The 55,147-nt window shown below is 64.6% G+C and carries 56 protein-coding genes (2 of these 56 cut by a window edge); 26 read left to right on the forward strand and 30 right to left on the reverse strand.

What is annotated here, in order from left to right; translation table 11 throughout:
• The 5 genes from AC1DX4_RS29590 to AC1DX4_RS29610 form a co-directional block, all read right to left on the reverse strand.
• Positions 1 to 476, reverse strand: the start of a protein-coding gene (locus AC1DX4_RS29590) for an FAD binding domain-containing protein (protein ID WP_477223678.1). The gene continues 508 nt to the left of window position 1, outside the view; only the first 476 of its 984 coding nucleotides appear in the window; the start codon lies at positions 474 to 476; the stop codon falls past the left edge of the window.
• The gene (locus tag AC1DX4_RS29595) at positions 473 to 952 is read right to left on the reverse strand and encodes a (2Fe-2S)-binding protein (protein ID WP_477223679.1); all 480 of its coding nucleotides are present in this window, start codon (positions 950 to 952) and stop codon (positions 473 to 475) included. Before AC1DX4_RS29595 ends, AC1DX4_RS29590 begins: the two co-directional genes overlap by 4 nt.
• 165 nt (positions 953 to 1,117) lie before the next feature.
• Positions 1,118 to 3,376: a xanthine dehydrogenase family protein molybdopterin-binding subunit gene (locus tag AC1DX4_RS29600; protein ID WP_477223680.1), complete on the reverse strand. Its 2,259-nt coding sequence runs from the start codon at positions 3,374 to 3,376 to the stop codon at positions 1,118 to 1,120.
• Positions 3,366 to 4,424, reverse strand: a complete 1,059-nt coding sequence (locus tag AC1DX4_RS29605) for an FAD binding domain-containing protein (RefSeq protein ID WP_477223681.1) — start codon at positions 4,422 to 4,424, stop codon at positions 3,366 to 3,368. The genes AC1DX4_RS29600 and AC1DX4_RS29605 overlap by 11 nt, the downstream gene beginning before the upstream one ends.
• The gene (locus AC1DX4_RS29610; RefSeq protein ID WP_477223682.1) at positions 4,421 to 4,918 is read right to left on the reverse strand and encodes a (2Fe-2S)-binding protein; all 498 of its coding nucleotides are present in this window, start codon (positions 4,916 to 4,918) and stop codon (positions 4,421 to 4,423) included. The genes AC1DX4_RS29605 and AC1DX4_RS29610 overlap by 4 nt, the downstream gene beginning before the upstream one ends.
• Before the next feature lie 279 nt (positions 4,919 to 5,197).
• Between AC1DX4_RS29610 and AC1DX4_RS29615 the strand changes: the two genes are divergently transcribed.
• From AC1DX4_RS29615 to AC1DX4_RS29640, 6 genes are all read left to right on the forward strand, one after another.
• Positions 5,198 to 5,815 carry a TetR/AcrR family transcriptional regulator gene (locus AC1DX4_RS29615; RefSeq protein ID WP_477223683.1) on the forward strand — a complete coding sequence of 206 codons (618 nt, stop codon included), beginning with the start codon at positions 5,198 to 5,200 and terminating at the stop codon, positions 5,813 to 5,815.
• A gap of 4 nt (positions 5,816 to 5,819) precedes the next feature.
• Complete coding sequence (locus tag AC1DX4_RS29620) at positions 5,820 to 6,056, forward strand: hypothetical protein (RefSeq protein ID WP_477223684.1); 237 nt, start codon at positions 5,820 to 5,822, stop codon at positions 6,054 to 6,056.
• 93 nt (positions 6,057 to 6,149) lie between these two features.
• Positions 6,150 to 6,893, forward strand: coding sequence for a DeoR family transcriptional regulator (locus tag AC1DX4_RS29625; protein ID WP_477223685.1), 744 nt, complete (start codon positions 6,150 to 6,152; stop codon positions 6,891 to 6,893).
• Positions 6,894 to 7,011: 118 nt separating this feature from the next.
• Entirely contained in the window at positions 7,012 to 8,583 is a 1,572-nt protein-coding gene (locus AC1DX4_RS29630) for a sugar ABC transporter ATP-binding protein (protein WP_477223686.1), read from the forward strand.
• The gene (locus tag AC1DX4_RS29635; RefSeq protein ID WP_477223687.1) at positions 8,580 to 9,566 is read left to right on the forward strand and encodes an ABC transporter permease; all 987 of its coding nucleotides are present in this window, start codon (positions 8,580 to 8,582) and stop codon (positions 9,564 to 9,566) included. The genes AC1DX4_RS29630 and AC1DX4_RS29635 overlap by 4 nt, the downstream gene beginning before the upstream one ends.
• 89 nt (positions 9,567 to 9,655) lie before the next feature.
• Positions 9,656 to 10,807 carry a substrate-binding domain-containing protein gene (locus tag AC1DX4_RS29640; RefSeq protein ID WP_477223688.1) on the forward strand — a complete coding sequence of 384 codons (1,152 nt, stop codon included), beginning with the start codon at positions 9,656 to 9,658 and terminating at the stop codon, positions 10,805 to 10,807.
• Between the two features lie 108 nt (positions 10,808 to 10,915).
• On the opposite strand, the gene AC1DX4_RS29645 is transcribed toward AC1DX4_RS29640, so the two are convergent.
• From AC1DX4_RS29645 to pdxR, 3 genes are all read right to left on the reverse strand, one after another.
• Positions 10,916 to 11,230, reverse strand: a complete 315-nt coding sequence (locus AC1DX4_RS29645) for a DMT family transporter (protein ID WP_477223689.1) — start codon at positions 11,228 to 11,230, stop codon at positions 10,916 to 10,918.
• 67 nt (positions 11,231 to 11,297) lie between these two features.
• On the reverse strand, positions 11,298 to 11,765 hold the full coding sequence (locus AC1DX4_RS29650) for a carboxymuconolactone decarboxylase family protein (RefSeq protein ID WP_477223690.1): 468 nt from the start codon (positions 11,763 to 11,765) through the stop codon (positions 11,298 to 11,300).
• Between the two features lie 125 nt (positions 11,766 to 11,890).
• Entirely contained in the window at positions 11,891 to 13,309 is a 1,419-nt protein-coding gene (pdxR, locus tag AC1DX4_RS29655; protein WP_477223691.1) for a MocR-like pyridoxine biosynthesis transcription factor PdxR, read from the reverse strand.
• Between the two features lie 143 nt (positions 13,310 to 13,452).
• Here pdxR and AC1DX4_RS29660 point away from each other — a divergent pair, with 143 nt between their 5' ends.
• Complete coding sequence (locus AC1DX4_RS29660; RefSeq protein ID WP_477223692.1) at positions 13,453 to 14,067, forward strand: FMN-dependent NADH-azoreductase; 615 nt, start codon at positions 13,453 to 13,455, stop codon at positions 14,065 to 14,067.
• A gap of 44 nt (positions 14,068 to 14,111) precedes the next feature.
• Here the strand turns inward: AC1DX4_RS29660 and AC1DX4_RS29665 are convergent, their stop codons facing one another.
• Positions 14,112 to 14,384, reverse strand: a complete 273-nt coding sequence (locus AC1DX4_RS29665; RefSeq protein WP_477223693.1) for a hypothetical protein — start codon at positions 14,382 to 14,384, stop codon at positions 14,112 to 14,114.
• A 288-nt stretch (positions 14,385 to 14,672) separates the two neighbouring features.
• Between AC1DX4_RS29665 and AC1DX4_RS29670 the strand changes: the two genes are divergently transcribed.
• Positions 14,673 to 15,836 carry a hypothetical protein gene (locus tag AC1DX4_RS29670; RefSeq protein WP_477223694.1) on the forward strand — a complete coding sequence of 388 codons (1,164 nt, stop codon included), beginning with the start codon at positions 14,673 to 14,675 and terminating at the stop codon, positions 15,834 to 15,836.
• Entirely contained in the window at positions 15,829 to 16,587 is a 759-nt protein-coding gene (locus AC1DX4_RS29675) for an ATP-binding cassette domain-containing protein (protein ID WP_477223695.1), read from the forward strand. The genes AC1DX4_RS29670 and AC1DX4_RS29675 overlap by 8 nt, the downstream gene beginning before the upstream one ends.
• A gap of 33 nt (positions 16,588 to 16,620) precedes the next feature.
• Here the strand turns inward: AC1DX4_RS29675 and AC1DX4_RS29680 are convergent, their stop codons facing one another.
• The 3 genes from AC1DX4_RS29680 to AC1DX4_RS29690 all read right to left on the reverse strand — a co-directional run bounded on the left by AC1DX4_RS29680 (position 16,621) and on the right by AC1DX4_RS29690 (position 18,994).
• Positions 16,621 to 17,625: a zinc-dependent alcohol dehydrogenase family protein gene (locus AC1DX4_RS29680; RefSeq protein ID WP_477223696.1), complete on the reverse strand. Its 1,005-nt coding sequence runs from the start codon at positions 17,623 to 17,625 to the stop codon at positions 16,621 to 16,623.
• Positions 17,626 to 17,662: 37 nt separating this feature from the next.
• Positions 17,663 to 17,920, reverse strand: a complete 258-nt coding sequence (locus tag AC1DX4_RS29685) for a hypothetical protein (protein ID WP_477223697.1) — start codon at positions 17,918 to 17,920, stop codon at positions 17,663 to 17,665.
• A 324-nt stretch (positions 17,921 to 18,244) separates the two neighbouring features.
• A complete protein-coding gene (locus AC1DX4_RS29690) occupies positions 18,245 to 18,994 on the reverse strand; it encodes a DUF899 domain-containing protein (RefSeq protein ID WP_477223698.1) in 750 nt (249 codons plus the stop codon).
• Positions 18,995 to 19,308: 314 nt separating this feature from the next.
• Here AC1DX4_RS29690 and AC1DX4_RS29695 point away from each other — a divergent pair, with 314 nt between their 5' ends.
• The 3 genes from AC1DX4_RS29695 to AC1DX4_RS29705 all read left to right on the forward strand — a co-directional run bounded on the left by AC1DX4_RS29695 (position 19,309) and on the right by AC1DX4_RS29705 (position 22,169).
• Positions 19,309 to 20,529, forward strand: a complete 1,221-nt coding sequence (locus AC1DX4_RS29695; RefSeq protein ID WP_477223699.1) for a helix-turn-helix domain-containing protein — start codon at positions 19,309 to 19,311, stop codon at positions 20,527 to 20,529.
• A gap of 33 nt (positions 20,530 to 20,562) precedes the next feature.
• Positions 20,563 to 21,195, forward strand: coding sequence for a Vgb family protein (locus tag AC1DX4_RS29700; protein ID WP_477223700.1), 633 nt, complete (start codon positions 20,563 to 20,565; stop codon positions 21,193 to 21,195).
• A gap of 143 nt (positions 21,196 to 21,338) precedes the next feature.
• The gene (locus tag AC1DX4_RS29705) at positions 21,339 to 22,169 is read left to right on the forward strand and encodes an aldo/keto reductase (protein ID WP_477223701.1); all 831 of its coding nucleotides are present in this window, start codon (positions 21,339 to 21,341) and stop codon (positions 22,167 to 22,169) included.
• Position 22,170: 1 nt separating this feature from the next.
• Here the strand turns inward: AC1DX4_RS29705 and AC1DX4_RS29710 are convergent, their stop codons facing one another.
• The 6 genes from AC1DX4_RS29710 to AC1DX4_RS29735 all read right to left on the reverse strand — a co-directional run bounded on the left by AC1DX4_RS29710 (position 22,171) and on the right by AC1DX4_RS29735 (position 28,778).
• The gene (locus tag AC1DX4_RS29710; protein WP_477223702.1) at positions 22,171 to 22,488 is read right to left on the reverse strand and encodes a MocE family 2Fe-2S type ferredoxin; all 318 of its coding nucleotides are present in this window, start codon (positions 22,486 to 22,488) and stop codon (positions 22,171 to 22,173) included.
• Between the two features lie 76 nt (positions 22,489 to 22,564).
• A complete protein-coding gene (locus AC1DX4_RS29715) occupies positions 22,565 to 23,506 on the reverse strand; it encodes a substrate-binding domain-containing protein (RefSeq protein WP_477223703.1) in 942 nt (313 codons plus the stop codon).
• Between the two features lie 110 nt (positions 23,507 to 23,616).
• A complete protein-coding gene (locus AC1DX4_RS29720) occupies positions 23,617 to 24,621 on the reverse strand; it encodes a sterol desaturase family protein (RefSeq protein WP_477223704.1) in 1,005 nt (334 codons plus the stop codon).
• A 7-nt stretch (positions 24,622 to 24,628) separates the two neighbouring features.
• Complete coding sequence (locus AC1DX4_RS29725) at positions 24,629 to 25,420, reverse strand: 3-methyl-2-oxobutanoate hydroxymethyltransferase (RefSeq protein ID WP_477223705.1); 792 nt, start codon at positions 25,418 to 25,420, stop codon at positions 24,629 to 24,631.
• Positions 25,421 to 25,494: 74 nt separating this feature from the next.
• Positions 25,495 to 26,502 (reverse strand): LacI family DNA-binding transcriptional regulator, encoded by a 1,008-nt coding sequence (locus AC1DX4_RS29730; protein ID WP_477223746.1) that lies wholly within the window; start codon positions 26,500 to 26,502, stop codon positions 25,495 to 25,497.
• A gap of 152 nt (positions 26,503 to 26,654) precedes the next feature.
• Positions 26,655 to 28,778: an alpha/beta fold hydrolase gene (locus tag AC1DX4_RS29735; RefSeq protein WP_477223706.1), complete on the reverse strand. Its 2,124-nt coding sequence runs from the start codon at positions 28,776 to 28,778 to the stop codon at positions 26,655 to 26,657.
• A gap of 169 nt (positions 28,779 to 28,947) precedes the next feature.
• Here AC1DX4_RS29735 and AC1DX4_RS29740 point away from each other — a divergent pair, with 169 nt between their 5' ends.
• Together AC1DX4_RS29740 and AC1DX4_RS29745 are read left to right on the forward strand one after the other, a co-directional pair.
• The gene (locus AC1DX4_RS29740) at positions 28,948 to 29,187 is read left to right on the forward strand and encodes a hypothetical protein (protein WP_477223707.1); all 240 of its coding nucleotides are present in this window, start codon (positions 28,948 to 28,950) and stop codon (positions 29,185 to 29,187) included.
• The gene (locus AC1DX4_RS29745) at positions 29,187 to 29,474 is read left to right on the forward strand and encodes a hypothetical protein (protein ID WP_477223708.1); all 288 of its coding nucleotides are present in this window, start codon (positions 29,187 to 29,189) and stop codon (positions 29,472 to 29,474) included. Before AC1DX4_RS29740 ends, AC1DX4_RS29745 begins: the two co-directional genes overlap by 1 nt.
• Before the next feature lie 66 nt (positions 29,475 to 29,540).
• Here AC1DX4_RS29745 and AC1DX4_RS29750 read toward each other — a convergent pair whose 3' ends face one another.
• Positions 29,541 to 29,849, reverse strand: a complete 309-nt coding sequence (locus AC1DX4_RS29750) for a hypothetical protein (RefSeq protein WP_027046206.1) — start codon at positions 29,847 to 29,849, stop codon at positions 29,541 to 29,543.
• Between the two features lie 254 nt (positions 29,850 to 30,103).
• Between AC1DX4_RS29750 and AC1DX4_RS29755 the strand changes: the two genes are divergently transcribed.
• The 4 genes from AC1DX4_RS29755 to AC1DX4_RS29770 all read left to right on the forward strand — a co-directional run bounded on the left by AC1DX4_RS29755 (position 30,104) and on the right by AC1DX4_RS29770 (position 33,402).
• Positions 30,104 to 30,805: a glutathione S-transferase family protein gene (locus AC1DX4_RS29755; protein ID WP_477223747.1), complete on the forward strand. Its 702-nt coding sequence runs from the start codon at positions 30,104 to 30,106 to the stop codon at positions 30,803 to 30,805.
• 269 nt (positions 30,806 to 31,074) lie between these two features.
• Entirely contained in the window at positions 31,075 to 32,580 is a 1,506-nt protein-coding gene (locus AC1DX4_RS29760; protein ID WP_477223709.1) for a helicase HerA domain-containing protein, read from the forward strand.
• A gap of 7 nt (positions 32,581 to 32,587) precedes the next feature.
• Positions 32,588 to 32,908 carry a hypothetical protein gene (locus tag AC1DX4_RS29765; protein ID WP_477223710.1) on the forward strand — a complete coding sequence of 107 codons (321 nt, stop codon included), beginning with the start codon at positions 32,588 to 32,590 and terminating at the stop codon, positions 32,906 to 32,908.
• 41 nt (positions 32,909 to 32,949) lie between these two features.
• Positions 32,950 to 33,402: a hypothetical protein gene (locus tag AC1DX4_RS29770; RefSeq protein WP_477223711.1), complete on the forward strand. Its 453-nt coding sequence runs from the start codon at positions 32,950 to 32,952 to the stop codon at positions 33,400 to 33,402.
• Positions 33,403 to 33,431: 29 nt separating this feature from the next.
• On the opposite strand, the gene AC1DX4_RS29775 is transcribed toward AC1DX4_RS29770, so the two are convergent.
• A complete protein-coding gene (locus AC1DX4_RS29775) occupies positions 33,432 to 33,821 on the reverse strand; it encodes a Ros/MucR family transcriptional regulator (protein ID WP_477223748.1) in 390 nt (129 codons plus the stop codon).
• 392 nt (positions 33,822 to 34,213) lie between these two features.
• On the opposite strand from AC1DX4_RS29775, the gene AC1DX4_RS29780 reads away from it, so the two are divergent.
• From AC1DX4_RS29780 to AC1DX4_RS29795, 4 genes are all read left to right on the forward strand, one after another.
• Positions 34,214 to 35,083 (forward strand): DUF6502 family protein, encoded by an 870-nt coding sequence (locus tag AC1DX4_RS29780; protein WP_477223712.1) that lies wholly within the window; start codon positions 34,214 to 34,216, stop codon positions 35,081 to 35,083.
• A complete protein-coding gene (locus tag AC1DX4_RS29785) occupies positions 35,080 to 36,147 on the forward strand; it encodes a DUF5666 domain-containing protein (RefSeq protein ID WP_477223713.1) in 1,068 nt (355 codons plus the stop codon). Before AC1DX4_RS29780 ends, AC1DX4_RS29785 begins: the two co-directional genes overlap by 4 nt.
• Positions 36,148 to 36,818: 671 nt before the next feature.
• On the forward strand, positions 36,819 to 38,330 hold the full coding sequence (locus AC1DX4_RS29790; protein ID WP_477223714.1) for a glycosyltransferase: 1,512 nt from the start codon (positions 36,819 to 36,821) through the stop codon (positions 38,328 to 38,330).
• The gene (locus AC1DX4_RS29795) at positions 38,330 to 39,151 is read left to right on the forward strand and encodes a hypothetical protein (RefSeq protein WP_477223715.1); all 822 of its coding nucleotides are present in this window, start codon (positions 38,330 to 38,332) and stop codon (positions 39,149 to 39,151) included. The genes AC1DX4_RS29790 and AC1DX4_RS29795 overlap by 1 nt, the downstream gene beginning before the upstream one ends.
• An 18-nt stretch (positions 39,152 to 39,169) precedes the next feature.
• Here AC1DX4_RS29795 and AC1DX4_RS29800 read toward each other — a convergent pair whose 3' ends face one another.
• On the reverse strand, positions 39,170 to 39,805 hold the full coding sequence (locus tag AC1DX4_RS29800; protein WP_477223716.1) for a class I SAM-dependent methyltransferase: 636 nt from the start codon (positions 39,803 to 39,805) through the stop codon (positions 39,170 to 39,172).
• Between the two features lie 187 nt (positions 39,806 to 39,992).
• Between AC1DX4_RS29800 and AC1DX4_RS29805 the strand changes: the two genes are divergently transcribed.
• A complete protein-coding gene (locus AC1DX4_RS29805; protein ID WP_477223717.1) occupies positions 39,993 to 41,525 on the forward strand; it encodes a bifunctional AfsR/SARP family transcriptional regulator/alpha/beta hydrolase in 1,533 nt (510 codons plus the stop codon).
• Positions 41,526 to 41,549: 24 nt separating this feature from the next.
• On the opposite strand, the gene AC1DX4_RS29810 is transcribed toward AC1DX4_RS29805, so the two are convergent.
• Positions 41,550 to 42,572, reverse strand: a complete 1,023-nt coding sequence (locus tag AC1DX4_RS29810) for an aminopeptidase (RefSeq protein ID WP_477223749.1) — start codon at positions 42,570 to 42,572, stop codon at positions 41,550 to 41,552.
• A 386-nt stretch (positions 42,573 to 42,958) separates the two neighbouring features.
• Here AC1DX4_RS29810 and AC1DX4_RS29815 point away from each other — a divergent pair, with 386 nt between their 5' ends.
• The 3 genes from AC1DX4_RS29815 (at position 42,959) to AC1DX4_RS29825 (ending at position 46,686) form a co-directional block, all read left to right on the forward strand.
• The gene (locus AC1DX4_RS29815; protein WP_477223718.1) at positions 42,959 to 43,435 is read left to right on the forward strand and encodes a YciE/YciF ferroxidase family protein; all 477 of its coding nucleotides are present in this window, start codon (positions 42,959 to 42,961) and stop codon (positions 43,433 to 43,435) included.
• 368 nt (positions 43,436 to 43,803) lie between these two features.
• A complete protein-coding gene (locus AC1DX4_RS29820) occupies positions 43,804 to 45,051 on the forward strand; it encodes a GGDEF domain-containing protein (protein ID WP_477223750.1) in 1,248 nt (415 codons plus the stop codon).
• A 408-nt stretch (positions 45,052 to 45,459) separates the two neighbouring features.
• On the forward strand, positions 45,460 to 46,686 hold the full coding sequence (locus AC1DX4_RS29825; protein WP_477223719.1) for an amidohydrolase family protein: 1,227 nt from the start codon (positions 45,460 to 45,462) through the stop codon (positions 46,684 to 46,686).
• An 82-nt stretch (positions 46,687 to 46,768) separates the two neighbouring features.
• Here the strand turns inward: AC1DX4_RS29825 and AC1DX4_RS29830 are convergent, their stop codons facing one another.
• From AC1DX4_RS29830 to AC1DX4_RS29865, 8 genes are all read right to left on the reverse strand, one after another.
• Positions 46,769 to 47,095 carry a DUF1294 domain-containing protein gene (locus tag AC1DX4_RS29830; RefSeq protein WP_477223720.1) on the reverse strand — a complete coding sequence of 109 codons (327 nt, stop codon included), beginning with the start codon at positions 47,093 to 47,095 and terminating at the stop codon, positions 46,769 to 46,771.
• A gap of 93 nt (positions 47,096 to 47,188) precedes the next feature.
• Entirely contained in the window at positions 47,189 to 48,169 is a 981-nt protein-coding gene (locus AC1DX4_RS29835; RefSeq protein ID WP_477223721.1) for an ABC transporter permease, read from the reverse strand.
• A 250-nt stretch (positions 48,170 to 48,419) separates the two neighbouring features.
• The gene (locus AC1DX4_RS29840) at positions 48,420 to 49,391 is read right to left on the reverse strand and encodes an ABC transporter permease (protein ID WP_477223722.1); all 972 of its coding nucleotides are present in this window, start codon (positions 49,389 to 49,391) and stop codon (positions 48,420 to 48,422) included.
• Positions 49,388 to 50,938: a sugar ABC transporter ATP-binding protein gene (locus tag AC1DX4_RS29845; protein WP_477223723.1), complete on the reverse strand. Its 1,551-nt coding sequence runs from the start codon at positions 50,936 to 50,938 to the stop codon at positions 49,388 to 49,390. The genes AC1DX4_RS29840 and AC1DX4_RS29845 overlap by 4 nt, the downstream gene beginning before the upstream one ends.
• Positions 50,939 to 51,182: 244 nt before the next feature.
• Positions 51,183 to 52,217: an ABC transporter substrate-binding protein gene (locus tag AC1DX4_RS29850; protein ID WP_477223724.1), complete on the reverse strand. Its 1,035-nt coding sequence runs from the start codon at positions 52,215 to 52,217 to the stop codon at positions 51,183 to 51,185.
• A gap of 179 nt (positions 52,218 to 52,396) precedes the next feature.
• A complete protein-coding gene (locus tag AC1DX4_RS29855) occupies positions 52,397 to 53,311 on the reverse strand; it encodes a sugar phosphate isomerase/epimerase family protein (protein WP_477223725.1) in 915 nt (304 codons plus the stop codon).
• A gap of 35 nt (positions 53,312 to 53,346) precedes the next feature.
• On the reverse strand, positions 53,347 to 54,879 hold the full coding sequence (locus AC1DX4_RS29860) for a mannitol dehydrogenase family protein (RefSeq protein ID WP_477223726.1): 1,533 nt from the start codon (positions 54,877 to 54,879) through the stop codon (positions 53,347 to 53,349).
• Positions 54,876 to 55,147: the 3' end of an SDR family oxidoreductase gene (locus AC1DX4_RS29865; protein WP_477223727.1), read on the reverse strand. Its footprint extends 511 nt past the window's final position; 272 of the gene's 783 nt are visible here — the last part of the coding sequence; its start codon lies beyond the right edge, outside the window; the stop codon is at positions 54,876 to 54,878. Before AC1DX4_RS29865 ends, AC1DX4_RS29860 begins: the two co-directional genes overlap by 4 nt.

The raw sequence follows: 55,147 nt of genomic DNA on the forward strand, positions 1-55,147 counted from the left end.
ATGCAGGCCTCGCTGGTGCCAAGCACGGCGTGACCACGGGTAACGCCGCCGATGGCCGAACAGCCTGAGCCGGGCTGCCGCTTGTTGCAGGCGGAAAAATTCGCGGGATCGCGGAAATAGGGGCAGCGCGTGCGCTGCATTAGATTGCCGCCGATGGTCGCCATGTTGCGGATCTGCGCCGACGCCGCCTGCCAGAGCGCTTCGGAGATTGCGGGGAAGCGGCTCTTGATGTCGGCATGGTCGGCGACGTGGCCCATTCTGGCGAGCGCGCCGATGGTGGCGCCGCGCTCGGTCACTTCGATCCGGTCCAGCCCCTTGAGATGGGTGATGTCGACCAGGCTATCGGGCTCGGCAACGCCGCATTTGGCGAGATCGATCAGTGTCGTGCCACCGGCAAGCAGCATGGCGCCGGGCAGGGCGGCTGCCTGGCGTGCGGCATCGATCGAGCCGGCGCGGAAATAGGAAAAATCCCTCATGATGCGACCTCCAGGGCTGCCTGTCGGACAGCGGCGACAATGTGCGGATAGGCGCCGCAACGGCAGAGATTGCCGGCCATGTATTCGCGGATCTCTTCATCCGAGCCGGCATGGCCCTCACGGATGCAGGCGACCGCCGACATGATCTGGCCCGGCGTGCAATAGCCGCACTGGAAGGCGTCCTGCTCGAGGAAGGCAGCCTGCACGGGATGCAGTTCGCCCTCCCGCGCAAGCGCCTCTATGGTGGTGATGGTGCGGCCCTCGGCTTGTGCTGCCAGCGTCAGACACGCCAGCACGCGCTCGCCGTCGACATGCACGGTGCAGGCGCCGCACTGGCCGTGGTCGCAGCCTTTCTTGGTGCCGGTCAGGCCGAGCCTGTCACGCAAGGCGTCGAGCAGCGTGACGCGGGGTTCGAGCTGCAATTCGTGGTGCTGGCCGTTGATGTCGAGATGGATGGGGACTGTTGTTTTCGTCATGGGCGTCGGGCTCCAATTGCTTGACGCGAAGTCGGTTGATCTCATGTCGGGCAGGCGAGGGCAGCCGGCGGATCTAGCGCCCGCTATCCTGCCCTTCGCTGTCGCTTTGGGCACTCTCGTTCGGGAAGCCACGTAATCGGCTTCCCGTCGCTGCGCGGACCACTCTCAGGCCAACAGATCCTCGATGCGGATCGGAAAGCGGCGAGGCCGCACGCCGGTTGCATGCCAGACCGCGTTGGCAACCGCGCCGGCGGTGCCGGTGATGCCGATTTCGCCGACGCCCTTGATGCCGAGCGCATTGACGTAAGGGTCGTCCTCATGGACCAGAAGCGCCTCGACCGATGGAACGTCGGCATTCACCGGGACATGGTATTCGGCGAGGTTGGCGTTCTGGATCCGCCCCGAGCGCCGGTCGGGGACGGCTTCCTCGTGCAGCGCGAAGGAGACGCCCCAGATCATGCCGCCATAATACTGGCTGCGCACAAGCCTGGGATTGATGACCCGCCCGGCGGCGAAGGCGCCGACCAGCCTTGTGACGCGGATCTGCCCGAAATCGGGATCGACCTTGACCTCGGCGAAGACGGCGCCATGCGCGTGCTTGGCATAGGTTTCCTGGGATGCCGGGTCCGGAGCGCCCTTGCCGTGGCCTTCGATCTCGGTGAGGCCAGCGCGGGTGAGGATCTCGGCATAGCTTTCGCTCCGATTCTCATCGTCGCGGCGATACAGCCGGCCGCCGCGCGCCACCACGCCTTCATTGCCGGCGCCGAACAGCGGCGAGGCCTCGTTGCCGGTGGCGAGATCGGCGAGCCTGGCGATCACGGCGGCGCCCGCATTGTGGATCGCCATGCCGGCCGTCGCCGTATGGCCGGAGCCGCCGGCAATGCCCGCATTGGGCAGGTCGGAACTGCCGGCCCTGAAATCGACCTGGTCGATGTCGAGCCCCAACCCATCGGCGGCGATCTGGGCGAAAGCGGTCCAGGCGCCTTGCCCCATGTCCTGCGCGCCGGTCTCCATCAGGCCGCTGCCATCGGCCTTCAGCACGGCTCGCGCCTCGGCCTGGAACATGATGGCCGGGAAGGTCGCCGTGCCCATGCCCCAGCCGGTAAGGAAACCGTCGGCGTCGCGCATCAGCCGCGGCTGCAGCGGGCGGCTCGCCCAGCCGAACGTCTCGGCCGCCTGTCTGTAGCATTCGCGCAGTGCCTTGGAGGAAAACGGCTTACCGGTCATCGGCTCGACCTCGGCATAGTTCCGCAGCCGGAATTCCAGCGGGTCCATGCCACAGGCGTGCGCCGCCTCATCGATGGCGCTCTCGAGCGCGATCGAGCCGGTGGCTTCGCCGGGCGCGCGCATGAACAGCGGCGTACCGGTGTCGAGCCGCACCGCCTCGTGCGAGGTGGTGATGGCAGGGCTGGCATAGAGCGTGTGCGAGGCGTCCGCCGCCGGCTCGAAGAAATCGTCGAAGGTGCTCGACGTGGTCTTGGCGTGATGGGTTATGGCCGTCAGCCGCCCCTCGCCATCCATGCCCATGCGCAAGGTCTGGCGCGTTGGCGCGCGGTGGCCGACAGGCCCGTACATCTGCTCGCGCCGCAGCACCAGCTTGACGGGACGGCCAACGAGACGCGCCGCCAGGATGCCCAGCACCTGCGGTCCGGAAATCATGCCTTTCGAACCGAAGCCGCCGCCGAGGAAGGGGCTGCGGATGTGGATGTTTTGCGGCGCGATGCCGAACAGGCCGGCGATGCGGCCCTGCGCCATAGCCAGGCCCTGGCTCGGCGTGTCGATCGACAGCCGGTCGCCATCCCAGGCGGCGACGATCGCGTGCGGCTCCATGGCGTTGTGGTACTGGGCCGGCGTCTCGTAGGTGGCTTCGATCCGCGTCTTTGCCGATTTGAGGCCGGCCTCGACATCGCCCTTGTGCTGAACGGCCGGATTGCCGACGCCGACACCGCGCGGCACGAAGCTTTCGGCATCGTCGAGACCGACGCGCGCCGGCAGCGCTTCATAGCGCGGCGAGAGCAGCGCCGCCCCTTCGGTCGCCGCTTCCAGCGTTTCGGCGATCACCACGGCGATGCTCTGGTTGGGGTAGCGGACCCCGTCGTTCTGCAACAGGTCGAGCCGGAACATGAAGGGATGGTCCTTGGCGTCCGGGTCAGCGGCGAGCGCCGGCCGGTTCTTGGGCGTCATCACCTCGACCACGCCCTTGTGCGCCTTGGCTGCCTCGACATCCAGCGAGGCAACGCGGCCGCGCGCGATGCTGGAGACAGCGAGCACGGCGTAGAGCATGCCGGGCGGATGGTTGTCGGCCGCATAGCGGGCTGCACCGGTGACTTTCAGAAAACCGTCGCGGCGGGTCAGTGGCTGGCCGATGCTGGAGCCCTGGCGGGCATGGGCGGGCTGCTGGTTGAGGCTGAGTTCAAGCGTCATGGCGCGCTCCGGGAATGTTTGAGAACGGGGAGGCAGGAAGGGCCGGCAGCCGCTCGGGCGTTCCCGCCAGGGCGGATATCAGCGCCCTGACCACGATGCGGCGGGCAAGCTCGATCTTGAACGCATTGTCGCCGGAGGGGCTGGCATCGGCCAAGGCGGCGTCCGCCGCACCGGCGAAGGTCGCCGCGTTGGCATCGGCGCCAAGCAGGATGGCTTCCGCCGAGCGCGCCCGCCACGGCTTGGCCGCGACGCCGCCGAGCGCCAGCCGCGCGGCGCGGATCTTGCCGCCATCGACGACAAGTGCCGCGGCGGCCGAGACGACGGCGAAGGCATAGGAGGTGCGCTCGCGCACCTTGAGATAACGAGCATTGGCGGCGAAGGAGGCCGCCTCCGCCGGCAGGCGCACCGCCACGATCAGGTCGCCGGGCTCCAGCGCATTCTCCCGCTGCGGCGTTTCGCCGGGAAGCCGGTGGAATTCCTCCAGCGTGACGTGGCGCCGGCCCTTCTTGCCCTCGATCTCGACGACGGCGTCGAGCGCCACCAGCGGTACGCAGAAGTCCGACGGATGGGTGGCGATGCAGGCATCGCTCCAGCCGAGTACCGCGTGCAGGCGGTTCTCGCCACCCAGTGCATCGCAGCCGGCGCCTGATACACGCTTGTTGCAGGCGCTGGCGGTGTCGTAGAAATAGCTGCAGCGCGTTCGCTGCAGGAGATTGCCGCCGACAGTGGCGGCGTTGCGAAGCTGCGCCGAGGCACCCGACAGCAGCGCTTCGGCCACCGCCGGATAGGCTTTTGCAAACGCCGCGTCGTGGGCGAGATCGGCATTGCGGACCAGTGCACCGATGCGCAGGCCGCCATCGTCCAGCCGTTCGATGCGATTGAGTTCCGGCAGCCGAGAGATGTCGACGATGCGCTCGGGGCTGGTGATGCCGCCCTTCATCAGGTCGAGCAGATTGGTGCCGCCGGCCAGATAGGCCGAACCCGGCTCGGCCGCCGCCGCGATGGCGTCGGGAATGGTGGCGGGTCTGATATAGTCGAAGTCTCTCATGCCGCGGTCCTCCGGTCGGCTTTGGCAAGTTCTACCTGGGCTTCCAGGACGGCCTCGACGATGCCGCCATAGGCCGCGCAGCGGCATATGTTGCCACTCAGCCCCTCGCGGATGCGTTCGGGATCGTCGCCGGCCTGTCCCTCGGCGATCAGGCCGAGCGTGCTCATGATCTGGCCGGGTGTGCAGAAGCCGCACTGGAAGCCGTCATGGGCGATGAAGGCGGCCTGCACCGGATGCAGCTCTTCACCGTGGGCGACGCCTTCGATGGTCAAGACATCGGCGCCGTCATGGCTGACCGCCAGCGCCAGGCAGGAGTTGATGCGCTTGCCGTCGACCAGCACCGTGCAGGCGCCGCACTGGCCGCGGTCGCAGCCCTTCTTGGTGCCGGTGAGATCGAGCCGCTCGCGCAGCAGGTCGAGCAGGGTTACGCGCGGATCGACCTCCAGCTCGTGTCGGTGCCCGTTGATGGTGAGCGTGATGGGAAGGCTGGTCATGGGCGTCTGGCTCCAGTTTGCTTGACGCGGATGGGAAGTGAACTGGTGCCTTGCCGGAGAAGGGCAAGGTAACCTTATGGTCAGGCGTGGGCGGACGTGGAGATGACCGCGGATCTCCCGGGAGACAGGCGGGCAGGGGAGATGTCGGCTTGCAGGTTCGAAAGACGTGACATATCGCTTCCCCTTCTTATATGATGAAGGCGCTCCACTTAAAACGGAGGTGCCTCCGTTTATTAGTTGGGGCTTGGCCTGGCCGGGTTCAAGTCCCATATTTCGTCCGTGGAGAAAAAATTGGCCGAAGCCGTCATCACAGAAAACAAGGCCGCAGAGGAAAAACCGCTGCGTGCCGATGCACAGCGCAACCGCGACCGACTGGTCGAGGTGGCGGCTTCTGTGTTTGCCGAGCGCGGCATCGATGCCTCGCTGGAAGAGATCGCGCGCCGCGCCGGTGTCGGCATCGGCACGCTCTACCGGCATTTCCCGACGCGCGAGCATCTGGTCGAGGTGGTCTACCGGCGTGAGGCGGAGGGCCTGTGCGCGGCCGCCGGTGATCTCGCGGCAAAACATCCGTCCGATGTCGCGCTGGAGCAGTGGATGCAGCGCTTTGTCGACTACATCGCCACCAAGCGCGGCCTGGCGACCAGCCTGCGCATCCTGTTCAGCACCAATTCGACGCTGTTTTCAGACACGTCCGGGCGAGTGTCGCAGGCCTTGCGCCAACTGGTCGAGGCGGCGGTGGCCGACGGCACCATCCGCGGTGATGTCGACGCCTCGGATGTGCTGCACGCGCTGTCGGGCATCTACTCAGCGCCCGACACGCCGGAGTGGCGCGACCGCTCGCGCCGGCTGGTCAGGCTCTTGATGGACGGGTTGCGGTTCGGGGCCAAGAAGGGGTGACACCGTGGGCGACCTCAGCTTGCTGCTGAACAGGTTCGTCAGTGGAGAGGACACCGGCCTGGCAGCCGCCAACAGCTTGGAAGTGTTGCTCGACGACGCCTATCCTGATGACGAGCTTGTTCAAAGTGCCGTTATGGACCTTGCGATGTACAGACCCGGCGGCGGCCCCTTTCTGTTCGACACGCCGGAGATTCAACGGCGCCTGCATCGCCTTCGCGACTATCTTTCGCGCCGCACCTAAAGAGACCCAGGGCGAACCTGGACACTGGGCTTGCATCTGAATGAGAGCGGTTGTTAAAATCCTCACATTTCAAGGGATGCACAGGCCCAACGCATGACCGCTCGCAAAGCGCAAAGGACGGCACGGCTGATCGATCTGCTGTCGCAGCGGCGGGTCATCCATCTTAGCGAGGCGGCGGCGCTTCTCGGCGTCTCGGAGATGACGGTGCGGCGCGATATCGCCACCAACCAGGGGCAGATCGCCTATCTCGGCGGACACATATTGGCGGCGGCCGAGATCGAGGCCGATATCCCTTACGAGCTGGCGACCGCGGCCGACAGCCATGCGGCGGCGAAGCGCGAAGCCTGCGCGCATGCGGTGCGCAGGATACGGCCCGACGAGACGATCTTCATCGACTGCGGCACGACGCTGATCCATATGATCGATCTCATTCCCGACAATTATCAAATAACGGCAATATGTTACGCCATGAATGTGGCGGAGCGCCTGAGCCGCAAGGCCAATGTCACGATCATCATGCTGGGCGGCGTCTATCATCCGGCGTCGGCGTCTTTCTCGGGCACGCATGATTTCGAGATCTTGAACAGCGTCGGCATCAACGCGGCCTTCCTGTCGGCCGCCGGCGTCGATGCCAAGCGCGGCGCCACCTGCGAACATTTTCACGAGGCGGTGGTGAAACAGAAGGTGATGGGCCTGGCGCGCGAGAATTATCTGGTCATCGACTCCAGCAAGATCGGCAAGCTCAAGCGCGCCTTTTTCTCAACCATGGACGGCTTCGACGCCATCGTCACCGAACATGGTGAGGTCGGGCCGGATTCATTTCAGCCGCAGGCCTGACTCCGTTTGACATTTCATCAACCTGATGGAAAAGTCACAAAAAAAGTAAGAGAAGTCTCAAAAGAGACTCTCGACAGTCTGGGGTGGGGACGCGTCAAAGGGAGGAAGTGCGGGCGTCATGATCGAACCGGGTTCGACTGCGCTGATTTCCGAGGCCCCCTTGCTGCGCGTCGAGGGCGTCAGGAAGCGGTTCGGCGGCGTCAATGCGCTGCGCGGCGTCAGCCTCGAAATCTTGTCCGGTGAAGTGCATGCGCTGCTTGGCGAAAACGGCGCCGGCAAATCGACGCTGATCAAGATCCTGAGCGGCGTGCATGTGCATGATGGCGGCTCGATCGAAATCGACGGCAAGCCCGTCTCATTCGTTTCGCCCGCCCAGTCGCGCGATGCCGGCGTGGCGGTCGTCTACCAGGATCTGAGCCTGGTCGAATCGCTTTCGGTCGCCGACAATCTGCTCTTGGGACGAGAACCGAAGACACGGCTTGGCTTCCTGAAAAAACGCCAGCTGGTGGCGCAGGCCGAGGCGTTCCTCAAATCGCAGAACATCCCGCTCGATGCCCGCGCCATGGTTGGCTCGCTGCCCTTCGCCTATCGCCAGATGACCGAGATCGCCAAGGCGCTGATGGGCGATGTCCGCCTGCTCATTTTGGACGAGCCGACCTCGGCGCTGACCGACGACGAAGAAAAGATCCTGTTCGAGGCGATCCGCGCCGTTGCCGCGCGCGGCGTCGGGGTGATCTACGTCACCCATCGCCTCAACGAAGTGTTCCGGATTTCGAACCGGGTGACCGTGTTCCGCGACGGGCAGAATGCCGGAACATTCGTCACGGCGCAGAGCAATATGCGGCAATTGGTGGGCGCGATCGTCGGGCCGGATCATGCTGTTCTGAAGACGGACGGCGCCGGGCAAGGCACGCCGTCATCGGCTTCCGCTGGCTCCTCCCAAAAACCTGTGCTCGAGCTGACTGATGTCAGCAATGACAGGCTCGATCGCGTCAACCTCGAATTGCGCGGGGGCGAGATCCACGGCCTCGCCGGCCTGATCGGCAGCGGGCGGACCGAAATCCTGCAGACCATCTTCGGCCTGCGGCCCGTCCAGTCGGGCGAGGCCAGCCTCGACGGCGTGTCGTTGAAGGGCACAGACCCGGCGGCAGCGATACGGCAAGGCATCGCGCTGGTGCCGGAGGACCGGCATGTCCAGGGCCTGGTCCTCGAACATTCGATCGAGCGCAATCTGACCCTGCCGCGCTTGCCGACTTTCTCGCGCCTCGGCTGGCTGCAGCGCGGTCCGGCGAGCGAACATGCCAATGCCGCGATGCGCCGGCTGGCCGTCAAGGCACCAGGCGCGTCGACCCTGGTGAAGAACCTGTCCGGCGGCAACCAGCAGAAAGTGGTGTTCGGCAAATGGAACGAGCCGCGGCCGCGCGTGCTTCTGCTCGACGAGCCGACGGTCGGTGTCGATGTCGGCGCGCGCGAGGAGATTTACGGCGTCATTCGTGCCGCGGCGGCAGCCGGAAGCGGGGTGCTGCTGGTGTCCTCGGATCTGTCCGAACTGCTGCAGCTCTGCGACCGCATCTCGATCGTCGTCGATGGCCGCATCACCAGGACGATTGCGCGGTCGGAATTCGGCAGCGCCGAGGACCTTCATCACCTCATTCAACTTTCGCAGCCATCGGAAGAGCACGCGGCATGACCGACACACAAAGCCCGGCAAAAGCCGCCGCCAACCAGCCGGGCGGTCGCTCGGCGTTGCAGCATCTGCTTCAAGGCGAGCGGCCCTATATGCTCTACGTCGCCTTCGCCATCATGCTGATCGTCTTTAGCCTGGCGTCGCCCTGGTTCCTGTCGATCGACAATTTTCTCAACATCGGCCGGCAGACGACGCTGGTCTCGATCATTGCGGTCGGCATGACGTTCGTCATCATCTCCAGGCAGATTGACCTGTCGGTCGCCTCGACGCTGGCGCTTTCGGGCATGAGCGCATCGCTGGCCATGGCGTTCGTCGCCAACAACTGGGTCGTCGGCGCGGTGGCGGGGCTGGGCACCGGGGCGCTGATCGGGTTGCTCAACGGTGTCTTGACCACCCGCCTCGAAATCCCGTCCTTCCTGGTGACGTTGGGCACGTTGAGCGGCGCGCGCGGGCTGGCGCTGATGGTCACCAACACCAAGCCGGTGATCATCACCAACGAGTATTATTTTGCGATCTTCGGCGAGGGCTCGGTGCTCGGCATTCCGGCGCCGATCCTGTGGACGCTCGGCGTCACCATCGCCGGCATATTGCTGCTGCACTACAGCGTCTACGGGCGGCGCGTTTACGCCGCCGGCGGCAACCCGACGGCAGCGCTCTATTCCGGCGTCCACATCAAGCAGGTCACGACGCTGGCCTTCGTGCTGACCGGGACGCTCGCGGGGCTCGCATCGTTGATCCTGTCGGCGCGTTCGCACGCGGCGCGGCCCGACGTGGTGCAAGGCATGGAGCTCGACGTCATCGCCTCGGTCATTCTCGGTGGCTGCAGCCTGTTTGGCGGCCGCGGCTTCGTGCTCGGCACGCTGCTCGGCAGCCTAATCATCGGCACGCTCAACAATGGGCTGGTGCTGCTTGGCGTCAGCTCGTCGCTGCAACTCGTCATCAAGGGAGCAATCATCGTCGCCGCGGTCGCGTTCACGAGGAGGTAAGGCGCGCATCCCCGGATATCACCGAATACCAGCAGAAAACCGCCGGCTCCAAACGGCATACGGACACTAGAAATCAACGGAGGAAAGTCATGAAACATTCGGCACGAATCCTGTTCGGAACATTGAGCCTCGCCGCCAGCGCCTTCGCGCTGTCGACATCACCAGGTTTTGCGCAAACGCCCGACACCTGCGTCACCGGCGTCGACCTCGCGACACTCGGCCCCAAGGGCATTGTCGGGCAGGGTCCGCATGGCGAAAAGGCAGCCTCGCCCGACGAGCTGAAACTGACCGACGACGAGGCCGCCAAGGTCAAGGCCGGCAAGTTCAAGGTCGGCATTTCCATGCAGACGGTGAACCTCGACTGGTCGCAGCTGCAGGTGGCGGGCATCAGCGAAACGCTGGCCAAATATGGCGTCACCGTCACCGGCGTGGCCTCGGCCGAATATCAGGTCGACAAGCAGATCGCCGATATCGAAAACACCATCCAGCAGCATCCCGACGGCATCATTTCCATCCCCGTCGACTTCACCGCGACGGCGCCGACCTACAAGAAGGTGGGTGAGGCCGGCATCAAGCTGGTGTTCATGGACAGCATTCCGGTTGGCCTCTCATCGCCAAAGGATTTTGCCACGATGGTCTCGGCCGACAGCCAGGGCAATGGCCAGATCGCGGCGACGATCCTGGCGTCCTGCATGCCCAAGGGCGGCACGATCGGCCTGGTCAATTTCGGCGTCGACTATTTCAGCACCAATGAGCGCACCAAGGGCGTCAGCGAGTGGATGAAGAAGAACCGGCCCGACATCGTCATGAAGCAGGTCGACTTCACCGATCCCTCGAAAGTGTCGCAGATCGCCGGCGATTTCCTCACCGGCAATCCCGATGTAAAGGGCCTGTATGCGGTGTGGGACCAGCCGGCGCTCGACACGCTGTCCTCGATGCGCGCGCAAGGCATCGACATTCCGATCACCACGGTCGACCTCGGCCTGCAGTCCGCGATCGAGATCGCCAAGGGCGGCCCGCTCAAGGCAACCGGTTCGCAGCGTCCTTACGACCAGGGCGTCGCCGAGGCGCTGGCCATGATGAAGGCGCTGATCGGGCAACCGACGCCCGCCTGGGTCGGCGTGCAGTCGCTGCCGGTCGTTCAGTCCAACGTGCTGGAATCCTACAAGACCGTCTTTCACAAGGATCCGCCGGCCGAACTCGTCGACGCCTGCAACAGCGCCAAGCCGAAGTGCAACTGAGGTAGGTGAAATCGCATGGGCGCGGGGGAGATCCCGCGCCCATGGCTGTTTGTCCCACCGGAGATTCCGTCTGGCGTCCGCTGCAAGGTTAGAGCGGTCCGCTCGGTCTCAAGAAACCAGCCTCAGCCCAATCACCCCGGCCAGGATGAGAGCGATGCAGAAGAGCCGCATGGGTGCTGCGGACTCGCCCAGCAAGGCTATCCCGATGAGCGCCGTGCCGGCCGCGCCGATGCCGGTCCAGACGGCATAGCCGGTGCCGACCGGCAAGCTGCGCAGCGAGATCGACAGGAGGACGACGCTGGACACGCCGGTCGCCACCGTCAGCACGGACGGGATCAGCCGGGTAAAGCCGACGGACGACTTCATGAACAAGGCAAAGGCGATTTCGAGGATGCCGGCAATGCTGAGGAGTGCCCATGCCATGGTGACAGGTTCCTTCAAAAACTGAGAGGCGAGCGCGGCGCGCAGGCATGCCTGCGCGCGTGATGGCTCAGGCGGCTTTTGCGGCCTTGGCCGTAGCGGCCGGGGTCGAGCGGAAGGTGATGCCGAAGCGGTTGAAGGCATTCATCAGGCCGATCGCATAGGTGAGATCGGCAAGCTCCTTATCGCCGAATTCGCTCGCCGCGGCTTCGTAGTCCGCATCGGGAACGCCGGTTTCGGCGACCCGTGTCACGGTTTCGGCCCAGGCAAGGGCGGCGCGTTCGCGGCCGGAAAAGACGTCGCCCGCATCGGGCCACACCGGCACCAGCACGAGCTTGTCGACTGCAAGGCCCGACTTCAAGAGGTCGCGCGAATGCATGTCGATGCAATAGGCGCAGCCATTGATCTGCGAGACCCTGAGATAGACGAGGTCGACGAGTTCTTTCGGCAGGCCGGATTTCTGGATTGCGACGTAGACGCCGCCATAAGCCTTGAAGCCTTCAGGCGAAGCCTTGGCGTAGTCGAGACGGTTGCTCATGATGGAGCCCTTCTGGTTGGTTGAATGAGGGCTTTTGTGCCGCGTCTTGGCCTATCTCAGAAGGTCCATGATGCGTCTTCCATGCTGGACCATGATCTCGGCCCGAAATGAGCTGATGCCTACTCTCAGAGGCACCCCAATATGCGTTTTCCCAAGGCCTCCGCGGTGCGCTGCGTCGCGACATTGGTGAAGTTAAGCAGCAAGGCCGAAGCACCGTCATCCGTAACGGTCCAGTCACTCAAGGCTTCGGCGTAGAGCCCCTCGGCCCGCATGCGCGCGACGACCTGACGGTCCGGCTTTCTGTTTGCCAGGCGCAGGATCAGATGCATGCCTCCGGGCTGTGAATCGATGCGCATGCGTTTTCCCAGCACGCTTTCCAGCCCAGCCACTGTTGCCTGCCTGCGCTCGCCATAGAGCTTGCGCATCCTTTGGATATGGCGGGCGAAATGACCTTGCGCCATGAAGGCGGTGACGATGGCTTGCGTAAGCCCAGGACTGCTGCCGGCAAAGGCCAGGGCGATTTCCGCGAAGCGTTCGACCTGTGCTTGCGGCACCACCAGATAGGCAAGCCGCAGGCTTGGAAACAGCACCTTGCTGAAGGTGCCGGCATAGAGCACGCGCCCGTCGCGATCCAGGCTCTTCAGCGCCGGCAGCGGGCGGCTGACATAGCGGTACTCTCCGTCATAATCGTCCTCGACGATCCAGGCGTCGTTTCTTGACGCCCAATCCAGGAGTTCGAGGCGGCGGGGCAGGGACAGGGACACGCAGAGCGGCGACTGATGCGCCGGGGTGACCACAGCCGCGCGCGCCCTTGGCGCCAGCTTAAAGCCCTCCGGAACGATCATCCCGTCGCGGTCAACCGGAACCGAGACCGCCGCGACATGCAGATATTTCAACACGTCCCGCGTCGGCGGATAGCCGGGACTCTCCAGCCAGACGCTGTCACCGGCCTTCAGCAAAGCATGGCCGATCAGCTCGATCGTGTGGCGATAGCCCGATGTCACGAAGATCTGCGATGGGCCGCAGTCGATGCCGCGCGAAACCTGGAGATAGGCGGCAATCCGCGCCCGCAGGTCGGGCAGGCCATCAACTGCGGGGTGAACCATGTCGGATGGTTGCATGGCGCGCACGCATTGGGCGCCAAGCCGCGCCCAGATCTTGCGCGGAAACGCGTCGAGCGCCGGCAGGCCCATCTGGAACGGCAGGATCGAGTCCGGACGGAAGCTGGGTGTCGTCAGGCCGCTCTCGGCTCTCGGCAGCGGGCTCGCGACAGGTGTCCGCTTGAGGCCGGGCGTCACGATGGTGCCGGCCTGGCCGCGCGCCTGGATGTAGCCCTCGGCAGCCAGCAAAGCGTAGGCCGTCTCGATCGTGCCGCGCGCCAGTCCCAATTCCCGGGTCAGCGCCCTTGCCGATGGGATGCGCTCGCCTGGCTTCAGCACGCCACTGGCGATGGCGCCGCGAACCCGTTCGTAGATCTGCCGGTAGAAGGGGGTGGCCGCCGATGGATCCAAAGGCGCGATCTTGCTTGGCCTGGCCTTGGTCATGGGATCGCCGCCTCCGTGGATGTGTTTGGGACCATGCCACGATCATGGTCCAGCTCCAATGTCCATTCATGGACCTTGGGACTGGGTCATGACGGCAGTAGGCCTGTCTCGACCGATCCGCTCAAGACCATGGAAGCGATCCGATGAAGACAATCCTGCATGTCAGCTGCAGCCCACGCGGGCCGATCTCCGAGAGCGACAGGCTCGCGCAAAAGATCATCGGCTTTCTCAAGCAGAAGGAGCCGATGACGACAGTCGTCGATCGCGTCCTCGGTGACGGCAGCATCGCGCATGTCGACAGGGACTACGCGATGTCGCAGGCGTCCTTCGCCGACGTGTCGGAACAAGGCTCCATGATCCAGTCCGAAGAGCTCATCGCGGAATTGGAGCGTGCGGACGCCGTCGTCATCGGCACACCCATGCACAATCTGACCGTGCCTTCCGCGCTGAAGGCCTGGATCGACCACGTCGTGCGAGCGCGCGGCACCTTCGATGTCACGCCGGCTGGAAAAGTCGGCCTGCTAGCCGACCGTCCGGTCTTTGTCGCCATCGCCTCGGGCGGACGGTTTTCCGGTGAGCGGGCCCGCCAGCCGGATTTCCTCACGCCCTATCTGAAGGCCGTGCTCGGCATGATCGGGCTGCACGACCTGACCTTCTTCTCGGTTCAGGCAACGATTTCCGCCCCGGACGCCGTGGCTGCGACCAGAGCCGTGACCGATCAGGCGCTTCAGGACTATTTTGCGGCGTCTGGCGGTTGAAGCCGAAGATCCGGTTTGCCGGTTCCGACGGGCCGGTGGCGCGGCTACGCCTTCGCTTCGACCAGGATCACCAGCGATTCCGGCACGACGCCATCGTGCGCCATGGCGTCGGCGGCTGCCTTGCTCTGCATCAGTGCGGCCATCTTATCCATATCCGGCACGTCCATCAGCACAGCCACGCGTTTCGGATTCTGCGGATCGACGAAGGTGCGGACGTTGGTGATCCCAAGCGAGCCGAACAGCTCCTTGCGCTTGGGTGAACTGAGCCAGTCCTTGCTGTCTTTCGAGATGTTGTGATGGCCAATTACGGTTGGCATGGCATCCTCCCAGGGTGACGCCGGCGGTCGATATCGCCCGCCTACGCTGCGATCCACCTGTGCAGGCCAGTGAGCGCCGTTTCCGCAGGGCTGTCAATTAGCTGTTGCTGACGGATGCTCGGCACATCGTGACCAGCCTTCATGCGACGATGCAGGTCCCCTGACTGCGCTGAAGAACGTCGAGGCAAAGCCCGCGCAGGCGGCAAAGCAGCTACGGCCCTACTGGCGGCACAATCGTCGCCGACCTATGTCGATATCCAACTGGTTTGCGATCGCGATGATGGAACAATGCGGCACGACAGGCTTGTCCTGACCCTGCTCTGGCGCGAGCTCTCGGCTGGATTGCGCTCGATGCGCCGCCGCGACCTTGCCTGGATCGTGCTCGGCGGCGGGGCTTTGCTTGTCTATGCCATCGCCGACATCGTCCTCGCCTTGCGGGCATCAGCAGCCACGCTGCGGCAGGCACAGACGCTGTGGCTGCTTGGCCTGCCGGGCGCGTTTCTCGTTCTAGGTGGCTTCGCCGGCAACGTGCTCACCAGGCTTTGCCTGTCGCGCGCCTTTGCGCCATTCCTCGGAGCCTTGCCGCTGTCGTTGCGGGAGCGCCGGCGCATGGCGACGGTGGCGATATTTGCGATGGGCATTCCGCTTGTCGTGGCGGCCGCGGCGGCGGTCGGTCTTGGCGGTGCCGTCATCGAAAAACCGCTGGCGCCGGTCTGGGGTCTCGGCGCCGCGATCCTGTTTGCCGCGGGCCTGTTGGCGGCAGCCGGCTGGCGGCTGCGCAGCGGCCACGATGCCATCGGTCTCGAAGACAAGGCCGGCCCGGCGGGCGAGGGGCGTGGACGCCGTCCCTGGCTCGGCGTCTTCGACCGTTCGGCGCCGGCCTGGCTGTCCAGCTGGGCCTGGGGGCTGCCGGCTGGCCGTGTGTACCCGTCCTGGCGACTGGTTGTCGCGGCCGTCTTCTTCGGTGTCGTCGCGGCCCTTTCAGCAGCGATCAGCCTCGTTCGTCACGACGCCGTGCCGGCGGCCATGGCCGGCCTGACCGGGGGCCTTGCCGTCTTCATGCTGAGCGCGCGATTCCATCCGCTCGGCTCGCCGGTGTTGCGCACGGCTCCGCTCGGCTTCGCCAGGGCCTGGCTGCGCCTGGCGCGGCTGCCCTTGCAATTGTCGGTCGCCTTCTTTCTCCTGCCGGCAGGCGCAGCCCTGGCGGCGGAGCCGTCGGCCTGGGCGATGCCGGTAGCCAGCGGCCTGTGGCTGCTGGCGCTGAACGGCGCCTATGCGGTGTTTGCCGCCTATTTCATGACCGTGCCGTTCGTCGCCGCGTTGAGCTTCATCAGCGCTATCGCCTACACCAGCTACGAATCGCTCGAATACGGTCGCACCGTGCTGATAGGTTTTGCCGCCCTTGTCCTGTTCCTGTGGCACCGGGCGCAACGGAGATATCGCCATGGATAGCAGTGTCGATTCTGCCGAGATACTCACGGTTCGCGGGCTCAACGCCGGCTATGGGGGCCGCGCGGTCGTCAGCGGCATCGATCTGTCGCTCGACCGGGGCGACATCCTTGGCTTGCTCGGCGCAAACGGCTCAGGCAAGTCCACTTTGCTCAGGGCGATCACCGGCCAGATCCGGCCGCTCGCGGGCAGCGTGGCGATCAACGGCGTCGACCTTGCCGTTGCACCGGAGCGCGCCAAGTCCGGCTTCGGCCTCGCCATCGACCCGCCCGACTTACCGGGGACGCTGACCGGCCAGCAATATCTCCAGCTCGTCGCCTCGATCCGCGGCTGCACCGAAGATGACTGGCCTGGCGTCAATGTCGCCGAACGGCTCGGGCTCAAGCGCTGGATCGACCGGCTAATCGCCGAATATTCACTCGGTACGCGGGCCAAGATCGCCATTGCCGCGGCTCTGCTCGGTGCGCCACCGCTTTTGATCCTCGACGAGTCCCTGAACGGCCTCGATCCGCTCGCCGCCTTCGAGGTCAAGCGTATCATCCTGGCCCTGGCGGCAAGTGGCCGCCATGCCGTCATCATCTCCACCCATGTCGTGGAGGCCGTGCCTGGCCTGTGCAACCGCGCCGTCCTCCTGGCCGAAGGCCGCATCGCGCGTGACTGGGATGCAAGGCAACTGGCCGAGGCGGGGCGTGTGCCTGGCGCCTTCGAGGCCGAAGTCATGCAGGCGCTTGCGGTCCAGGCGGCTGACGGATGAAGGCACGTTGAGGCGTGCATCTGCCCGCAGGGCTCAAAGTTCCAGGCAAACCTTGCCGAAGTGCTTCTGGGCTCCGTAGTGCGTGAAGGCGGCGGCGATGTCGCGCAGCGGGAAACGGCGGTCGATGACGGGCTTGATGCGGTTGACGTCTATCGCGCGGATCATGTCCTCCTGATCGGCCCGGCTGCCGATCGAAATGCCGCTGATGCGGATCTGGTTCGAGAACACGGCCGGGATGGACACTTCAGCCGCAAAGCCGGTCAGCACACCGATCAGGGCGATGTGGCCGCCTGTGCGGCAGGCGGCTATCGATTGCGCTAGCGTGGCGGGGCCGCCGACCTCGATCACGTGATCGACGCCGCGTCCATGCGTCAACTCCCTGGCCTTGCGGCCCCATTCCGGAACGGCCTTGTAGTTGATGGTGGCGTCGGCGCCGAGGCCTTTGAGCCGCTCCAGCTTTTCCGCGTCGGATGAGGTGGCGATGACCCGGGCGCCGGCGGCCTTGGCGAATTGCAGTGCAAACAGCGATACGCTGCCGGTGCCGAGGACCAGCACCGTGTCGCCGGGCTTCACCTTGCCGCACACCACCAGGCCGCGCCAGGCGGTGACGCCGGTGCAGGTCAGCGTTGCGGCTTCCACATGCGTGTAGCCCCGAGGCGCCCTGGTGAAGGCCTGCGCCGGCATGCAGACATATTCGCTGGCCACGCCGTCAAAACTGTCGCCCGGCACATCGCGCCTGGTGGCGGGCGTCATGTCGCCGTCGAGCCACCAGGGATAGAAGGTGCTGACGACGCTGTCGCCGGGCTTGAGTGCATCGACCCCGGTGCCGACGGCGATCACGTCACCCGCGCCGTCGGACAGCGGCACGCGGCCATCGGCGAGCGGTGTCTTGCCCTGCACCGCGAAATCGTCACGCATGTTCAGCGAGCAGGCGCGGATCCTGACCATCACCTCGCCAGGTCCTGGCTGGGGCGGGTCTTCCTCGACCAGGTCCAGCCTGTCCAAGCCACCGGGCGCTCTCAGCCTGACGAGCTTCATTGTCTGTCTCCGACGTGTGGGGATGTTTGACGCGGATCTAGCGGACCTGGCGGCCTGAAATCACGCGCAGCCAGGGTGCAAGATGGAAGGCGCTCATCAGCAGGTACATCGCTACCATGCCAGTGAGCGGCGAGGCGCCCATGCACATCATGGATGCATCACTGCCCTGAAGGCAGGAGAGCAGTGCCATCACCGCGAAAGTCGGGGCGGCGGCGAGGCAGAGCCAATCGACTATGCCGAGGGCGGCTGTGTTTTCAGGGGTTGCGCTACCGGTGCCAGAATGGATATCGCTCATAATCTTAATCCCTTAATGGTTGCGGCCCGTCAGAATCTGCGTTCCTCGCCCCCACTTTCGTCTAGGCTATGGGTGATTGGTGTGACTGATCAGGGCCATGCTTGATTGGCAGGTGGTTCCCCCAATCCGTCGCTGCTTCGCAGCGCCACCTTTCCCCCCTCCGGAGGGAAAGGAAGAGAGCTTCGCTGGACGAGCGTTGACTGCAAAAAGCCTGGCGCCTTTCCTCTACCCCGTCGATCGGGGGAGAGGTGGCTCGGCGAAGCCGAGACGGAGTGGGGGTCGACCAACGCGGCACAAGGGGGCTTCGCTCTCGTCAGTCCCTTGCTACTCGCCCTTGTCCCTGAACGCGGCTTCACCCGCCGCGGACACCTCGGCCCATTTCTTGTCGGCGCCGGCTTCGTAATTGTCGTGCCAATTCCACCAGCTGTAGAGCGGGGTTTGCGGATAGCCTTCGGGCGAGTCCTCCCAGATCTCCTGGCGGCCGAGCGGGGTGGCGTCGAGATAGCTCCAGACCGTACCCATCGCCTCGTCGCCGCGGCTGTTGATGAAATAGGTGCGGAAGACGCGGTCGCCGTCATGGATGAAGACGTTGTGGCCATGCCATTCGTCGACGCCGAAATCCTTGTCGAAGCTGTCGGCGATTGTGTACCAGGGTATGTCCCAGCCCATCCGCGTCTTCAGCCGCGCAATGTCGGCCTGAGGCGCGCGCGAAGCGTAGGCAAGCGTGGTGTTGCGGGCGTTGAGATGGGCGAGGTGGCCGACCTGGTCGGCGCCGAGCGAGCAGCCGCGGCAGGCGTGATCGGGCCAGCCATAGACGCCCGGCTCGAAGAAGGCGCGGTAGACGATCAACTGGCGGCGGCCCTCGAACAAATCGAGCAGGCTTGCCTTGCCGTTGGGGCCTTCGAACACATAGGCCTTATCGACTTCGACCCATGGCATGCGCCGGCGTTCGGCGGCGAGCGCGTCCTTGGCGCGTAGCGTCGCCTTCTCCTTGACGAGAAGCTGCGCGTGCGCGGCTGCCCATTCCTGCTGCGAAACGACCGGTGGGGTCTGCATCGTCATGTGCTTGGTCATTGGTCTTCTCCTTTGCCAGTGGTGCGGTCTGTTGCCTGGGGATCCAGGCTAGGGCGATGAAGCGGGATGGCGTGAGTTACATCTGCGACGGGATTTGAATCCTCCGGCCCGGCACAGCAGGGGTGGCGGGGCCGTGCGGTGTGTTCGAGATTTTCGGTTGCAGGCATTTTCAACTACCTCTAGTGAGATGCTTAATAGTGACAGCTAAGATGCTTAGTTTGGGCGTCAACCGTGCGGCTTGCCGGCCGGCGGTGTTGATCTAAGTTACGGCGGCATGCGGTGGGGGTGGGAGTTACAAGTGTGACGGGATTTGAATGGACTCGCTGATCACGGCGGCAGCGCTGGCGCTGGCGGCGGGCGATCCGCTCGGCGCGCTCGACCGCGTTGCCCTGCGCGAAGATGCGCCGGCGCTGGCGCTGCGCGGCATCGCCATGGCGCAGCTCGGCGATTTCGATCGCGCCAAGCTGCTTTTGCGGCGGGCGGCCCGCGCGTTCAGCCCGAAAGAGGCCGTGGCGCGGGCCAGATGCGTCGTCGCCGAGGCCGAGATCGCGCTGGTCTCGCGTGATCTGGGCTGGCCGGCCAAGGCGCTCGACGCGGCGCGCACAACGCTGGAAAAGCATGGCGACCGGCTGAACGCGGCGCATGCAGGCCACCTCAAGGTGCGGCGCTTGCTGCTGATCGGCCGGCTCGACGAGGCTGAACATGTGCTGGCCGGGCTCGACCCGACGCCGCTGCCGCCGGCCGCGCGAGCCGCGCATGAGCTTGCTGTCGCCGGCATCGCCATCCGGCGGCTCAGAACCCGGCCGGCGCGCGCAGCACTCGAATGGGCACGCAACGCCGCCCGCCAGGCCGGCATTCCAGGCCTCATGGCGGAGGTCGACAGCGCATCCCTGGCATTGGACACACCGGCGGCGCGGCTGATCACTCAGGGTGCAGAGCGGCCGCTGCTGCTCGAAGAAGTCGAGGCGCTGCAGGCATCGCCGGCGCTGGTCCTCGATGCCTTTCGCTATACCGTGCGCGCCGGGGACAAAACGGTCTCGCTGGCCAGCCGGCCGGTGCTGTTCGCACTGGCGCGTGCACTTGGCGAGGCATGGCCCGGGGATGTGTCGCGTGAGGAGTTGGTGGCGCGGGCTTTTGGCGGCAAGCATGCGGATGAATCGCATCGCGCGCGGCTGCGCGTCGAGATCGGCCGGCTGCGCGCCGAGCTTACCGCGCTGGCCGACATCAGTGCCACCAAGCGCGGTTTTGCGCTGGCGCCGCACCAGGCGCGCGCGGTGATGGTGCTGGCGCGGCCGATCGAGGAACGGCATGCGGCTGTGCTGGCCTTGCTGGCTGATGGCGAAGCCTGGTCGAGCTCGGCCCTGGCGCTGGCGCTGGCAACCGGCCAGCGCAGCGTGCAGCGAGCGCTCGAGCCGCTTGCCGAGGCCGGCAAGGTGCAGTCTTTCGGCCACGGAAGGGCGCGCCGCTGGATGACGCCGCCGGTGGCCGGATTCACGACCACCTTGTTACTCCCGGCGCCGCTGCCAAGTGGTTAGGAAGGGTGGATGACCACTATCGAGGATCAAGACATGAAACATTCACCGGCCGAAATCCTGCGCGAATACGGACCCTTTCCCGGTGTCGAGCGGATCCATGGGGTGAGCTTTGACGGCGAGAACGTCTGGTTCGCCTCGGGCGACAGGCTGAACGCCTTCGATCCGCAAAGCGGGGAGAAGCTGCGCTCGATCGATGTCGCCGCCCATGCCGGCACCGCCTTTGACGGCCGGCATTTCTTCCAGCTCGCCAATGATCGCATCCAGAAGATCGATCCCGATACCGGCGCGGTGCTGTCCACGATACCGGCGCCCGGCGGCGGCCGCGACTCCGGGCTGACCTGGGCCGAAGGCACGCTCTGGGTCGGGCAGTACCGGGAGCGCAAGATCCACCAGATCGATCCCGAGACCGGAAAAATCCTGCGCACCATCGAATCCAGCCGCTTCGTCACCGGGGTGACCTGGGTGGATGGCGAGCTGTGGCACGCCACCTGGGAAGGCGACGAGAGCGATCTGCGCCGCGTCGACCCGAAAACCGGCAAGCTTCTGGAGCGGCTCGACATGCCGGCCGGCAAGAGCATTTCGGGGCTGGAATCCGATGGCGCCGACCGCCTCTATTGCGGCAGCACGTCCACCGGGGTGGTGCGGGCCGTGCGGCGGCCGAAATGAGCTGGTTCCTCTGACGAAAGCATCAGGGCTGCGAAGTCGAGCCTCGCGAATTTGTCCATCGGCGACTGGTCGTCGCCCCGGTGCATGCCTAGATAGGCTGCGTTGGGCGACCGCCCGGACATCTCTTCGCAAAGGACCCGACAATGCCCGAACAGATCACGCTGAACGACGGCGCTACCATCCCGCAGCTTGGCCTTGGCGTGTGGCAGGTCGATCATAACATTACGGCTGACGTGGTCGGCTGGGCGATCAAGGCGGGGTACCGGCTGATCGACACCGCCGAGGGTTACCAGAACGAGGAAGGGGTCGGCGAGGCGATCCGCGCTGCCGATGTGCCGAGAAGCGAGCTGTTCATCACCTCGAAACTGCGCAACGGCGCCCACCAGCGTGATGCTACCCTGCGCGCCTTCGACGACACGATGAAGAAACTTGGCATCGAGCAGATCGACCTCTTCCTCATCCACTGGCCGGTGCCCAGCCAGGACAAATATGTCGAGGCCTGGAAGACGCTTGTCGAGCTGAAGCAGGCGGGGCGGATCAAGTCGATCGGTGTCTCGAATTTCAACCAGGACCATCTGGAGCGCATCATCGGCGAAACCAGCGTAGTCCCCGTGGTCAACCAGATCGAACTGCATCCCCGCTTCCAGCAGCGCGACCTCAGGCATTTCCATGCCCGCTACGGCATCCACGCCGAAAGCTGGAGCCCGCTGGGCAGCGGCCGGCTGCTCACCGACCCGACGATCGCGGGCATCGCTGGGAAGCACGGCAAGTCGGCCGCGCAGACGATCATCCGCTGGCACCTTCAGCAAGGGCTGATCGTCATCCCGAAGTCGGTCCGCCAGGACCGCATCGCGGCCAATTTCGACGTCTTCGACTTCGAACTGGATGCGCAGGATCTCGAGACGATCGCCGGCATGGATTCGGCCGACGGCCGCGACGGCCCGAACCCGGCTACTGCGGCGTTTTTGTTTTGAGCTAGTCCGACAGATCGACCAGCACGGCGCCGCCTTCCAAGCGCGCCGAATAGCTCTTGAGATTGATGCAGGGCGGCAAGCGTTTGGCTGCGCCGGTGCGATAGTCGAAGGCGCCGCCGTGCTTGGGGCATTCGACCTCGTAGTCCATCACCAGCCCGTCGGCGAGATGGACCGCCTCATGGGTGCACAGCCCGTCGGTGCAGAACACTTCGTCGCCGGGCGAGCGGAAGATGGCGTAGGTCCGCCCGCCATGATCGAAACGGCGCGCGCCTTCCTGTTCGATGTCGTCGAGGTCGCAAGCCTTGATCCAACTGGACATTTTTTACCCCTGAATGCGATCGCAACGGACCCCCGGAACAGCTTGAACCGCTGCCCCGGAGGTTCTGGTCCTGGGTTTAGTTCTTGCTGAGGTAGTCGGCGGCGTTGGCTGGCGTGACCAGTTCGAACGGCACATAGACGACACGGTCGACCTTCTCGCCCTTGGCCAGAGCCAGTGCCGCATCGACGCCGCCGCCGCCCTGGCCCTTGGCGTTCTGGAACACGGTCACAGCGAGGTCGCCCGCCTTCATCGCCTGCAGGCCATCCTGGGTGGCGTCGATGCCGCCGACGACAACGCTCTTCATGTCGATGCCATTGGCCTTCAGCGCCAGGATGGCGCCGATGGCGGATTCGTCGTTGTTGGCGATGACAGCATCCGGGGCAGGGCCTGCCGTAAGCCAGTTGGTCATCAGGTTCTGCGCATTGTCGCGGGCCCATTCGGACGACTGCTTGTCGGTGACCTTGATGAAGTTGCACATGTCGGTGGCGAAGATCTGTTCGACATCCTTGGTCCGCTGCAGCGCCGCCTGGTGAACAAGGCTGCCCATGACGATGTAGGCAGTGGCGCCGGCTGATTTGCCTTTCGCGCGCAAGAGCTTGCACACTTCGAATGCCTCGATCGTGCCGGATTCCGTTTCGTTGGAGCCGACATAGACCTGTTTCTCCGGCAGATTCTTCATGTCTGATGGTTCGAGGTTGACGAAGACCAGCGGAATGCCGGCCTTGGCGGCTTCCTCGCTGATCGTCTTCGACGCGTTGGTGTCGACCAGCGTGACGATGATGGCATCGACGCCGCTGGCGATGAAGTTCTTGACCTGGTCGAGTTGCTTGGCGACGTCGTTCTGCGCATCCTCGACCTGGATGCCGGCGCCCTTTTCCTTGGCGCGGTCCTGCATGCCGTGCATCAGCAGCGTCTGGAAATTGTTGTCGAAGTTGACGATGCTGACGCCGATCTTGGCGGCGAAGGCTGATGTCGACATCAATGTGGCTAGCGCCGTCGAAATGAGAAAGTTCTTCACGGTTTCCTCCCTTGGATGGAGTGCCGGTTCACTCCTCCCTTGATTACCGGCCCTTGCGGGATGGCTGGATGGATGGCTGGCGCCATCCGTGTGGCTGTCTGCTTGGGCTGTCAGTTGGCGGCGTTGGCGCGCGCCTTTTTCTTCTCGTAGCGGGCCTGCATGCGGGCCTCGCCGTCCTTGCTGCCGTCGTGGAAAGTGCCGAACCACTTATCGAACGGGATGAGGCCGTCGCCGTAATTCACCTCGAAGTATTTGTGGTGGAGGTAGTGGAGGTAGGCGTGGCTATCGATGGTCTTGTCCTCGGTCAGCTCGACCTTGTCGAAGCCGACATGGCCGGGAATGGCACCGAAGCCGGCATAGTGGAGTTGGTAGAGCGCCAGCAGCGGATTGGACGGGATGATCAGATGCCAGAGCGCCACGCCGAGGTAGCCGAACTGCTCGACCGGGTGCATGGCCAGCGAGGACCAGGGCGACGGGTTCACCGAATTGTGGTGTACCGAGTGCACCCATGTGTAGAGCGGCGGCCAGTGGATCGCCCGGTGCAGCAGGAAGAAATGCGTCTCGTGGATGATCGGCACCGCCAGCGCCAGCAGGAAGAGATAGACCGGATGCTCGGCGAAGGTCAGCCACGGCACATAGCCATTGGCGTAGGCGCAGAGAATGCCGACCTCGATCGCCGTCCAGATCGGCATGCCGGTGCCGAAGGTGCGCAGCATGTTGTCGAGATTCTGGTTCTGGAAGAAGAAGGCCTTGCTCTTCTGCTCCGACGGCCATTTGCCGTTGTATTTGAATCGGTTGCCCTGGCTTCTCAAGATGTAGAGTCGGATCTCGAAGGCGCCAAAGAACACAAGCAATGCCGCGCAGTTGGCGAGGAACAGCCGCAGGATCCAGCCCCAGGATAGCGTCTTCATCACCTCGACATCGGGCAGCACGAAATGCCACCAGGCAACCGCCGAGAGCGCGAAGAGGATGTTATAGGGCAGGAAATAGTGCGGCAGCCATTTCAACAGCGCCAGCGGCCGCGGCGGAAACGTAAAGAGCGGCGCCGTGCCGGCAGGCTCGTTCGGAGCCCAGTCGCCGCGCTTGTTGCGTGTGCCGTATTTCAGATCGTCCATGGCGGTCTCACAAAGACTGGGAGAGGGTGAGGAAGCGGTCATAGGCGGCATCGTCCATGTCCACCTGGTGCCGCGCTTCGGGGTAAAGGCCATCGGCCACGTCGCGGCCGAAGGCGCGGAAGGCGGCGATGCGCTTCTCCTGCAGTTCGGCCTCCAGCGTGACGAAGTCGGCATAGCGCCTCGCATGGCGCGGATAGTGGCCGTTGTGGGTGCCGAGCACGTCGCTGGAAAACAGGTACTGCGTGTCGCAGGCCGAGCCGCAGCCCATGCCCATGGTGATCAGCGGCGTCGAGCGGGTGATGTGCTCGGCGAGCCGCACCGGCACCACCTCGACCTCGATGCAGGCGGCGCCCGCATTCTCCAGATCCTTCACCGCTCGCAGGACCTTCAGTGCCTCTTCGGCTGATTTGCCGATGGCGCGGAAATTGGTCCAGGTGGCGCGATTCGGCACCAGGCCGACATGGCCGGTGACGGGAATGCCTTCGGCCGCCATGGCCTCGATGAAGCGCGGCGAATGCGATGAATAGACCGCATCGGCGCCGCGCTTCATCATCGCGAAGCCGAGCCGCACCGCCTCATCAGGCGAGGCGACCGCGCCATGCGGCATCCCTACGGAGAGGAAGGCGAGGGGTGCCGCCTGGCGAATGGCTTCGAGATTGTGATCGGGTTCGCATGAGAGAATAACGATGTCGCAGGCGACAGCGGCCGCTGCCTCTGCCGGCGTGTCGACATGCAACTGCAGCCATTTCTTGCTGTCCTTGGCGCTTTGCAGGTCGTGTACCGTCAGCCGTCTGGTCACCAGTGATCCTCCCATTTGCGAGAGGCTTATCATCGCGGCCGGTGGAAGGCCGCTTGTTCCTTGATCAAATCAGATCAAAGGTTTTCGGCGGTGAAGGTGATGAAGCGGATCGGCGGGTTTTCGATCGGCAGGTCGTGCAAGCCAAGCCGGGCCAGGATGAGGTCGATTGCGCGGCGTGCCTGCGCTTCCGGCGCCTGGTCGAGCACGACGTCCATGGTCCCCGCGCGCAGGGCCGCGCTGCTGCGCTCGGTCAGCTCATGGCCGACGAAGAAGATTTCGTGGCGGCGCGGATGGCGGGCCAGCACCTCGTTCAATGAGCCATTGCCGCCGCCGGCATTGTAGAAGCCGGCGAGATCGGGGCGCTGGCGCAGAAGATCGACGAGAAGGTCGGCGCTGCGGGGTCCCTCGTCATGGCCGAACAGCACCTCGACGAAGGCGAGGTCAGTGCGCGGATGCTCGGCCAGATAATCGGAAAAGCCGCGGATACGGTCGCGATGCACCTGGTAGATCTGGCTGTGGCAGAGTGCTGCGATGCTGCCGCTGCCCGTCTGCATGCGGCTCATCAACTGCGCGGCCACACGGCCGGCGGCGTAATTGTCGATGCCGACATAGTCGGCCTTCGAGCCGGCGATGCGGGTCACCACCTGGACCGTCGGCACACCTTGCGCCTCGACTTCAATAAGGGCCGCGCGGATCAGCGGATCGTCCGGCACCGCCAGGATCAGCCCGCCACGGCGCATGCCTGGCTCACGGATACGCCGGGCGACGGCCGTGGCGTCGCCTTCGTCCAGAAAAGTCCGGTGCACGGCGACCGTGCGGTCGAGCGTGGCGGCGATGCGCTCAAAGGCGCGGGACAGGCGCGAGAAAAAAGTCGAGTCCGGCCGCATCAGGATGACCTCGATGCGGAGGATGCCGCGATGGGCCTCGGGCAGCCGGCGCGGATAATCGAGAGAGCGGGCGGCTGCGACTACCTTCTCCACCGTCTCGGGCCGCACGCCGCCCCGGCCGTTGAGCACGCGCTCGACCGTTGCGGTGCCGACCGCAGCGCGGCGGGCGATGTCTGCGAAGGTGGGTTTGGCGATGGCGCCCTCCCTGATGCGATTTGATCAGGGAGGTATCACAAAGACTTCGGCAAGGCTTCACCCTGACGGGTGGCGCATCCGAGTTCTCGGTCAAATAAATCAGAGACGCGAAGGATTATGGCCACGGCGCGATCTTGCTCGATAAGCAGACTTTATCTGACCGGCTCGACGGAGAAAAGTTGCAAGCTGCCGGGAAGACCAGCGATCTCCACCTCGCCATGCTCTTCAAACGCCAGACCGGAGCCGATCACCAGGTCACGAACCGTCCGTGATGCGATGACCTCGCCCGGCCCGGCATTTTCAAGCAAGCGCGATGTCAGCTCGATTGCGATGCCGGAGAAATCATCGCCGCGTTTTTCGCATTCGCCGGTATGGACTGCGCAGCGGACATCGAGACCGGATTGTCGCAGGCGATGGCGGATCGCGATGGCGCACTGGATCGACCGGGTCGGCCTCTGGAACACGGCGAGAAATCCATGTTCCGAGTGCCTGATCTGCCTGCCTTCGGCCGTGAGCAATTCGGCACGGATTTCGTCAGCGTGGCGTTCGACAGGATCCGCGCCGGGACAGGAAGGTGGGCTACTCATCTCCAGCAACAGCACCGACACCAGGACACGTTCGCCTGGCGCCGCCGGCAAGGCGCTGGTAACGAAGGACTGGATCTCGTCGACGAGGCGATCGGAATTCTCGCCCCAGATCACGTGATCGCGGCCGGCGAGTTCGATATATCTGGCGCCTTCGATGTGCGTCGCCAGGTAGCGTCCTTCTTCAGGTTTGACCCAGCGATCGCCGGTCGTCTGCACGATCAGTGCTGGAACGTGAATGGTGGGCAGGATGTCACGGATGTCGATTTCTGTCCCCCAGCGCCAGAGCGCGATGGCGTCGGCGGGCGAGGCTGAATTCCTGAGATACGCGGCGAACCATTCCCTCTCGGAGCTGTCATTCATCAGGCTGGGTGCCGCATTGCTCATGTCAGCGGGCTCGCCCCATTGTCTCTCGACGGCGGCCAGGTCTTCTTCCACCTGCTCATTTGTCCTTGCCCATGGGTAATCCTTCGACCACCTGCCCCTGGCATAGGTTCCGTTGAGCACAAGTGCCGCGGTGCGCTCGGGATAAGTCGCCGCGAACAGCATGCACATGGGTCCGCCTTCCGAGCTGCCGAACAGAGCCGTGCGCTTCGATCCGACCGCATCCAGCACCGCCCGCATGTCTTCCATTCGCTCCTCGAGCGTCGGCAAACCAACGCTGCGGTCTGACAACCCCGTGCCGCGTTTGTCCATGCGGATCAGGCGCGAAAAGGTGCCGAGGCGATGAAGCAGATGCGAAAGCCGCGGCGACGACCAGGCAAGATCGAGGTTGGAGACCCAGCCGGGAACATAGATCAGGTCGATCGGTCCATCGCCGGTCACCTGATAGGCGATGTTGATCCCGCCCGATTTGACATAGTGGGTCGAGGCCTGCTGCCGCTCGCCGGCATGGGTTGGCGTCGGTGGTGGCGCTCCTGCAAGCGAGGCCGGGCCTGCCGTCCTGGACTGAGCTTGCGGCGCCATGCGGCGCGTTCGCAACTCTTCGTAGAGGGAACGGGTTTCCGGCTCGGGCTGCAGGTTGAGCGCGCGCTGCAGCATGCCACGGCAATTTTCGTATTGCCTCAGCGCAAGATTGATCCGGCCCTGAGCCGCAAAGGCTCGCATCAGGGCCCGGTGGATGTCTTCCCGCAGGGGCTCCATGGTCAGTAGACGCGTCGCCGCCCGCACGCCTGATGCCAGATCGTTCGTTGTGGAGTAATGGGCGACGAGTTTCTCCAGCACCGCGACGGCGACTGTCCTCAATCGCTCGCGCTCCACCCTGAGCCAGTCTTCAAAAGGCTCCTCGTTCAGACCGAAGCCCTCGAGAAGATCGCCACGATAGAACACAAGAGCCTGCTCGAGTTGCTCCGGCGCGGCGCCGGCGGCCAGTGTCTCAAAGCGTGCGACATCGAAATCAAGATCGTCGAGATTGAAGGTGATGCTGTCGCCGTTGGTCAGGAACCTGCCGTTGCCAGAAGCGTGCATCGCCTTCCTGACGCCGGACAGGGCCTGCCGCAGGTTCATGCGGGCCTGGGGCTCGCTGTTGGCGCCCCACAGCAGGGCGGCAAGCTTCTCGCGCGACTGCGAGTGTCGCGATTGCAAGGCGAGATAGGCAACCATGGCGCGCGCCTTGCGGCTGAGAACCGGCACTGCCGCCGCATCGCCAGCAAAGTCGAAACCACCGAGCAGATTGAGGTGAGGGTGCGCCATCGGATCCGCCACAACTTCCCGGCGATCCTTTCGCGTAGCTGCCCCCATTTCAACTGTGATTTTGCCGAAGCGGCGCTTTTCACGAATCCATCACGCTTGTTCCAACGCGCGTCTCACGGCGGTGGAGGACAATTTCGGGGATCAAACAACCTCACCTCAGGAGGACGCCATGCCGCCCCTAAGCTCGACCGACTGGCCCATCTGGCACGATGATCCCTGGGAAAATTCGCGGTCCGGCGGGGTAGCACCGCTGCGGCATGATCTTGCGCTCGCGCGCTATCTCGACAGGCAGCTGGCCTGGCGGGCATCGGCGGTACGCAATCCCTTGGCCTCCGCGATCCGCTGGTGCGGGCGTGTCGTACGGGCGCGGCGCTTCCCTCGCATCCTGCGCGCTGAAGGAACAATTTGATGCACCCAGACAACAAACATCCACCATTCGGCCGGAATTTCGCGATTTCCATCTGGGACGACGTGCCGTCCGACTGGCGCGACGCCGCGGCGCTGGTCGACCGCCTGAGCTTCGAGCCGTCGCCGCTGGACGCGAAGCCTGCCGGACCAAAGGCAGGGTTATCTGCTCGCGTGGCAGCTGCGCTCCGGAGCCTCTCGGCCGCGATCCGAAACCGCTTGGCCCGCCGCAGCGGGAGGACGCTGCAAGGTCCGAAAACCCCGAAGCCGCGAGATATTGCATTGAAGTGACTTGTGGCGCCGACGGTGAAGCTGCCAATCTCCCCCACTTGGGCGATCGGTAGCTATGTCCTGTCGCTAAATCCCCGAGCCATCCAACTGCTGGGCATCCTCGCCTTCCCAGGGCGCCGGCAGCGAGCCGCCGCGGCTGAGATTGGCCGAGGGCAGGGGCATCCAGCATTTCAGCTCGGGGTCGGCGTATTCGACGACGCGGCCAGGTGAGGAATCCGACGCGCGCCAGCCTTCGCCGGCGAACTGGTCGCCGCGCGCCCAGTAGGCGAGGTCGACTTCCGCCGGTCCCTGTTCGGAGGGACGGACCGTGACCAGGATCCGGCTGCCGTCCTTGGGCGCCGTCGACATGTGGCGCCACCGTTCGGGCTCGTCCATCGCAATTCCTCCTGCCTTGGTCCGAGGGGAAGTGTCGCCTCGCCATCAGGGGCGGTCAACCCAAACTTTGCGCCATCCGTCCAGTTTCGATTGGCAGCCAAAACGCCTTGATGCACCCTGGCCCCCGGTTCGGGGGAAATGAACGAAATGTCGGATTGCATCGACCGCCTCCGTCCTAGGTCTGGCGATGTTGGCCAGGACAAGGAGAGGCATTCATGCGTGACAAGATCGAGCCGATGCCGGCTGTGGGCGATATGAAACTGTATTTCAGCCGCAATCCCAATCCGCGCCTGGCGGTCGCGGTGGCGCGTCATCTCATGGCCGGGGTGACCTTCGAATTCGCGTCACCCTTCGCGCCGGGGCAAGCGGAGCGCTTCCGGCCGCTTAATCCCAACCTTTCCCTCCCGATACTGGCGTGGCCGGGCGGCAGTCTTTGGGAAGCGGACGCCATAGCCTGCCGGCTGTCGCGCGACGTCGGATCGGATTTCTGGCGCACCGGTGATGACGAGCCCGACATGATCCGCTGGCTGAGCTGGGGCAAGGAGAATTTTGCGCGGGCCTGCGACATGGTGCATTTCGAGCGCGGCACCAAGCAGCGCTATCATCTGGGTCCAATCGACCATCAGCTGGTCGAAGAGGGGCTGAGGCTCTTCGATACAATGGCGGCAATCCTGGAGGCAGCGCTTGGCAACCGGCAATGGCTGCTCGGAGACCGGGTCTCCTATGCCGATTTTCGCATGGCGACCTTCCTGCCCTTCAACGATGTCGCCGGCCTGCCGCTCGCCGACTATCCCGTGCTCATCAGTTGGTATCGCCGGCTCGAAGCCATCGACGCCTGGCGCGACCCTTTCGAGGGGCTGGATGCGCCGCCTTTGCCGCCGGTGTCGCGCAACGCGCGTAAGCTGGGAGCGGTAGGGGGCAAACTGACGACCGGCGTATACACAAAGGAAACTTGAAGACGCCGGCCGCCATTTGGGGCGTTGGGGTGCATCTCGTTGGGGCGCGATGCAAGGTCAGGCTACGCGGATGCCGGACGCCTTCAATCGGAACGCTGGCGCATGGTGAACAGGTGGTTACTATCCACAGGCCGACGACCACCCCTTACGGACCCTTCGTTGTCCCTCACACCTGTGTGCAACACCCCACGGTCGGCCATCGGTGCTCGACGGGCAGCAGCTGGGTTGCTAAGCCCCATGCCGCGCAGGAGACCTTTTTGAGTCGAGACATGACCGTTGCGATCGAGATGGGACACACCACGGCGGGCGCCCCAGCTAACCTCGATCTCGAGGAACTGCTGGCGACCCGCCTTCTGGTGCAAGGCAATTCGGGTTCCGGCAAGTCGCATCTGTTGCGGCGGCTCTTGGAGCAGAGCGCGCCCTGGGTCCAGCAGACCATCATCGATCCCGAAGGCGACTTCGTCTCGCTCGGCGAGCGCTACGGCCATCTGGTGATCGATGCCGAGGAGCATACCGAGCGCGGCCTGCAGGCGGCCGGCGAGCGGGCGCGCATCCACCGCGTTTCCACCGTGCTCAATCTCGAAGGGCTCGACGCCGAGAACCAGATGCGGCGCGCCGCCGCCTTCCTTGGCGGGCTGTTCGAGGTTGCCCGCGATCACTGGTATCCGATGCTGGTGGTGGTCGATGAGGCGCAGCTGTTCGCGCCGGCGGTGGCGGGCGAGGTGTCGGACGAGGCGCGCAAACTCTCGCTCGGCGCCATGACCAATCTGATGTGCCGTGGCCGCAAGCGCGGGCTGGCCGGCATCATCGCCACGCAGCGGCTGGCCAAGCTTGCCAAGAATGTCGCTGCGGAAGCCTCCAATTTCCTCATGGGCCGCACCTTCCTCGACATCGACATGGCGCGCGCCGCCGATCTGCTCGGCATGGAACGGCGGCAGGCGGAAGCCTTTCGCGACCTGGAGCGCGGGCAGTTCATGGCGCTGGGACCGGCGCTGTCGCGCCGGCCGCTCGGCCTGCGCATCGGCCCGACCGACACCAGCCCGCGCAACGGCACGCCGCGGCTGATGGCGATGCCGGAAGCAGCACTCGAGGATGCCCGCGCCATCATCCTGGCGGCGCCGCCGCCCGAGACGATGCGCGCGCCGCGCCGGGTGGCGTCACCCGACCTGCTCGACCAGCTGATGGCGGCGAAGTCGGCGGCGCTGGAAATCCGCCCCGAACCGGCGGAGCCGCAAATCAGCGCCGAGGACCTGGCGGAACGGCGCGAGCGGGTGGACCGCGTGCTGCGCGCCATTCTGGCGCAGCCCGATGCAGGCTTTCGCGTCATCGGCGTGCTCTACCAGGAATTCGTGGTGCGCTGCCGCATCGAGGGCCTCGCCTCGGTGGTGCCTGACCTGCCTGAGTTTCGCCGCATGCTGACGCGCGCCCGCGCCGGCCTCGGCTCAGACATGGCGGCAGGTGATGACGCTTGGCGGGACGTTTCCGTCCGCGCATCGCTGCTGCCCGACGACATGCAGGGCGTGTTCATGATGATCGCGCGGGCGGCGAAGGAGGCCTGGCCGTGCCCGAGCGACGCCGCGATCGCGCGCGCCTACGGTTCGCACTCGCTGCGCCGCGCCCGGCGTCTCTTGACCTATATCGAGGAGCAAGGCCTCATCGTCTGCCAGCTCGACGGCACCGGAAAGCGCACCGTGACGCTGGTTGAACTCGCCTGGGCCACGGCCCCAGGCGACCCCAACGCCGAGGAGGTGGAGCAGGGGAGCCTGGCGCTGTGAGGGGGCTATGACGCGTTCAACTCCCGGCAGATCGCAGGGGCAGCCTGGCGGCAATGCCGCCCGGGTGCGCATCATGGGGACGCCGCGCTCCGGCACCAATCTCGCCAAGCACCTGGTCGAAACCCATCTTGTCGTGCCTGTCGTCTTCGACCAGGGCTTTTGGAAGCATGGGATCTTTCCGGCCCTGATGAGCGGGCGCGACCTCGGATATGGCGACTTGCCCATCCTCGTGATGAGCAAGGATCCCATTACCCAGCTCTGTCATGGTTCCGTTTCAGCAGGAACGACAGCCTTTTCAGGCCGGCCAGACATCTTGGACCGTTCCTGAACGGGCCTTTCGAAATCAGGCAGGATTTCACGCGGCCCAAGATGACCTACAGGTTCCGCACACCTGCCGATTACTGGAACCAGTTCTACTTTGCTCTGGAAGCCCTGCGCCGCACCGGCGCACCGGTGCATTTCGTCAGCTATGAGCAGCTCGTTGCAACGCCGGCGCTTTGCCTCGCTTCGATTTCGCGTTTTCTCGACCTGTCCCCGCCTTTCGACGCCGGCGCCACCGTGACCATTCCACGGCACGCGATCGGCGCCAGCAATGACATCGACCGCCCCGCGGACCCGGCCGCCAAGCAGGGTCCGTTCGATCCCGCGCGCGCGGACCTGGCATCCGCGCTCGCCAGGATCGGATGGCGTAATGCGCGCCGCATCCTGCGCGACATCGACGATGACGTGCTCGATGCAACGGGCCGGGCTGGATTTCGCAAAACCTGCCGGAAGGCGATCGGTCCGGCGGCGATAGCGAGGTCGTTCATCGGCTTCTGGTGAGGTTGGTGCGCCGCGCCGCCTCCAACTGCCTATTTTGATTTTCGGCCGAGCCCCATGGATTTGGCGAGTTGCGAGCGGGTCGCGGAATAGTTCGGCGCCACCATCGGGTAGCTGGAAGGCAGGTTCCATTTCTTTCGATACTGCTCCGGCGTCAGGCCGTAATTCGTCTCGATATGCCGCTTCAGCGATTTGAAACGCTTGCCGTCCTCCAGGCAGATGATGAAATCCGGCGTGACGGATTTTTTCACGGGCACGGCATATCTGATCTCATCAGGCCCGCCATCGGCAACGCCATCCGAAATATTCCGGATCGATGCGTGTATCTTTCCGATGAAGTCGGGAAGCTCGGCGGCGGGAATGGGATTGTTCGAGACATAGGACGACACGATATCGGCGGTTATGGAAATGACCGGATCGATGGTCTTTCCGTTGCCGGCATATGAGCCGGCGCCGTCGGTGACCTCATCAGGCGTTTCTTCGAAAATCCCTCCGGCCCGGACGATGGTTGGTCTGACATAAGGCTTCTTCAAAAGGCTTCTCCTTGACGCGCATGATCTGGGGTTACATTCTGCCCGAACATAGTTGTGGGAAAATTTCACACGTGTCAACTGGCGTGAACCAAGATGATTTGGCCAAGTCGAAAGCGTTGTTCCCCCATAGGGTGCAGGCAACCGGAACTGACGCGAAAGAAGGACCGCCGATGTCGCTTCTTTGGCCGGCACCCTTGTGGAAGCATTTCCCACAAGCTATTTTCGGCAGGAATTTCCGAGGGATGGATGATCGATCTCGCGATTGAGAAGTGAAGGCGACGATGAGCAAATCGGCGGGACAATATCTGGATGCCGCGGGCGTCCAGAACGCGTTGAACCGGGTTCTTCGCCCGCTGGTGCGGCTCGCCATCAAGTGCGGGGTGACGTTTCCGGCCTTCGTCGACCTGCTGCGACAGCTCTACGTCAATGTGGCGGAGCATGAGTTCGCCTTGCCGGACAAGCAGCAAACCGATAGCCGGGTCAGCCTGCTGACGGGCGTTCACAGGAAGGAAGTCAGTCGGCTGAGAGGGGCGGGCGCTCCGGTGCGGGTGGTGCCTGATTCCGTGTCCAGGACGAGCGCCATCGTCGCGCGCTGGCTGGCCGATCCGCTGTTCGTCGACGCCAAGGGCGTGCCGTTGCCGCTGGCGCGGACGAGCGAGGCCGGCGAGCCGTCCTTTGCCGGCCTGGTCGAATCGGTGACCCGTGATCTCAGGCCACGCGCCGTGCTGGACGACTGGCTCGACCGAGAGCTGGTCGAGATCGACAGCAAGGATCGCATCGTCCTGATGGAAGGGGCGATGGTGCCGCGCGGCGACGGCGAGGTCCGGCTCTACTATTTTGCCCGCAATCTCGGCGATCACGCGGCCGCCTCGGTCGAGAACGTCCTGGCCGACGCGCCGCCCTTCCTCGAGCGCGCCGTCCATTATGACGGGCTGTCGGAAGAGCTTGCCAGGTCGCTCGAGGCCTACAGCCGCGAAATCGCTGTCGAAACGCTGCTGCGCCTCAACAAATACGCAAACCAGGCCATTCAAAGCGATCCCGGCGGCACCAGCCGGTGGAATTGGGGTGTCTATATCCTCACTGCCGACGGCACGTCGCTGGTTGCCGAGGAGTCATCTGAGAACAAGGATGCCGGCGGAGAGACGGCATGAGCGGCAGGCCGACGAGACGGGGTTTCCTGACGCTCGCAGCCGCCGTGCCGGCGGTGTTTTTCAGCCTGCTTGCAAGGACGACCGAACAGCCGAAAGACCAGGGTATTGGCGGCACCGGCTGGACGGCGGGCACCGACGGCGACCAGGGCATCGGCGGCACCGGCATCGTCGGGACGATCCAGCGCTTCGGCAGCATTTTCGTCAATGGCGTGCGGGTTCAGTATCAGCCTGACGTGCCGGTCTGGATCGACGGCGTCCGCGTTGCCCCGAACAGCCTGAAGGTCGGGCATGTCGTGCGCGTCGCGGTGGTCCAAAAGGCCGATCGCGTGATCACCTACGCCATCCATGTCACCAGCGAGGTGGTGGGACCGGTCGAGCGCAAGACCGCCGGCTCGATGCGGGTGCTGGGACAGCAGGTCGACATCAGCCAGCTTGCGGAGGCATTGACTGTCGGGGTGGGCGATATCGTGGCTGTCCACGGCATTCGCCGGCCCGACGGGAAAATCGTTGCCAGCCTGGTGGAGGCCAGGCCGGATGAAACGCACTATCTGGTTCGCGGCCTGGCGGTCGCAAGATCGGGCGCGTTGCTGGTCGGGCGGCTCAAGATCGGACCCGGATCGTCGCCACTGGCAAACCGGCGCGTTCAGCTGACCCTCACCAAGGCCACGGGCGGATACAAGATCGTGCATCTGGAAGCGGAAACGCCGGTGCCGCAGGCCCATGTCGCGGATGTTCTCTACGAGACGTTTCTGCAGCGTCGCGGACAATTGCTGGAATCGGGTCTGGGCATCGCCGTCGACAATCAGAACGGCGATGTGAAATCGACGGCTGCTGTCCGGGCGTTTATCGAGGTCGGGTTCGATCGCGAGGGCAACATCGTATCGGCGTCGCGTGGGCACGGTGCCGGCGGGCCATCGCCAAACCAGCCTGGCATGCCGCCCGGCGGGCTTCCCGGGGGACCGACCGGGCCGGGCGCACCGACTGGACCGGGCGTACCTGGAGGACCTGGGGGGCCGGGGGGACCCGGCGGGCCGGGTGGCCCTGGTGGGCCGGGCGCACCTTAGGCCGACGCATCATCTTGGCCGGACGCCGTAATCTCCGGCGTCGGCGCTGCCCCTCACTGTCCTGCCGGACATCTCTCCCCGTAAACGGGGCGAGAGGGGCTGGCCGCGACGCCGGCGTTCTTCTTGCAACGTTGGTGATTGGCGAAGCCGCCGATGACAGCGTCCCTCTCCCCGTCACTATACGGGGAGAGGATGCCGGCAGGCAGGTGAGGGGCAGCGCGAACGGCTGGCCGTTATTGCAACGGAATTGAGCAGGAGACAGCAACGATCCGGCCGGTCCGTCCTTTGCGATAGACGGAACCGGCCGGCACAGCCGTACGGGGCTCGTTGGGTAGGGGCGTGAGCTTTTTTGGTACGGCTGCTTTCCGCGGACCATACGGGGGGCGGACGGTCCGCTGAATCCTATGGAATGTCCTGGCTTCCTTTCCTCTCACAGTCACTAACGGACTCAATGTGTGGGAAAATTACCCACAAGTCAACCGCGCACTCTTGACGTGGGTAAATTTCCCACATACATCAGATCGACACCTGAGGTTCGAAACCCTCGGGCCTCGGAACAAGGCAAGACAATCCGAAATGATGCGGCCGAAATGACGCGGCTTTGGCCGCCACGGATCTTGTTGCCTCCGGATCGAGTCGATTTTCGGTGAAGCAACCTCGAAGGTAAACCATTGAAAAAACTGTATATTGATGCCTCCCTGCCGTTTCGTTGGGGGCCGCATCCGCCAGTGGGCATCCCGCGCGTCGAAACGGCGCTCATCCGTCAGGCGCTGCGATGGAAGGGCTCGCCGGTCGGCTTCTTCATCGTCGACGCCTGGGGGCAAGGTCAAAGGCTCGACGAAACGGAACTTCGCTATCTCCGTCGGCTGGTCGACGGCGATCTGCCGCAACCGATTGGCGGTGAGGGAAGCTCGTATCTGGCGCGGCTGTGGAAAGTGCTGTCGATCATGCGGGCGGCACCGTTCTCTGCTGGGCGCGAGTTCGATCGCGTGGCGGCGATCTTCCTGTCGGGGGCCGAGAAGCGACGCGGCGTCAAGTTTCAGCTGTCCAAGACAGCCATTCGGCTGTTCAAGATCGTGAAGTCGGCGCTGCGCCCAAGCAGGCTCGACAGCGGGGATCCGCTGAAGGATGAAAACGCCATATGCTTTCTGTCCAGCGCCAGCGTGCACGAACTGGCCTCGGGCAAGTTCGCCGGAAAGAAAGCCAAAAGCGGCATCTTCACCTTGATGCACGACCTCATTCCGATCGACTTCCCGCAATTCGTCGGGCCGCATCACGCGCGCGGTTTCGTCCGCAACACGGCATGGCAGCTGGACAATGCGCAGCTGCTCGTCTGCGTCTCGAAATACACCGCCGACCGGGTGAAGTGCCATGCCAAGGCCTCCGGCCTTGGCCGGGTTCCGCGGGTCGCGGTTGCATCGCCCGGCGCCTTTCTCAGGGAAGGCGTCAGCGACCGGGAGATGTCCACTGAGCGGCAAAACCGGGATCGCAAGTTCGTCCTCTACTGCTCGACGATCGAGATCCGCAAAAACCACATCCTGCTGCTCAAGGTCTGGCACCGGCTGTTGCCGCTGCTGGGTGAGCGGCTGCCGACGCTCGTGCTGTGCGGCCGCTGGGGCTGGATGTATGAGGAGCTCACCGCCTTCATGGCGCAGCATCCGGAACTTGCCGAACATGTCGAGTTCCGCTCCAACCTCAGCGACCGGGAGCTGGCGGAACTCTACCGGGACGCCGAATTCAGCGTCTATCCCTCCGCGGTCGAAGGCTGGGGCCTGGGTGCCGCCGAGTGCCTCGATTTCGGGCTGCCGGTGCTGATTTCGGATGCGCCGTCGCTGACGGAGGCGACGCAGGGGCTGATGCCGACCATTCCCGCGCGCGACGTCGAAGGCTGGTGCGCCGCGGTCGCCAAGGCCTGCACCGATCCGGTCTGGCTGGCGGAATTGCGCCACATCATCGCGTCGCGCTACCGCCCGATCCGCGAGCGCGCGTTTTTCGCGACCATTGTCGACCACGTCGCGGCCATCGACGCTGTCGCGGAAACCGACCCTGTCGCAGGAGCCGACGCTGTCGCAGAGGTTGGCTCAGACGATCTCGCACCGAGAATTTACGGGCCGAATCCGGCGGCGGCGGCCAAGCAGCCCGGCGCATTGGCAGCCGATCAACCGGTTTTTCGCGGGGCGTGATGGGAACCATTGTCGATATGTCGACGCTTGGCGGGGCGCGGGAGCGCTCCGGCACTGTTGCCGTGCGGGTGATGGGGACGCCGCGATCCGGCACCAATCTGGCGAAGTATCTGCTCGAACGCTATCTCGGCGTACAAATCGTCTTCGATCACGGCTTCTGGAAACATGGGGTCTTTCCGGCGCTCATGAACGGGCGCGACATACAGTATGGCGACCTGCCCATTGTCGTCCTGAGCAAGGATCCGGTCAGCCAGATCCTGTCGTGGTTCCGCCTTGCCAGAAACGACACGATTTTCAAGCCGAACGGGAATCTCGCTTCGTTTCTCACGCAGCCCTTCGACGTCAGGCAGGATTTCACCGAGCCGAAGCGCATGGAATACAGGTTCCATTCGCCGGCCGATTACTGGAACCAGTTCTATTTCGCCATGGATGCGCTTCGCCGCTCCGGCGCGCCGGTGCATTTCGTGCGCTATGAGCAGTTGGTTTCAGATCCGGCCGATTGCCTGGGTTCGATCTCGCGTTTTCTCGATCTTGCCTCGGTCTTCGATGCCCGCCGGGTGGTGGCTCTCCCCAGGCACACGCTCGGCGCGAGCAATGATTTTGATCCCGCCGACAGTCCGGCGGATGAGAAGACCTTCGACCCCGCCCGCGCCGAGCTGACATCGGCGCTGGCCAGGATGGGATGGCGCAATGCCCGCGCCATCCTGCGCGCCGTCGACGACGACGTGCTGGACGCCACAGGCCGGTCCGGGTTTCGCCAGATCTGCCGCGAGGCGGTTGGCCCGGCCGCGATGCTGAGGTCGCTCGTCGGCTTCTGGTGAGGCGCTGGCGAAGGCCGGTCAGCCCACCGCCGCGATGCCGGCGTGGTGGCTGCCCAATTGCCACAGGGGCAAGGGAAACCGCCCGTGCTGCACTTCGATGAGGCGGAAGCCCGCCCCGCCGATCAGGCGCAGCGGATCGCGGTTAAGGTGGCAGCCGCCGGCGATCGATCCCCACAGCCGGTTCAAGCGCTCCTGCCACCGGCGGCAGCGCGGCCCCTCGGCCTGGCCGTGCTCGATGAAGATCAGCCGGCCCGTCGGCTTCAGGATGCGGCGGATTTCGCTCAGCGCGGCCTCGGGGTCCGGAATGGTGCAGAAGGCATAGGTGACGACCACCGTGTCGGCGAAGCCATCGGCCAAGGGCAGGCTTTCGCCGCTGGCGCGGATGCATTCGACTGGGAAGGGTGAGGCGCTGCTCTTCGGTGCGGCGAGGCCGAGCATCGTGCCGTCGGGATCGACGCCGATCAGCCGCTCCACCCTGGCGGCGTCGTAATAGGGCAAGTTGAGGCCTGAGCCGAAGCCGACTTCGACGACGACACCTTGCGCCCGCGGGATGACGCGCCTGCGCATATGCGTGAATGCGCTGGCCGAGCAGCCGGCGTGGACGAAGTAAGGGGCGATGCAGCGCGCATACCAGGAGAGGCAGGTCTGGCACATGGCTCAGCCTCCATGCCTGGCGGCAGGGACGCCGTCGGCTAGCGGTTCTGCTGTGCGATGGCTTGATGTATTGACCGGTGACATTTCTCGCTCCAAGGGAGTTGATCGGGCCGGATCGGCTCGAAACCGGGGATAGAAGGCCGGCGTCCCCTCAGCGTCCTTTGACCGGGCGGCCGCGTGCGGATCGATGGAACTGATACAACTCAGACTTCTGGGTTTTCCGGAGTTCCGGCTGAACGGGCGGCCGGTGGAGCTTGCCTTGCGCAAGGCTGCGGCGCTCGTCATCTACTTGGCCGAGGCCGGCGGACCGGTGGCGCGCGACGTCGCCGCCACACTGCTCTGGCCCGAGGCCGACGCGGAAGCCGCCCGCGCCCGCCTGCGGCGCACGCTCTACAAGATCCGCATCGCGTTCGGCGAGGAGGTCATATCAGCCAGCGCGGCATCCCTGATGGTGCGCGCGCCGCTGTTCGTTGAGGCCGACTCCCGGGCCTTCGAGCACGCCTGCGACGCCGGGCTGCTCGACGATGCCGCCGGCCTCTACACCAGCGACTATCTCGCCGGTTTCTCGCTGCCGGCTTGTCCCGAATTCGAGGAATGGGTGTTCTTCCGCCGCGAGGCCTTGCGCAGCCGGCTGGTGCAGGCGTTGGAGCGGTTGGTCGAGGCCAAGATCGCCGGGGGCGAACCGCGCGGCGCGGTGCTGCATGCCACCCGCCTGGCGGCCCTCGATCCCCTGAGCGAAAGCGCGCACCGCCACCTGATCCGCGCCCATCTGGCGGCCGGTGACCGGGCGGCGGCCGAGCGCCAGGGCGAAACCTCTGCGCGGCTGCTGCGCGACGAACTCGGCGTGACGCCCGACCCCGCCACGCTCGCTCTGCTGCGCGCGAGCGATGCCGAGGTGCCGAGAACCCGCTATATCCAGGTGGACGGCATCCATATCGCCTACCAGACCGTCGGCAGCGGCCCGGCCGACATCGTGCTGGTGCCCGGCTTCATCTCGCATGTCGAGCGCATCTGGGAAGACAGGAGCTGCCGCGCCTGGCTCAATGCTGTGTCGCGGCTCGGCCGGCTGATCCTGTTCGACCGGCGCGGCATGGGCCTGTCCGACCGCGTCGGCGCCCGCCCGACCGTCGAGGCCACCGCGCGCGACATTCTGGCAGTGATGGATGCGGCCGGCAGCCGCAAAGCCTTGCTGGTCGGCGCCTCGGAGGGCGGGCCGGGCTGCATCCGCTTTGCCGTCGACCACCCCGACCGCCTGACCGGGCTGGTTCTCTGGGGCTCGCTGGCCAAGGGCAGCCACGCGCCCGACTATCCCTTCGCGCTGACATCGGCGCAATACGACCTCTGGCAGCAGCGCCTGCTCGCCGGCTGGGGCGGCCCGGCGGAAATCGAAACTTTCGCGCCCAGCGTCGCCGCCGACCGCCAGGCCCGCGCCTGGTGGGCCGGCCTGCTCAGGGCCGCCTCCAGCCCCGGCGCCGTCGCCGGCCTGCTTCAAGCGCTGCGCGATACCGATGTGCGGCCGCTGCTGTCAAAGGTCACGGCCAAGACGCTGGTCCTGCACCGCACTGGCGACCGGGCCGTGCGCGTGGAGGCCGGGCGGTATCTGGCGGCGCGGATACCGGGAGCGCGGTTTGTCGAGGTGGAGGGGGAGGATCACTGGTTCTGGGTGGGAGAGCAGGGGGTGCTGTTGGAGACGATCGCGGCGATGACGAGCCGACGGTGAGGCCGGCCGCCGTGCTGGTCAACGTCAATGACACGTCGTAGCGTTGCTCAGTGCCTCCGCGCGGGAAGGCTCGGGCAATGCCGCGATCCGCCGAACGGAAGCATAGAACCTTGGATAATCGCCTGAGCATAAATCATAAAGGCGAAGGAACGCCGGAACCTGTTCGCCGTAGACGGACGTCGCGGCGAGCTTTGCGTTGTTGATGGGGTTATTGAACCAGGCATCGTATCCGCGATATCCGGCCCAGCGCCTGTCGCGCATTTGCCGGTAGCGCACCCGCAGCCTGTCGATCGCGGCTGTTTTGGCGGCAGCCATCTGCTGCGAGGTGCGGGGGCTGCCATAGACCTGCCTCAGCTCGTCCCGGGTTTTCGCTATCAGTCCGAGAAAATCCGCTTTGCGCTGGCGATCGGTTTCGTAACTGCGCAGTCCGGCGCGATTGCCGGTGGCGCGCAGCCATTTCCTCACCCCGGTGGTTTCGACGGCGACCGCGAAAGCCTCGTTAAACGCGGAGTCGCCGTTCACATAGATTTTCTGATGCGCCAGTTCATGGAAGATGAGGCTGGCGAGATAGGTGTCGTTCTGACGCAGCATGGTGCTGAGCAGCGGGTCGCTGAACCAGCCCAGCGTGGAATAGGCGGTGACGCCCGAGACGTAGACGTCCAGCCCTTGTCGCTGCAATTCGGCAGCGCTTTCAGCCGCGGATTTCTGGGAAAAGTAACCCCGGTACGGAACGCAGCCGAAGACCGGAAAGCACCATGTTATCGGCGTGAGCGAGAATTGCGGCGCGGCAAAAACGGCCAAGGTCACGTTGTCCCGACCGATGTCGACATAGCTGCGGTAGCTGCTGTTATCGGGGAGCGCCAGCTCATCCGTGGCAAAGCGACGTATGGCGCTCGCCGACGTCAACTTCGTGCGCAATGCCATAGGCGTCGAGGGATCGTGGATGAGCTTTCCGACAACTTTCCGCGCGGCCATGATCTGCACATGGCCCTCCAGCGACTGCGCGTAGTAGGAAACGCTGGTGCAGCCGGCCACGCCGGACGCCATGACCACAGCGGCAAGCAATCGAAAAAAACGCTTCACAGCTTGCCCACCGCCTGCTCATCTTCCATGGCGCGAATGCCCCATTTGCCCTCGTGTCAGGCGCACCGATTTTCGTCAAGACCTGGCGGGGGGCAGCAGGTCGGACTTTCGAATAGGCAGGACTGGCAAGGCGGCCATTCGCCTATGGATACGCGACGGCGCCCGCCCCACCGTCAAGGCGACGGCGCAGGGCATACTGGCGGTGATGGATGCGGGCTTGGGCAGCAGTGTTGCTTGAAGCGCGAGTTGCGCACGCAGGCAGGTTGATACATCCGGTTCCCGTGAAGCACGGAACGATTTGCCTCGCCCGCTCTTTCTCCCAAAGCCAATTCGGGCAAAGGAGCACTATGATGAAAACGTTGGCCGATATTTTCGAGCATACGCTTCAAGACATGTATTATGCCGAAAACGCGATTATCAAAGCTTTGCCCAAAGTGGCCGGGGCCGCGAAGGACGCCAAGCTGAAGAAAGCTGCGGAAGACCATCTCGAGGAAACGAAGGGCCAGATCAGGAAGCTGGAGCAGGTGTTCAAGTCGATAGGCAAGAAGGCCTCTGGCGAGAAGTGCGACGCTATCGAGGGCCTTATCAAGGAAGCCGATGGACTGATGGAAGAAGCGTCAGGAACTGCCCTCGATTCGGGACTGCTGGCGGCCTGTCAGGCAGTCGAGCACTACGAAATTTCCCGGTACGGCTCTCTGCGGGAATGGGCAAAGGACCTCGGGCATGACGAAGCGCACAAGCTGCTCAGCGAGATCCTTGACCAGGAGAAGGCCACCAACAACAAGCTGACGAACCTCGCAGTCACGTCGATCAACAAAACACATTGATCACCTGGCCTTAAGTGGTGGCATCGCCCTCGGTTGGAAGCCCGAGGGGCCTTGTCATGGTGGTAGACGCCGGCACCGCACGGTCCTCTAACGGCCTGACATCACTCCCGCCTGCCAGTGTCCCCGAGACTTACTGACCCGCGGCACAGTCTCGTTGACATGGTGCGGCCTGGCTACCAGGGCGCGATCAACGATGCAGCCCTGTGCGGTTGCTTACCGTAGGGTTACGACTGACCACGCAGATCAGGCGCCAATAGACATCAAATGTTCAGGATAGCTTGGCATAGTTGTTTATTGCGGACGACCGGATGGCTGGGATGGATGTTCAGAGGAAGACGGTTGAGGCCCCATCGATTGTGTCAGATCCGATGCCCCTCGACGTACAGGATGACCCTGCCATAACCGCGGAAGTGGAGCGGTTGCTGGCGCGCCGCACGCGCGATATCCGCCTCAAAGGCGAGATCAAACACCTCTTTCGAGCCCGTGTCTGGTCGCAGACGGCGAAGATCATCCGAGCCTGGATGATCTGGGTTGCTATTTTGGATGTGCTGACCCTGGCGCTCTACATGTTGATGCTTCCAAAGGCGATTGCGGTGTCCATGCTCCTGCCTGGCGCCATCATTCCGCCCGTCGTCATCGCGATCGTCCTTGTCTGGCAAAAACCGCAGGCGCCCTGGCTCCAGGGGACTTCGTTGATCGCGGGCATGTTCCTGATCTTGCTGTCGATTGCACTGGTCGGGGTAAGCGCTGGTGGCGAGTTCTACGAACGGCACTTGAACATCATGCTGTTCGTGGCCATCACGGCCATCATCATCTTCGGCATCCCGCTGGCCTGGACGATGAGTATTGCTGGCTTGGCGCTCGGTCTCTATCTCGTTTTTCAGATGCAGAACCCAAGCATCACATTTGGGAGCGCAGTGGCTGCGACGCTGTTCTTCGCCAGTGGTATCTTCGCAACAGTCGCCGCGCGGCGCATCATGACAATCCTCGCTCAAAAGACGTTCCTGTTTGAGCTTCGCGACCGGCGCAGAGTCGCCGAACTGGCGGAAGCGAACGATCGGCTGGAGATGCTGGCGAGAACCGATCCGCTCACCGGCATCGCCAACCGGCGCTGGATGACGGAAACGCTCGACCGCCTATGGGGCGGTGGCAGAAAATGCTCCGACGGTGCCGCTATGCTGATGTGCGACATCGACAACTTCAAGAAGCTGAACGATCACCTCGGCCATGCCGAGGGCGATCGCTGTCTTGTCGAGGTCGCCAGCATTATCCAGGAGAACGTGAGGCGCGACCGCGATCACGTGGCCCGCTACGGCGGCGAAGAGTTCCTCGTGCTTCTGCCCGGGGCGGACGAAGAAGAGGCCATTTCCGTGGCTGAGAGAATTCGCAGGAGTGTTGAGGCCGCTGCTTTTCCCAATCCTGCATCCCGCGTGTCCCGCCGCGTCACCCTCAGCATTGGAGTTGCAGTTCAGAGAGCTGACGACGACATCTCACCGGAGCAGCTACAGCGGCATGCGGATGCGGCACTCTATCTTGCCAAGCAAACCGGCCGCAACAGAGTGCTGCTCCACAGAGCGGCGTCATCCGAGCGCAAACATATTCAATCGACACGGTGATGCCGTCGAGTAGGCGCGCGACGCGATAATAGAATAATCGCTTCGCTACTCCGTGTTTGAACGATCGAGGAAATGCGAACGTTTTCACCCGAAGCTGACTTACGCAGGCACGACGTGAACGGCAGCTTTGCGCCTCAAGCCGGTCATAAAAGCTAGCTTTGGCTTTCCCTGGAAGCAGACGTGGCCGCCACTCAGGTTGAACTCGGCGGGAGAGGCGTCAGACGACCGTACTTAAGGCGAGAGGCGTCTGTTTTCACCAAGATTTGGCGACGGAAAAATTAACAGAATCATCACCGTAAGGTGAGTTGTGGAACCTGAAACGTTGCATAAGATCAGCCAGGATGAGCCTCAAACCGAGATACGCCGCACGCCCCCGCGCAGCGACGGCCGCGCCATCGGAAGCGCACAATGACCTTCGATCTCATTATCCGCAATGTCCGGCTTGAAGAAGCCGGTCCGATCGTCGACATCGCCGTTGCCGATGGCAGGATCGCTGCGATCGATCCGCTTATATCAGGCGAAGCGGATGAGGAGGTCGAGGCCGGCGGCCGTTTTGCCTGCGCGGGCTTTGTCGACGCCCATATCCATCTCGACAAGGCCGGCATTCTCGATCGCTGCGCCATCTGCGAAGGTACGCTGGCCGAGGCGATCCGCGAGACCTCGAAAGCCAAGGTCGGCTTCACGGAAGCGGACGTCTACGAACGAGCGTCGCGCGTGGTTGAAAAGGCCATCATTCATGGCACGACGCGGATGCGCAGCTTCGTGGAGATAGATCCGCGCGCGGGCTTCCGGTCCTTCGAGGCGATCAAACGCGTCCGCAGCGACTACGCTTTCGCCATCGACATCGAGATTTGCGCCTTTGCCCAGGACGGGCTGACTAATGAAACCGACACTTTTACTATGCTGGACAAGGCGCTTGGCGAGGGGGCCGATCTGGTCGGCGGATGCCCTTACACGGACCCCGATCCGCGCCGTCATATCGAACTCATCTTCGACCTTGCCGAAAAATACGACGTGGCGGCGGATTTTCACCTGGATTTCACCCTCGACCCGGACAGGACGGATTTGCCGTTCGTCATCGCCGGGACGGTGGAAAGAGGCTGGCAAGGGCGCGTCGCGCTCGGCCATGTCACCAACCTTTCGGCGATGGCGCCCGATCAGGTCTCCCAGATCGGCGCGCGACTGGCCTCAGCCGGGATAGGGCTCGCGGTGCTTCCGGCGACTGATCTCTTCCTCAATGGGCGAGGCTACGACAGATTGGTTCCGCGTGGGATTGCGCCGGCTGATCGTCTTGCCAAAGCGGGCGTCGCCGTGGCGATTGCCACCAACAATTTGCTGAATCCTTTCACGCCATTCGGGGATGCATCGCTGATCCGTATGGCCAATCTCTACGCGAACGTCGCGCAACTGACGCTGGCCGCGGATATTGCCGCCGTCTTTGCCATGGTGACATCAGGCGCTGCCCGGTTGATGTCAGCGCCCTATGGTGTGGCGGTCGGGGCGCAGGCCGATATCGTTCTGCTGGACTGTGACGGACCGTTAGCGGCCGTGCGCGAAGCCGCGCCGGTGGTTGCGGGCTGGAAACGCGGCCGCAGGAGTTTTGACAACGGCCCCCGCAAAATCTTCCGACCTTGATGCCAGGCGGACGTCCAGCGGCGGCAAAAGTCGGCGTGGCATGGCCTCTATCGTTCCTCCACAATCCGCAAATAAGCCGCCGTCATGACGTAAGGAATCGCCAGAGCGCTTCGGGCGATCCCGTAGTGAGCAATCCGACTATAAGCGCGATCAGGGCGAGGAGCTGGAGCAGGACGATGCCAACGAGCGTGGAGCGGAACGGCTCCTTGCGCGTCTTGTGTCGGATCGTTTGCTGCGCGATCATGGTTCCGATGCTGCCGCCGATCATGGCAAGGGTCAGAAGCGTCGACTCGGGAATGCGTTGTAAACCGTTTTTGGCCCTGGACTTGTCGGATGCCATAGCGGCGTACGCCAGCAAATTTACCGCTAAAACGTAGCCGATGACACCGATTGTGAGCTGCCCCGTCATGCGCCCCCTCTGTCTTCGGGTATAGCCGAAGCTCGGTAGTCCGACGCGACTGACAGCGGGTCCGATCCCCGCCCCAAATCAGCCGTTTGCCCCTTACCTTTCCTCCACAATCCGCAAATAAGCCGCCGTCACGAACAGCACGATCAGCCCGAACAATATCCGCCGTGCCCCCTCCGGCATCTGCAGGATCGTCAGCAGCGTCGTCAGCACGGTGAGGATCAGGGCGCCGATGATGGTGCCGGTGTAGCCGCCGCGGCCGCCGAAGATGGAGGTGCCGCCGATCACGGCGGCGGCGACCGAGGGCAGGACCAGGGGTTCGGCGAGCGAGAGGGACGGGGCCTTGATCAGGCCGATATAGAGCAGGCCGGTGATGCCGGCGAGCATGCTTGATGTGACGTAGAGCGCGGTGATGACCTGCCAGTATTGCACGCCGGCGAGGCGGGTGGCGCGTTCATTGTCGCCGACGGCGTAGAGCAGGCGGCCGAAGCCGGTGCGGGCCAGCGTGAAGACGATGAGGGCCGCCAGCGGCAGGAACAGCAGCAGGGCGTTGGGGAAGCCCCAGGTGACGCCGGTGCCGAGCCAGGCGAGGAAGTCGGGGATTTTCGCGCCCGACGCGATCACCGTGCGCTGGTAGACTTGCAGGCAGCCGGTGCCGATCAGGCTGGTGCCCAGCGTCATGATCAGCGGGTGGACGCGGAAGACGCCGACGCCGATGCCGTTGACGAGGCCGATCAGCACCGCCGGCATCATCGCCAAGAGGAAAGCCACCGCCGGGTCCTGGCTGACGATCTGCGTCGCCATGATGAAGGCGCTCATCGTCGCCACCGTGCCGACCGAGAGGTCGATGCCGCCGGTCAGCATGGTCATGGTCTGGCAGCCGGCGAGGATCGCCAGCGGAATGGCGAATTTGATGGTGTTGCCGATCCAGCGCTCGTTGACGATGCCGGGGCGCAGGATCTGCAGGATCACCACCAGGATGACGAGCAGGATGATCAGCGGGACGAGCGGGCGGTCGGCCATGAAGCGCTTTACGCGGCGGCCGAGGGGGACGGGGGTGATCGCGGTGGTGCTCATGGGGTGGGTCCGGTTCGCGATGGGGTGGGGGCAGAGAGATCGCATCGGCGCAAAGTCCCCCTCACCCGGATTGCCAACCGAATTGCGAAGGGCAATTCGGGGCAATGCGACCTCTCCCCGAGGGGAGAGGAGGACGCCGGCGTCGATGCCCGCCTCTTCTCCCCCACGGGGAGAAGGTGGACGCGAAGCGGCCGGATGAGGGGGCCTCTCCCACGCGATCGCCTCGCAAAGGGCACCATCACCCCACCCATCATTGCCGCCCCCGCATCGTAATGAACGCGCCGAACATCACCACCGCCACCATGATCAATCCTTCGATGATGGCGGTGACGTTGGGGTCGATGGCGAGCAGCGTCAGGTCCGTGCGCACCAGGCGCAGCACGAAGACGGCGACGATGGGGCCGAGGAGGCCGCCCTTGCCGCCGCCGAGCGCGACGCCGCCCAGCACCACGGCGGCGACGCTGGCCAAGAGATAGGGGCCGGGGATGGGGGCGCCGATGCCGGTGCTCATGGTCAGCGCCAGCCCGCCAAAGGCGGCGAACAGGCCAGACAGCGCATAGGCGATGATGCGGGTGCGCTTGACCGGCACGCCTGAGCGGAACGCCGCCAGTTCGCTCGAGCCGATGGCGTAGATGGAGAGGCCAAGGCGTGAGCGCCGGAGCGGTATCCAGATGACGCAAAGGCAGACGACCAACACCAGCAGCGCCTTCGGCAGCCAGGCGTCGATGGCGTCGGGCAGGCCGGGGATCGGCACGGTGCCGGAGATCAGCGCCTTCAGCCATTCGGCGGCGGCACCGCCCGGCGCATCGAGCACCAGCAGGGCGGCGCCCTGCAGCACGAACAGCATGGCCAGCGTGACGACGATGTCGGGCACGCGGGTGACGACGATCAGCAGGCCATTGAGCGCGCCAAGGGCAAAACCCATGGCGAGCACGACGGGCACGACGAACAGCGCGTATTCCTCGCTGGCGCCCGCCATCATCGAGGCGGCGGTGACGCTGGTCAGCGCCATCATGGCGGCGACCGACAGGTCGATGCCGCCGGCGATGACCACCACAGTTTGGGCTGCGACGGCGAAGGCATAGGGCAGCACGGCGCGGGCGAGCGAGCCGAAATCATTGCTGCCATAGCTGGGCTGGATGATCATGGTCGCGATGAACAGGACGACGAAAAGAGCAAACAGGCCGACGACCCAACCCTGGCGGCGCAGGAAATGGTTCATGGGGTCGGCTCCGGCGCATCGGAGGCGTTGACGGTGGGGGCGGCCAGAATCCCGATATCGGCCTTGGCGCCACGCGGCAGGCCGTAGGCGGCGCGCATCAGCGCCGGCTCGTCGGCTTCCTCGACCGGAAAAATGTCGACCAGGCGGCCGCCGAAGATGACGATGACGCGGTCGCAGACGCGCTGCACCTCTTCCAGTTCCGAGGTGTAGAACAGCACCGACTTGCCGTGGCCGGCGAGCTCACGCAGCAGACGATAGATCTCCTGCTTGGTGCCGACATCGATGCCGCGCGTCGGGTCGAAGCACAGGATGGTGCGGGCGTCGGCCGCGATCCAGCGGGCGATGGTCACCTTCTGCTGGTTGCCGCCGGACAGGCGCTGCACCTCGCCTTGCGCGCGGGTGTCGATCTGCAGCCGCTCGATGGCGCTGAGCACTTTCGCGCGCTCGCGGCGCATGGGAATGGGCCCCCAGTTGCGCAGCGCCGCGCTGAAGGGCAGCGCGATGTTCTCGCGCACTGAGCGCTGCATGGCCAGCGCTTCCGAACGGTCGCCCGGCACGTAAGCGATGCCGGCGCGGATGGCGTCGATCGGGTGCGAAAATTTTACGCCCTGGCCGTCGACTTCGATGGTGCCGCCGGACGGGCGGATCGAGCCGGCGAGCGCCGCAAACAGCTCGTCCTGGCCCTGGCCTTCGAGCGCCACAACGCCGGCGACTTCACCATCGGCGAGATCGAAGGAGACGTCGCTGAGCTTGGTGCCGACGCGCAGATTGCGCACCGAAAGGCGCGGCTTGGCTGCGGCGGGCGCGGCCTTGTCGGCGGCGCTGCGGGCGGCGACATGCGTCTTGACGATGCGGGTGCCGAGCATCAGCTCGACGATCTTTTCTTCCACGCCCGGCACGATGTCGACGACGCCGACGGTCTCGCCGTCGCGCAGCACCGTGGCGCGGTCGCAGAGCGCCGAGATTTCGACGAAACGGTGCGAGATGAAGATCACGGCGCGGCCGGCATCGCCCTGGCGGCGCACCACTTCCAGCACCTTCTCGGCGAGGTTGGCGGGCAGGGCCGCCGTCATCTCGTCGAGCAGCAGCACGTCGGGCTCGACGGCGAGCGCGCGGGCAAGGTCGAGCACGCGCAGCACGGCCAGCGGAATGTCGCGGGCGGTGTCGCGGAGGTCGAGGTCGGGAATGCCGAGTTCACGTACCCAGGCGCGGAACGGCTCGACCGGCGTGCCGGTCAGCCGCAGATTGGACAGAACGTCGAGATCGGGGATCAGCGACGGCTCCTGGTAGACCGGCAAAAGCCCGGCGCGGCGCGCGGCGGCGGGCGAGCGGATGTCGCGGGCCTCGCCCCGGATCAGGATGCGGCCGGCATTGGCCGTAATGGCGCCGGTCAGGATCTTCACCAGCGTCGACTTGCCGGCGCCATTGGCGCCCATCAAAGCGTGGACTTCGCCGGGCAGGACGGAGAGGGACGCGTTGCGCAGCGCTGCGACCGCACCGTAGTTTTTGGCGACGCCGGAGGCGTCTAGGAGGGGGCTGGTGGTCAAATCGGGTTGTTCTCGATTTATGAGGCAGGGCTATCGCGTGTGGAGAGGCCCCCTCATCCGGCCGCTTCGCGTCCACCTTCTCCCCGTGGGGGAGAAGAGGCTGGCGCTCGTGCCGGCTCCTCTCCCCTCGGGGAGAGGTCGGATTGCCCCGAATTGCCCTTCGCAATTCGGTTGGTAATCCGGGTGAGGGGGCCTTTGCCCATATGTGACTTCCCCGCCCTTGTGAGGCAGGGATATCGGAGACTTACTCGCCCGGGCCCTTGCAGGCCACGATCTGTTCCTTCGTGTACGTCGTCCAGTCCGGGATCGAGATCGAGACCGGCCATTCGGGGCTGAGCGACGGGTCGGCGGCGGCTTTCAGCTTGGCCTTGCCTTCGTCGGTGGCGTTGTCCCAGAGCTGCGGGTCGACCAGCACGGTCTGCTGTGCCGGCTTCTTGCCGTCGAGGATCTGCAGCGCCAGCGTGACGCCCGCACCGCCGATCGAGCCGGGGTTGGTGACGGCGGCGCCGACGAGGCCCTTGACCGAGCTCAGCTGGCCGACGAAGCCGGCATTGTCGGCGCCGACCACCGGCACCAGCGGCGCCTGCGATTCCACCAGGGCGTCGACGATGACGTTGTCGATGCCTGACGTCCAGATGCCGTTGAACGGCGTTCCCGTCGACAGGAAGGAGAGGATCTGCTGCTTGGCCTGGTCCTGCTGCCAGCCGGTGAAGACTTCCTGCGCGACCTTCACATTGGGGAACTCGGCCAAAGCCTTCTTGAAGCCTTTATCGCGATCGGAGTCGGCAGAAGCGCCGGCCGCACCACGCATGTAGAACACCTCGCCCTTGCCGCCCATCTGGCCGAACAGCCATTTGGCGCCGAGATAGGCGTACTGCTCCTGGTTGTTGGAGATGATGTAGGCAGACGGTTCGGTGACCGCCTGGTCGACGGCAACGACGACGATGCCGGCCTTGGTGGCTTCTTCCAGGCCCGCCTTGATGCCGGCCGGATCGGCGGGGTTGACGACGATGGCGTCGACCTTGGCGCTGATCAGGTTGCGGATGTCCTCGAGCTGGCCGGCGGCATCGGTGTTGCGGTGGGCGATGTTGAGTTTTGCCACCTCGCCGGAGGCCAGAGCCTGCGCCTTCATGGCGCACACCATCTCCTCGCGCCAGCCATTGCCCTGGACGGTGTTGGAGATGCCGATCGTGTATTTGCCGGCGGCGGCAGAGACGCCCACCGAGGCCAGCAAGGCAGCGCCCGCAAGCAGCGGGACCACGGTCAGTATTTTCTTCATTTCAGACTTCCTCCACATTGTTTTTCAGTTTCAGTTCCAAGTCGTTGAGGCATGCCGTTCAGAAAGAGATTCAGGCGGCTCAACTCGTTGTCCTCCGCATGTCGTCGCCGACATGTTTTCCCTGGGCATGTCGTTGCCCCAAAACCGCTGGGCACTTTTGGGCGACATGCTCTTTTCCTTCATTTGATGTAGGGACGCAGCACGTCGCGGGCGAGTAGAAAACCGCGCTTCACCTGATCGTCGCTGCCTTCAAATCGCCTGTCCTCGTGTTCGATGATGACCGAGCCGTCATAGCCGGCGCGGTAGAGGCCGGAGAAGAAGCCGCTCCAGTCGACATCGCCCAGCCCCGGCATGCGCGGCACCTGCCAGCCTATCCCGGCCGAAAGGATTCCGCTGATATAAAGTCCATCATGATCAATCATCAAATCCTTGGCGTGGACATGCAGCATGTAGGGGCCGAATTCCCGGATGAAGCGGGCCTGGTCGATCATCTGCCAGACCAGATGCGAGGGATCGAAATTCATGCCGACATCGCCGCCCCAGCTTTCCAGGATACGACGCCAGACCTGCGGCGAATAGGCAATGTTGTGCCCGCCCGGCCATTCGTCATAGCTGAAGATCATCGGGCAGTTCTCGAAGGCGAGTTTTACGCCATGGTCGCGTGCGAAAGCGACGATTTCGGGCCAGACTGTCAGCGCGTCCTGCCAGTTGACGTCGACGGTTTTCGAGGCATCGCCGCCGCAGAAGGTGTTGACCACGGGCACGCCCATATTGGCGGCCAGCACGATCACCTTCTTCAGATGGCCGATGACCGCTTCGCGGTGCGCGGCATCGGGATGCAACGGGTTCGGGTAGTAGCCGAGGCCGGAAACGGTGAGGCTCTTTTCCGCCAGCGAGGCAACGATTTCTTGTGCCTGCGCGGGAGAGGTGGAAACAGCGTCGATGTGGCTGGTGCCGGCGTAGCGGCGGGTCGCGCCAGACGTTTTCGGCCAGCAGGCGATTTCCAGCGCCTCGAAGCCGGCAGAGCTGGCCCAGTTGGCAACCTCGCCAAGCGGCGTCTCCGCGAATGGCGCGGTGAGCAGTCCAAGTTTCATCATGCCTCCCCTGGCCGTGTCTTCACGGCCGATGTTCATAATGCCGATTGTTTGGATCGTTTCAACCTTGCGATCTCATCTTGTTCGAGACTGTGCCGGATAGCCGCCATCGGATCGTCCGAAAGCAGCTCATCCAGCGCCGATGTGACGGCCGCACGAAATGCAGGGTTCGCGGCAAGGCCGGGATCGAAAATCGTGTCGATGGCCAGTATGGCGGAGGTCAATGCCGGCGCATCGCGGCCTGTTGTGTAGGCGATTTCGGCGACCTTATCGGCATAGGGGTCCGACACCGGCCAGCGTTTGCCGAACCGTGCCGAGGCCTGGATGAGGTAGGCCATCCAGCCGGCGACGGGCACCGACAGCAGGCCGATGCTCTGGCCCTGGCTCAAGCGGTCGCGGATCGGGTTGAGCAGGCGCTGGACGATTTTCTGCGAGCCATCGGTGGCGATCTGGTGGTTGCGGTGGCGGATCGCCGTGTTCTTCAGCCGGCCGAGGCTCTGCTCGACATAGGCGAGAGGCAGGACACCGGGGACCGGCATCAATGTCGGCAGCGTTTCCTCGACCAGCATGCGCCTGATGAAGGCCGACAACAGCGGGTCGGCGATGGCATCCGACGTGTGCTGCAGCCCAGCCAGCACGCCGAGCGTGGCAAGCGTCGTCTGCGCGCCATTCAGCACCCGCATCTTGAGGTGCTCGAACGGCGTGACATCGTCGACGAAGGTCGCGCCGACCAGATCCCAGCGCGGCATGCGGCCGGCGAATTTTTGTTCGATCACCCATTGCCGGAACGGTTCGCAGACGGCGACGGCGGCATCGCGGTAGCCGAACCATTGTTCGACGCTGTCGAGGTCATCCTGCGTCACCGCCGGTGCGATGCGGTCGACCATGGCGGAGGGAAAGGCGGCGTTGGCTGATATCCAGTCGGCGAGACCATTGCCGCGCCGTTCGGCAAAGGCTCGCACGACATTTTCCAGGATGACGCCGTTGGTCGGGATGTTGTCGCAGGAGAGCAGCGTCATCGACCGGCCATGCGTGGCGCGGCGGAGCTCCAGCGCCCGCGCGAGGATGCCGGGCACGCTGCGCGGTGCCCCGGGATTGGCGAGGTCGTGGACGATATCGGGATGGTCGAGATCGAGCGCGCCGCTCGACGGGATATGGCAGTAGCCCTTTTCGGTCACCGTCATCGTCACCAGTTCGATGTCGGGTGAAGACAGCACGTCGAGTGCCGGCGCGGCGCTGTCCTGGCTGTCGACCACGCGGACAATGCTGCCGATGACGCGGGCTTCGATGTGGCTGTTTTCGCGGATCAGCCTTGTGTAGAGCCCGCTTTGCCGGCCGAGCGTATCGGCGAGGGTGGGCGGGCGGATGTTGATGCCGACAACGCCCCAGCGGTCGAACTGGAGTGACAGCAAATCGTCGGTGTATTCAGCCTGGTGGCTGCGATGGAACGCGCCGACACCGAGCTGCGCCATGCTGGGGGCGAGGGTTTTCCGGTCATAGGCTGGTGTCTGGACCGATGCAGGCAAGCGGTCGAGCAGCGCCGGGCCAAGTGTTTCGGGCGAATTCACCGGTTTGCCCCGATCACCGACTGCTCCTGGTCGATCACGGCGCCGGTCATCGGGCCGGCCGCGTCGGAGAGCAGGAAGACGGCGAGGTTGGCGATATCGTTCGGCGTCAGCAGCCTGCCGAAAGGCTGCGCGGCGTTGGCGGCGTCGAGCCAGCCGGGGCCATGGCCGAGTGTTTCGGCCTGCATCACGCGTTCGGCCGGCGTGTCGGTCCAGCCGACATTAATGCCGTTGACGCGGATGCGGTCGAAGCGGTGGGCGTTGGCGGCGT

The organism is Mesorhizobium sp. P3_A8 (assembly GCF_056402995.1).

Coding starts and splice junctions, on each gene's coding strand:
- AC1DX4_RS29595 (WP_477223679.1), bottom strand. CDS start 952: ATGACGAAAACAACAGTCCCCATCCATCTCGACATCAACGGCCAGCAC.
- AC1DX4_RS29600 (WP_477223680.1), bottom strand. CDS start 3,376: ATGACGCTTGAACTCAGCCTCAACCAGCAGCCCGCCCATGCCCGCCAG.
- AC1DX4_RS29605 (WP_477223681.1), bottom strand. CDS start 4,424: ATGAGAGACTTCGACTATATCAGACCCGCCACCATTCCCGACGCCATC.
- AC1DX4_RS29610 (WP_477223682.1), bottom strand. CDS start 4,918: ATGACCAGCCTTCCCATCACGCTCACCATCAACGGGCACCGACACGAG.
- AC1DX4_RS29625 (WP_477223685.1), top strand. CDS start 6,150: ATGACCGCTCGCAAAGCGCAAAGGACGGCACGGCTGATCGATCTGCTG.
- AC1DX4_RS29630 (WP_477223686.1), top strand. CDS start 7,012: ATGATCGAACCGGGTTCGACTGCGCTGATTTCCGAGGCCCCCTTGCTG.
- AC1DX4_RS29635 (WP_477223687.1), top strand. CDS start 8,580: ATGACCGACACACAAAGCCCGGCAAAAGCCGCCGCCAACCAGCCGGGC.
- AC1DX4_RS29640 (WP_477223688.1), top strand. CDS start 9,656: ATGAAACATTCGGCACGAATCCTGTTCGGAACATTGAGCCTCGCCGCC.
- AC1DX4_RS29645 (WP_477223689.1), bottom strand. CDS start 11,230: ATGGCATGGGCACTCCTCAGCATTGCCGGCATCCTCGAAATCGCCTTT.
- AC1DX4_RS29650 (WP_477223690.1), bottom strand. CDS start 11,765: ATGAGCAACCGTCTCGACTACGCCAAGGCTTCGCCTGAAGGCTTCAAG.
- pdxR (WP_477223691.1), bottom strand. CDS start 13,309: ATGACCAAGGCCAGGCCAAGCAAGATCGCGCCTTTGGATCCATCGGCG.
- AC1DX4_RS29660 (WP_477223692.1), top strand. CDS start 13,453: ATGAAGACAATCCTGCATGTCAGCTGCAGCCCACGCGGGCCGATCTCC.
- AC1DX4_RS29665 (WP_477223693.1), bottom strand. CDS start 14,384: ATGCCAACCGTAATTGGCCATCACAACATCTCGAAAGACAGCAAGGAC.
- AC1DX4_RS29670 (WP_477223694.1), top strand. CDS start 14,673: ATGCGGCACGACAGGCTTGTCCTGACCCTGCTCTGGCGCGAGCTCTCG.
- AC1DX4_RS29675 (WP_477223695.1), top strand. CDS start 15,829: ATGGATAGCAGTGTCGATTCTGCCGAGATACTCACGGTTCGCGGGCTC.
- AC1DX4_RS29680 (WP_477223696.1), bottom strand. CDS start 17,625: ATGAAGCTCGTCAGGCTGAGAGCGCCCGGTGGCTTGGACAGGCTGGAC.
- AC1DX4_RS29685 (WP_477223697.1), bottom strand. CDS start 17,920: ATGAGCGATATCCATTCTGGCACCGGTAGCGCAACCCCTGAAAACACA.
- AC1DX4_RS29690 (WP_477223698.1), bottom strand. CDS start 18,994: ATGACCAAGCACATGACGATGCAGACCCCACCGGTCGTTTCGCAGCAG.
- AC1DX4_RS29695 (WP_477223699.1), top strand. CDS start 19,309: ATGGACTCGCTGATCACGGCGGCAGCGCTGGCGCTGGCGGCGGGCGAT.
- AC1DX4_RS29700 (WP_477223700.1), top strand. CDS start 20,563: ATGAAACATTCACCGGCCGAAATCCTGCGCGAATACGGACCCTTTCCC.
- AC1DX4_RS29705 (WP_477223701.1), top strand. CDS start 21,339: ATGCCCGAACAGATCACGCTGAACGACGGCGCTACCATCCCGCAGCTT.
- AC1DX4_RS29710 (WP_477223702.1), bottom strand. CDS start 22,488: ATGTCCAGTTGGATCAAGGCTTGCGACCTCGACGACATCGAACAGGAA.
- AC1DX4_RS29720 (WP_477223704.1), bottom strand. CDS start 24,621: ATGGACGATCTGAAATACGGCACACGCAACAAGCGCGGCGACTGGGCT.
- AC1DX4_RS29735 (WP_477223706.1), bottom strand. CDS start 28,778: ATGGCGCACCCTCACCTCAATCTGCTCGGTGGTTTCGACTTTGCTGGC.
- AC1DX4_RS29740 (WP_477223707.1), top strand. CDS start 28,948: ATGCCGCCCCTAAGCTCGACCGACTGGCCCATCTGGCACGATGATCCC.
- AC1DX4_RS29745 (WP_477223708.1), top strand. CDS start 29,187: ATGCACCCAGACAACAAACATCCACCATTCGGCCGGAATTTCGCGATT.
- AC1DX4_RS29750 (WP_027046206.1), bottom strand. CDS start 29,849: ATGGACGAGCCCGAACGGTGGCGCCACATGTCGACGGCGCCCAAGGAC.
- AC1DX4_RS29755 (WP_477223747.1), top strand. CDS start 30,104: ATGAAACTGTATTTCAGCCGCAATCCCAATCCGCGCCTGGCGGTCGCG.
- AC1DX4_RS29760 (WP_477223709.1), top strand. CDS start 31,075: ATGACCGTTGCGATCGAGATGGGACACACCACGGCGGGCGCCCCAGCT.
- AC1DX4_RS29765 (WP_477223710.1), top strand. CDS start 32,588: ATGACGCGTTCAACTCCCGGCAGATCGCAGGGGCAGCCTGGCGGCAAT.
- AC1DX4_RS29770 (WP_477223711.1), top strand. CDS start 32,950: ATGACCTACAGGTTCCGCACACCTGCCGATTACTGGAACCAGTTCTAC.
- AC1DX4_RS29780 (WP_477223712.1), top strand. CDS start 34,214: ATGAGCAAATCGGCGGGACAATATCTGGATGCCGCGGGCGTCCAGAAC.
- AC1DX4_RS29785 (WP_477223713.1), top strand. CDS start 35,080: ATGAGCGGCAGGCCGACGAGACGGGGTTTCCTGACGCTCGCAGCCGCC.
- AC1DX4_RS29795 (WP_477223715.1), top strand. CDS start 38,330: ATGGGAACCATTGTCGATATGTCGACGCTTGGCGGGGCGCGGGAGCGC.
- AC1DX4_RS29800 (WP_477223716.1), bottom strand. CDS start 39,805: ATGTGCCAGACCTGCCTCTCCTGGTATGCGCGCTGCATCGCCCCTTAC.
- AC1DX4_RS29805 (WP_477223717.1), top strand. CDS start 39,993: ATGGAACTGATACAACTCAGACTTCTGGGTTTTCCGGAGTTCCGGCTG.
- AC1DX4_RS29810 (WP_477223749.1), bottom strand. CDS start 42,572: ATGGCGTCCGGCGTGGCCGGCTGCACCAGCGTTTCCTACTACGCGCAG.
- AC1DX4_RS29815 (WP_477223718.1), top strand. CDS start 42,959: ATGAAAACGTTGGCCGATATTTTCGAGCATACGCTTCAAGACATGTAT.
- AC1DX4_RS29820 (WP_477223750.1), top strand. CDS start 43,804: ATGCCCCTCGACGTACAGGATGACCCTGCCATAACCGCGGAAGTGGAG.
- AC1DX4_RS29825 (WP_477223719.1), top strand. CDS start 45,460: ATGACCTTCGATCTCATTATCCGCAATGTCCGGCTTGAAGAAGCCGGT.
- AC1DX4_RS29830 (WP_477223720.1), bottom strand. CDS start 47,095: ATGACGGGGCAGCTCACAATCGGTGTCATCGGCTACGTTTTAGCGGTA.
- AC1DX4_RS29835 (WP_477223721.1), bottom strand. CDS start 48,169: ATGAGCACCACCGCGATCACCCCCGTCCCCCTCGGCCGCCGCGTAAAG.
- AC1DX4_RS29840 (WP_477223722.1), bottom strand. CDS start 49,391: ATGAACCATTTCCTGCGCCGCCAGGGTTGGGTCGTCGGCCTGTTTGCT.
- AC1DX4_RS29850 (WP_477223724.1), bottom strand. CDS start 52,217: ATGAAGAAAATACTGACCGTGGTCCCGCTGCTTGCGGGCGCTGCCTTG.
- AC1DX4_RS29855 (WP_477223725.1), bottom strand. CDS start 53,311: ATGAAACTTGGACTGCTCACCGCGCCATTCGCGGAGACGCCGCTTGGC.